The organism is Winogradskyella sp. (assembly GCF_013213835.1).
Taxonomy (GTDB): domain Bacteria; phylum Bacteroidota; class Bacteroidia; order Flavobacteriales; family Flavobacteriaceae; genus Winogradskyella.
In genome coordinates this window covers 1-57671 of record NZ_JABSSU010000008.1, presented here as the reverse complement: position 1 = coordinate 57671, position 57671 = coordinate 1, and the positions used below count along the sequence as shown (strand labels likewise).

The window sequence follows — 57671 nt, the reverse complement described above, 5'->3', positions numbered from 1 at the left end:
ATACCGTGCATACCATTTTCTAAGGTATCACGCCAAAGCTTTTTTAAATCGTCCTTTGAATAGCTTTTAAAATCAACACCAACATGGTGCGAAAACTTTTCTTTGACTCCTGTACCTAACAGGCGTTCTTCTCTGTAAGACATTCTTTTAAATTATAGTTTGATTTATTTTTTATTACAATTCTCCTCTACGTTCAATTAACTCTTCCTTAATCTCTCTCGCACGATCTTCATTTAGGCTATATCGCCACATTACTAACATTGCCAAACCAGCTGTCGTCGCAGGCACAATAATATCTGCTATTCTTAAGTTGGTCATAGTTTCGACTGATTGTTCTGTTACGTTAGGATCAAAACCAACGATACTCAAAATTACACCACCTAGTACTAACGCTATAGACTGACCAATTTTCACCATTAACCAGTAAATGGCTCCAAATGTACCTTCTTTACGTGGCATACCATTTTCTAACTCATCTAAATCGCAAACATCTGCTGTCATTGACATCATTAATGTAAAGAGTCCACCCATTCCGAATGCAAATAAAGGAATTGGTAAGAAAATAAGCCAAGGAATACCATTGCTAGCATCTATGCTAAACCATGACATACCTATACTGTCTAAATGCGGATTTAAATAATCGAAAATCGCTGCAACACCATCAGTCATACTTTGACCCATCGCAGTCTTATTAAAAGCATTGTTCAATTCAATATCAAACCCCCACCATTTTAAAACATAACCAACAATTGATAAGAACGTTGAAATTAAAAACGCATTTCTTTTACCCCATTTGTTAGCCATTCTAGAAATTATTGGTATTACAATAAATGCCGTGATGATAGCATTAATAGTGTTGAACCAAGCTGGCCATGTACCCGCTACTTCATAACTACCGTTATACATGTAGAATACAATAATGAATACCCCAAAAGCAGCAACCAATTGAAAACCATTAAATACTAAAAATGTGGCACCACATAATTTCATAAATGGTTTATTTTTAGACACCTGAACAATTCCTGCCCAAAGCTCCTTCATATTAGAAGCTAAGGTTTTAAAGTTAATTTCCTTGCGATTCTCCATGTGTGATGAATCAATTCCTTTACAAAATAATGCAGGTAAAATACCAAAAACAGCACACATAATACCGACTATTAAAGCCATAGTTCTAACTCCTTCCGTTTGGGTATTAAATGTTTCAGTATCTGGAATAATTACATATAACCATGGTACTATCATCCAAGCAATTTGCCCCATAGTATTAGAAAATGCCATTAACCTTGTACGTTCATTGTAATCTGATGTCATTTCGTAACCTAAGCCAACTAACGGTGTAGCGAACATTGTATTACCTATAAGGAATAACAATTGAAGTACCATTACGTGCCAAATAATGTAAGTTTGTGAAGCATCATCATCTAGTTGCCACATTAAGAAAAATAGAATACCACTAATAATGGCACCTACAAAAATATATGGACGTCTTCTTCCCCATCTTGATTTGGTGTTATCCGATATGAATCCCATTATTGGATCTGTAATAGAATCAAATATTCTAGGTAATCCACCAAGCAGTCCAGCCCATAGAGGATCAACACCCCATGCTGTTAATAAAAAGAACTGAATAAAAACTCCTAATGTACCAGGAAGAATATTTAAGATAAAATGACCAGCACCAAAAGCTGATTTTTGTCCGATAGGGACTTTATTTCTAGATGTTGTTGACATAATAGTTAGTTAGTTTAGTTATTATTTAGTTTGGTTTGGAATTATTATGGTTTGTAAGGTTTGTCCGTTGATCGCTATCGCTGTTTTCTTATCACCTAATCCTAAATAAAACCTTTTATCCTCTTTACCCTCGTTAAACACCACTACGGCAATTGATCCGTCAGGATTCTCGGCTGCAGTTACCTGTAATTCTTCATAGGAATTATTTGTATCGATCACTTGTGCATCAGGTCTTATGAATTTACTAAAGTGCGCCATGGTGAAATACAATGGAGTAAAATAAACCTCATCTGTTTCTGGATCCACTATGACTGGAGCACCACACCAATTTTTAAACCAATTTGGGCCACCTTGTTTATTTAAAACCATATTCCAATCGACCCAACCATCTACCCAATTGTTTAAGCATCCAATGATGTCTCGGGCGTAACGGTTAACAGGTGCGTATTTGGGATGTAAGTATTTTTGTTCATCTGGTCTCCAATCATAACCCCAATCTGTTGCTTCTTTTTCCCAATACCATGAATCATCTTTCCATGCAGGTACTTCAGAATCTATACAACCTTCTGTTTCTATAAGATATTTATTTGGTGCTTTGTTATGCGCATATTGTAGTGCTTCAGGAAATACTTCATATGTACTTTCATACCAATGTATTGCCGTACCATCAAAATACTTTGAAGATGCTTCAGTAGCAAACATGACATCTACCCATTCCTTTAATCCTTCACGGTTTTGATCGTATCCAAGAATAATCTTATCACCATAACCATCTGCTTCTAACTTTGGTCCTAAGTGATTCATAACAAAATCTGTCATTTCCTCTGGAGTGAAGTGCATACTCTCCCAGTTATTACCATTTCCGTGAGGCTCATTTTCTACAGTAAAACCCCAAACAGGAATTCCTTCTGCCTCATATGCCGTAACATATTTTGAAAAGAATAAAGCCCAAGTATCGTAATACTTAGGTAAAAGTTTTCCGCCAACCCAATGGTTGTTATCTTTCATCCAAGGTGACGCAGTCCAAGGTGACGCAAACAACTTAAATCCATCTTTAGATGCTGCCATAGCATCTTTTATCATAGGTATTAAATCTGCTTTATCCTCTTCAATAGTAAAATGCTCCAATTCCATATCATCAGGAACTGGCGAATAAGAGTATTGAGATAATGAGAAGTCACATGAATTCATATGAGTCCTACATAAGGAATAATTAGCACCTTCTTCACCGAAATAAGCGTTTATAATCTTATCTCTATTAGGTTTGCTTAAGTTATTTAACAAGTAGGCTGATGACTCAGTAAAGGCACCACCAAAACCAGTAATCTTTTGAAATCTTTTTTCAGGATTAATTTCAATGACCGGCAGTAAATCAACCTCTTCGTCTTGAGGTAACGACGATACCAGAGTTAATTTATTTCCGCTTGCCGAAGTTTCATAAATTGAAACCTTAAGCTCTTCTCCTCGTTGATTACAACTCATAAAAACAATTAAAAAAGATATACTTAGTTTAAATAGTTTCATAACGTATTTATTATTTCGCAGCCATTACTTCTTCCTCAGTTGGTGGGACTAGCACTTCTTTTAATAGCACTTTTCTATCACCATCATATGTTTTTGTAATGACATTACCTCCTCTGGTAAGTCCTTCAAAAATGCCCTTATCTACAAGGTCCCAAATAGGATATTTTGCTTTACCATCAATTGTAAATAAACCGAAGTGATTTTCTGAACCTTTTGAATTGTGAGCATCTTTCCATTGTTCATTAAATGCTTCAAAATAAAAGCATGAAATCCCAGCTCTATTTGTCCATCTTCTCATTTGTTTATAATAGAGGCCTTGTTTGTATTCATCGGTTGCTCTAGAACCTTTATTCCCATAGAATCCGCTAGACACTGTAGCCCAACCTGTTTCCCCAATATGAATAGGTTTATTAACACCTAAACTCTTCATATAATTGGTAACACTATCAAATTGCTTTTGAGCAAACTTGATAGAGCGTTCCATTGCCATCTCTATTTTAGTAGTATCAGGCATTGTTCTATGCGCAGTTGGAACTCCCCAAAATGATGGATTATAATGGGTATTATGGTATGGATACGTATGCATGGAAATAAAGTCCACCGCTTTGACAAGCTCTTCTAAATCCTTTACATGATATTCATCTGATCCGCCTCCCCATGATGAAAAATCATCAGAACTCGTAATCCATAAATCACCAGGAAGTTTACCATTCTTCTTTAAATCTTGAAGATGATTGACCCATTTAAGAATAACATTAGGCTGTACATAATAAGAGGTTGCCCACTTTACCATAGCTTCATTACCAACAGCAATTACTTTTACAATGTCTGGATATTGATTAGCAAGGGCAACTGCTCTTTTAATCTCTCCTTCATTATTTGGACTTTCTACATCATGATTTGGCACCTTGTCTGTCCAAGCATTTAAACAATCTATCCATGCACCCAGCATTACATACATTTCAAAATCATCATCTTCTTTCTTAAGCTCCTTTATCGCTTTTAAGACGTTTGATGCATGTGGTAATTTTGGTTGAACGTTATATGTTCTCAACATCTTAACACCCATTGCTGATAAGATCTTTAAATCCTCCTTCAGCTCTGCTAAGGTAGGCTGGCTATCCCTTGACTTTTCTCTATATCCGCCATATGATATAGCTAAATAATCTGGGTTCCCTAATATATCTTTAGCTGTCACTTCTTTTCTAATTTGGGTTGTATCTTCTTCCTTCTTCTTTTCTTCACAAGAAACCATGAGTATTAGAGATAATGCAAAAATTATGTGTTGAACTCTTTTTTTCATGATTTTCTTGTTTTTACTTTAAATAATCTTCTTTTATATATACTTTGATCACTTCAACGTCACCACTTCTGCTAAATACAGCTTGACTTGTTGTTTCGTCAGCAGCCAATCCGTTTAAAGATTTCATAGTACCGTCTTTAAACTGGGATTCTGTTCTATGTTCGTCAGAAATACAATACACAACAGGCACTTGACAGAATGTAAATACAAGTTGTCCTTCATTTACATGAAGATGCGCTGATTTACCATCCGCGGTAATATAATCTAAGGTTTGTGATTGCTTAAGGAATTCTTCTTTTCTAAGCATGCATGGATTAAATACTAATAAACCGTCTTTAATAAAGACACCTAGCTCCCCAAAACGACTAATAATATCTTCTTTCACTTGGCCAGTCATTCCAGGTTGCTGAGCACCTTTACCTGCCGGCGTATGAGAATATGGATCTGTTGGGAAGGCACCATAAAGTTCCGGGGATTTATGAACACCAATTCCTTCATTAATTTCGTAATAATGTTCTAACAATTTACCAACTGTCTCAGGACTTTCGTTACCAGCTATTGCTTTCTGACAGCACTCCATTACAGCTAATAATAGTTTAGACACCATATGCCAATATATAGAACCTAAACCTTCGTAACCGTAGAACGTACCTGATCTTCCTGTAAATGCTTTATGATTAAAGATTTCTTCAAATATTTGAAGTATGTCTTCTTTCTCTGATTGGGCTAAATCACCATAAACTGTTCCTTCTAAATTATGTAATGCTTCTGATAAATCATCAGCATTTTTAAAATTACCGTTGAAGTGATATTCACCATTCAAATCTTTTTCGATGATACTTTTATTATTATCATCAACCATTTTTTGAAGTAAAGATGAACTATAAACAGCATCCAAAGAAACCGTATTTCTATCCATGAAACCTTTTAACTCTTTAAACGGATAAAGGATATAACTGTATTGATCGTCTCTAAAAAGTTTACTACTTTTTAATGCATCTAACACAGAGAGGTTTTCTTTAGAGGATAGATATCCAGAACTTAAAGCGGCTACCTGTCCTTCTAACATTTCATCTAAGTAAGAGATCATAATCTCATCTCCCTTAACTGTCATTAGATTATATGCATGATATAAATTATCTTCACGCTTGTTGGCCTCGATAGAATGCTCAAGGAAGCTTAATGTCACTTTTACAAAGTCTTTTAAATCTTCAACTTTTAATTCTGATTTTCTTCCAGAAAAGGCATTATCATATATCTGAGTTCTAAAAACATCTCCTGCTTTACCAACACCATCTAATACTTTCTTTCTTTTAGCATCATTAATTGGTCCTGATAATAAATCCTTGTGCGAATTGAAAGTGGCATGTACTTCGTTAAAAAATGTCAATAATTCATTAGACACAACAACCTTATCAGTAGTAGATTTATCAAAAACACCTTCAAAAAACTTCATGAAACGTCTTAAGTAATATAAGGTTACCATAGAAATCCCATTACCAACTAATGCATTATTAGCATCATTCCATTCTGGACGCTGTGTATTCATCCAAATACCGCCTTCTGGAATAAAATTAGAAAGCTTAGCTAATGCTGTTGCTAAGATTTTTTCAATGAAATTAGCCTTAACAATAAATCTATTTTCATCTCTTAATAAGGCACCATCTGCACCAAGTGCATCTCTCTCTTCTCTGATTTTATGATCTAAATCGTCATCAAAAAGGATAGTGTCTTTAGGATCTTTTAATAAATCCTCATAAGATTTAATTTTATAAGGCACGTTTGCATAAACAAACAATTCTTCATTAAAGTAACTTTCTAATCTACCTGGCTGATAATCTTCAATAAACTCTAAAAACTTTAGTAAATAGATAATCTGATGATCACCCCAATAACCAATGTATGCCCAAGGATCTTCAGGATCATTTACTTCCCAATCAAATCCATCCTTGGTAACTCTGTAAGGATTATAGCCATCAAAAGTAGTAGCATTTAAAAACTTATGAATCATACTTTCGATAAACTCAGGGTATGAGAATGCTAAAGCCTCCCAGTTCTGAAAAATATCTCGCCAGTTTCCTTCATAATCTAAAATCTTCGAACCATCAATTTCACTCCTTGTATTAATAGAAAACTTATTCCATGGACGACTTGGATCACCATGTCTTCTACTAAACTTAAGTGGCATATACTCTAAACATAAACGTCTAAAGTTTTTATCATCACTACTCCACGCTATGTGTCTTAGCTTTTTTAATTCAAACTTTTCTGGTAGGTCATTGATGATATCTTCAGTATTGCGAGCTACTTTCTTATTTGCTTTCGCAATGTATGTTTTAAAATCCCATTTTTCAATCGTATAAGCATCATCAAATATTCCTCCTCTCATTATATTAAACAATGTGTTTGAGAAATGTCTTGAATCCTTATAATTATCAGATGTTAATTGTAGACCATCGGACGAAGCATTCAGGTTAATAAGGTTTTTTGTTCCTTCAGCGATATCCTCATTAAGATTTTTTAATAAAGCTTCACTAGAACCAAGCTGATTAGAAATCTCAGCAATTGATGAATGATTTTGATTAACGTTTGCAACAATCAACCAATCCTTTTGCTCACCAGCATTTACATCTAATTGCGCATTTATAAAATATGCCCCTTTTTCTGCCTTAATATCAGTTTCTTGATCAGCCTCACCAAAGTTTCTAAATTTATCTAATTGAAGTGAAGACAATAGGTATTTTGGGTTATCTAACCCAAGAGACCAAGCAATATTAGCTTTTAATGCTTCGCTTGGCTCAGCTTTATCAACAATTATGGCACTTAAAGCAAAAATACCTATTCCTGAATCTTCAACTAACTCTGTTCTTTTATACGCATCAACCAAATTACTACTAGCATTTTGAAGAGCACTACTCACACCATATGGCATAACATTCTGAATACCATCCAAGATATTTACTGTAACGGTTGTTTCAGAATTGTTCGTTAATCTCGATTTCTTTACAAATCCGTATTTATCGCTAGAAGACCACTCGTACCTAAAAGTTAATCCTAAATCGAGATTCTGTTCTTCAAAAATCACAGAATTTCCATAAACACTTTTATACAGATTGCACTTTGTATCGTAATTATCTTGAAATCTAATTGAAAAAGGCTCCCAAATAAAATCTTGGCCATTTTTAGAGACTTGAAAAATTGATTTTGCTCCTGTTATTTCGGCAGATTCAGTGATTTTATCATCTGAATAATATGGAAATAATGCGTACTCTGCATTTTTACGGCCTGCAGTTAAACCACCATTGCTTGATATGAACATCCAATGATCAGAATCACTGACAATGCTCATAAAGAATGGGCGCATGTAATCACTATTGTAAATCTTGAAAAACTCTCTATTCTCAATCGTTACTGGCTCTAATTTCACTGATTTATCCTGTGTAATTGTCTCTTTCAAAATATAAGTTAATTGATTGTTAGTTATTATACTATTTGAGGGTCAGAAAGGTCAAGACATGACAATCTTGACCTTGAAAATTATATGTATTTTTTTGTTTTTTTAGTCAGCCGAATATACTCTAACGTAGTCTACCTCCATAGTTTGAGGAAATACTGTTTCTGCACTTGGGAAACCTACATAGTTACCACCTACTGCAACATTTAAGATAATGTAGAATTCTCTATCATTAAACACCCAATTGGCCGCATCTACATCTTCTTCCTCTAAACTCTCCGGTGTTATTTGATTATATAATACGTCATCTACATAATAGTTGATATAGTTTGGTCCCCATTCTACACCAAAGATATGGAAGTCTGTATCAAAACGGTCATTTACTAAGTCATAGTCTTTGTTAATAGAATCTCCACCAGAATATCCTGGGCCATGCACGCTACCAGTGATTAATGTTGGCTCTTGACCTCTGTTTTCCATTATATCAATTTCTCCAATATTTGGCCAGATTTCAGCACCATCATTATCATCACCTAATAGCCAGAATGCAGGCCATAAACCTTGTCCCCAAGGCAGTCTTATGCGCGCTTCAAAACGACCATACTTTTGTTGAAATTTACCTTTAGTTAAAATTCTTCCTGATGTATAACCAAAACCTTCAAAACTTTCCTGCCGTGCTGTAATTTTTAGCATACCATCTTCAACCTTCACATTTTCGGTTCGGTTTGTGTAGAATTGTAACTCATTATTTCCCCATCCAGGAATACCTTGAGCTTCCCCATTTCCGAGTTCATAACTCCAAAACGCAGGGTTTGGAGTTTCACCAGCTTCAAAGTTGTCTTCCATTGTTATATTCGTAAAATTTGTTACAACTTGTGTGTCATCTGGATTACAACTTGCTACTATTCCACCAATAGCAATAACTAACGTTAAAAGTGCTAATGATTGTATTACTTTTTTATTATTATTCATAAGTTCCTTAATTATTAATTTTCTGAATAGAAATAGATATTATCCAACGACACTGCCCCAATAGTAGCGTCTGAGATAGTAAATAATGCACCTAATGCGTCAGTCGCTGTTAGGCCATTAAAACTAGTTAAAGGAATGTCGAACTCGACCCATTGGTCAGTAGCTAATTCCCCTGAAGAAATCGTAAAACCGCCTGAAACCGCATTACCTAGTGTAAAGTTATTCCACAGTTCAAATGTCAAAAAATCAGCAGGATCTAAAGACTCGTTCACTCTTACATCGATATGAAGGTGTGTCATCTCTGATGCATCAATTGGTTGAACTCCACTACCTTCCCTTCCATAAAACTCTATGGCCACAAAGTTTAATTCTGTGTAATCAATAATTTCATTACCACCTTCATCAACGTTAAAACCTTGAGTTGTTTGAAATTCTGCATAAAACCCATTGTAATTATCTACTGGAACCTCTGCATAGATATCACTAAATAAAGCTATGATATTTAAATCAGATGCTTCAATTGTTAAAGAACCAGCAGCCTCAACTCCAGCAATACTTGCTGTTATTGTCGCTGTGTTCTCCAATAGGCCAGTTTCAGAATTAATTTCACCTGGACCATCCACAGATACTAAACCTAAATCATTTACAGAAGCTACAAAAGGATTTGAAGTTACAAAATCAAAATATGCTGGTGTAGCGTTAACTGTAATATCCTGACCGTTACCTAAATTAAACGTCTGAGTTAAACCGCCTAAAGGCACCTCGACACCTACATTCGCCTGAGCTGTTTGGTCTTGCCCAGCTAAAATGGCAGGTCTTGGTTGCGCCACAGTTCCTAAATTCTCCCAACGCATTTCATCTATCCAAATAGTATACCCGACACCATTTGTACTTTGAGAACCTGCTGAAAAAATAAACATTCCTCTTTCTTGGGTTAATTTTGATGGGTCAGGAATAGGAATTATAATTTTTCGCCAATCAGTAGATAATTCAACATCATTTATTGATACCGCATACTTGTTTTCCTCAAAATCAGAACCAAATCCTAATGTTCCCACTGATGCAGTAGTGGATCCTTTCATCCAAAATGTGAGAGCATCATAACCAGATAGATCCCTACCATCTCCTCTATCTCTAAAAATACCACCTATGTAACCACCATTTGGATCTGATGGTGTAGGCACATCAATTCTTATAGATGTTGTTCCTTTAAAGGCTACGTTATCATCTGTACCAAATCCCTCAGTGTTTGCACCTGTAGCAGGATCAAACGACTCAAAAAATTCATCTGTTAAACCAACCGGATTGTCTGTGAAAATATCTGGAGAAACTGGAAAAGTTGCCACATCTATATCATCCGAATAACCTCTTTCGCAACTTGTTGCGAAGACACACATTAATCCTAATAACGGAAGGGCAATGTGATTTTTAAAACTTAATTTTTTCATAATCATACAATATTTTTATTTGCCAATGTTAATGTGAATATATGTTCTAATCTCCCACTCTGATCCATCAGGGAACCCCACAGGACTAATTATTGGTCCTACATTTGGATTCGCCGAATCAGTAGGCGCTGCCAATGGTGCAAATCTTGGTGAATTTTCATCTAAAGATCTCCAAGTACCTCTAATGCCTATTTGTGTACCAGGCAAAATAAACCAGTCTGGTTTGCCTAAAGTTGTTGAAACATCAAGCATTAGTTGCATTGGGAATGTTAAGTTGAAATCTCTGTGATAATCAAAAGGTCCCCAATCGTTCACCTTAACATGAGACATGATTTTAAACTTCTTATAAATTACTCTTAAATCACCACCAAAACGTGTAATGGTTCTTTGAGAATCACCATTACCTTGACCATTTCCGTAGTAGAAGTTACCTATTAATCCTAAATCAGGACTTACTTTTGACACCAGTCTTGAATGCACTTCCCATAAATCCTCAGCAGGTGCTGACTCACCAAAAGCAAAAAACGTACGATCAGCAAGGAAACCAATATGTCCATCCATTTGGGTCGGTAAATGACGATATACAAAACCTAAATTCATTGCAAACTTAGCATCTTCAGCTCTGTCATTATCCCATTGATACATCCATGTTCCTGGTGTTGGATCAAAAGTGAATAAGATTTCACCTGCCGTTGTTTCACGGTTTCCGTTTCTTACAGCGAAAGGATCATCAATTACGTTTCTTAATCTTCCTGGTCCAGGCACACCATTTGGCATTGGATCTACCAAAGGTTTTTGGTACATAAAGTTTGGTGCTATTTGCAAATCACCAGTAGCAATAGTGAAACCAGTTAAGAAATTAGTCATGTTACCACTTCCTGTATCAAGAAGTCTCCAACCTGTAAATGTTCTAGTTTGGTCCATACCACCATTGGCAACTAAGCCCATATAAGACCCTTGAGCATACCAATTAAATTTACCACCTTGATAAGTAATTTTAGCCTTAGCACCCCAATTGTCGTTATCATTTATCTTATCTGTTAAAACCAAAGCACGGTCAGCATCATACATCTGGAAAGAACTTCCGTTTAGAGGACGTCCACCCCAAATACCACCTAATGTGATTCCGAATTTTCCAAATTCTTTCTCAGCAACTAAAGACGCTCTTTCTGTCGGCCAAGGTGGGATTACACCACTGGCAACCTGATTAGCATCTAGCACACGTCTACCACTTTCATCAAATTCTAAATCTGTATTTAAATCTCTATGATAAATACCTGTAACATCCCATCCACTAAAATTCTTAGAATATTTAAATAACATGGTTGGGTTTGCTCCCCACCATAATTGAGGACCAAATGCGGCTTTAAGACCGTCTAATTTTCCTTTTCCATCGACTTCTATACCAAGTATTTCACCACCATAGATATCTAAGTTTGGTCCATAATTAGCTTCTGGATAAAGATTAAAGAAATCTCCTTCATAGGCCCAATGGTAATGACCCGTTCTGTAGAATCCTCTTAAATCAAAATCATCATGATTCCACTCAAACTCTGCACTATATACTTGAACTCTATTATTATCATTTAAAACAACTTCACCATTTTGAGAATCTACTTGAACTTGTCTTCCTCTATTTTCGTAGAAAATTTCATCGATTGGGTTGTCAGCAACATTACCCAATATGTTCATATTTACTTCAGCTCTCATATCTGGTGAAGGCTTTCCTTCAATCCCAACAAAATACGATTGCATATGATCAAAACCTGTTTGACTAGGAAAAGAATTTTCTTCAGGATCTGCTGTTGTAGGCGTTGTTAATAAACTTCCACCTGTACTGAATGTTGTAAACTTAGCCTGTAGGTTAGTCAGTCTAATCTTGTCTTGTGTTCCAGCACCTGAAGCAGCTTGATCACCCCGTGCTCTCAACACTGCATCCATTAAATTTATTCCATTGAAGTGACTCTCTAATGCAATAGCATTAGAATCTTCTAGATACGGGTTAAAACTATGCGCCTCTTTTAATGCGTAATACGATGCACGCGGATATAATTGATATAACCCTCTGACATCAGTTGGCCCTTTTGCACATATACCAAACCACTCTTCGTTCATATTAGGATCGTCTGGTTTAGCTTGATCTCTAGAATATCCGTTTGAAGGCCAGTTTGCCTTTGTCTGGTGTGTGTCTGCATTCTCTCTGTCATCAAAACCAGATTTCCACCAACCATCACTTGACTGAAATGTAAAACCACCGATTGAATTCATTGCTCCGCCAATACCTGCAGCATTTTGATATATTTCTTTCCAATTTCCAATCATATAATATGCTTGAGAATATTGATCTTCTTTATTATCTCTTGCATTATAAGCATCTGCTCCAAACTCAGTAAATAAGATTGGTTTACCAAATTCGTTCTTCACTCTATCAAAAGCATCAACAAAGGATACACCACGATACATATTTGTTCCGTAGATATCAATGTCTTTACATTCATCAGCAACGATATCTAAGTATAATAAGTCACCATTACAGAGTCCGATTGGATGTGATTTGTCTACCTCCTTCATTGCTAATGCAGCTTCGTTAAAAAGACTATACATTGCTCTTGCCTGCTGTCTTTTTGCCTCATCTTTATCATTAATAACAATACCTTCATCAGTTTCAGATCCTTCCCACGTAAGATGATAGTTATTTTCATTACCAAGCATGTAAAGTAATAGGCCTGGTGTATCTTTGTAAGTTTCGGCAATTAAAACAGATTCTGAAATTAACTGTTCACGTACTCTAGGGTCATTATAATCTGTTTGAGGATACCAAACGCCATCTACTGTTAAACCATACGCACCAAATTGGCTATTAATCATAGTGTAAATTCCAAAATTCTCATAGATATATGCAATCCATTTGGGTGGCATCCAAATATAGGTTCTAATGGCATTAACACCCATATTTTGCCATACGGCCATTTCCTCATCTAAACCAGCCATGATGACATCGTCTGATTTTTCCCAAAACTTTGCATCGAGTACATTATAGCCGATTGGCACATAATCCCAGTTGATACCGTTTACTATAAATGGTTCCCCATTAACAAGTAGTTTTGAGCCTTCTGCGGTAGTCTCGATATTTACCGTGCTAGTTTGAGCAAAACTAGACACAGTCAAAAGGAAGACCATTAATTTAATTAAACTGTTTCTCATAAATAGTATTTATTTAGTGATTAGAAGAATACATTATGCAAATTTTGCTAATTAGATGCCGCTCTTCTAATTTATGTTGTAATTGATTTAGTTCTAAAAATTGATAATTTTTAGAAAGATCAACCCGATTAATTGTTAATTAATCGGATCTCTCTATTCTAATTTACTGCTTTACTAGCTTAAATGACCAGTAACCGCCATCAGCAATCTCTATATCTAACTCAAGTGTATTGCTATCTACTAAATTTGCAATATATGTTATTGAACTTGGTGCGCTTCCTGGTGATGTTAATTCAGCACCATTTACCACTTTAGCCAATCCTAAAAATGCACCTGTACCATCAATAGTTATTGTACCCGCACCTTCATTGTAATCATAAGTAGCGGATGCTGTACCATCATGTGGGAAAACTGGAGAACCACATTCTTCTGCAGCTGCACCTTGCCATGGCTCTAACCACGTATCAGCACCTAAAACATTCTGGAATGATCCGTCTGAATTAAATACGTAATCATCATCAAACAAACAAGCTCTTGTTGCAACATCATCTGAAGAATTAGACCACCAAGACACATCATTTAATCCAGGTCCAACACCTAATGCTCCTGCTTCTGGTGCCAATTTCCATGTACCTACTAATGGGTTTGATGGAGGTACTTGTTTAGCCATTTTAAATCTCCACCAGCCATCACCAGCAACTTGAATATCTAATATTAATGTATTTCCATCATCTGATAAGTCAGCGATATATGTAATAGAACTTGCTGCTTCTGCAGGTGAAGCTATTTCAGCACCGTTTACAACTTTTGCTAAACCTAAAAATGCACCGGCACCATCAATTGTTAAAGTACCTGCTGAAGCATTATAGTCGTATGTTGCTGAAGCAGTACCATCATGTGGGAAAACTGGCGAACCACATTCTTCTGCGGCTGCACCTTGCCATGGCTCTACCCATGTTTGAGCACCTAAAACATTTTGGAAAGATCCGTCTGAATTAAATACATACTCATCGTCAAACAAACATGCTCTAGTGGCAACATCATCTGATGAATTTGACCACCAAGATGCATCCCCTTGTCCAGGACCTACTGCTAATGCACCAGCTTCTGGTGCTAACTTCCATGTACCTTCTATCGGTGCTGGTGCCGCTGGCGCGTCCTTAACAAATTTAAATGACCACCATCCATCTCCTGCTACTTGAATTTGAAGCGTTAAAACTGTATCGTTATCCGATAATATTGCTTGATATGTTCTTGAATCTGGAACTGTGTCAGCAGCACCTAACTCTAAACCATTAACCACTTTAGCTAATCCCATAAAAGAACCTTGACCGTCGATTGTTAATTCTCCACCACCGAATGTGTATGTTCCAGATGAAGAACCATCATGTGGGAATACTGGAGTACCACAAGCTTCAGGATCTGTACCTTGCCATGGCTCCAACCACGTTTGATCTCCCATTACATTTTGAAATGATCCGTCCGCACCAATTACATATTCATCATCAAATAAACAATCTCTTGTTGCAACATCATCTGAAGAATTTGACCACCATGATACGTCTCCTTGACCAGGACCAACACCTAATGCTCCCGCTTCTGGCGCTAATCTCCAAGTACCTACAATTCCTGTAGCTGGTACCGGATCTGGATCAGTTTCTTCGACAAATATAACTGTATGCTCTTTAGATATAGAAACGTCATCTCTTCCTGGTAATACAGCAGTAACTGTAATCATATATGTAGCTGTCTCTAACGGATATTCATATGTTACCATTGGACCACTAGTTTGAAATACATCGGCGTCGCTATTTGGATCACCAAAATCTACTGTATAGACTATTCGCCCATCAGGAATAGCTGTGCTAGGAAGCACACCTGTTTCTGTTCCTTCTACATTTAAGGTTGCAACTACAAAGTCTAAACCTTCTATAATTCTAAAGTCATCATCTTCTTCACAAGAAAAAGACACTGTTAATAATAAAAGTGCGAGTATATAATAAACTCCTTTTTTTAATATTTTCATTTTTATTTATTTAGTTGTTTAACATTTTTTTATTAATAACCTGGATTACCCCAACGCTCCTCTGCTTGGGCTAATTGTAATTCTATAAGTGGTATAGGGAATACTTCATTCTTATTAGCTGTAAATCCGTCAATAATTGCTTCAGCTCTATTAGTTCTAACAAGATCATAGAAATAATGACCTTCACCAGCCAACTCTTTACGTCGCTCTGTATAGATTGCTTCTAATAAATCACCTTCCGACGCTTGATAATCATGGCTATTATCACCATAAGCTCTAGCTCTCACTGCATTTAAGTAATTAACTGCATTAGATCCTCCAGATTGAACTTCGGCTTCAGCTGCCATTAATAAAACATCTGCATATCTGATAGAACGATAGTTCTGAGAATAATTTAATGGATCAGCACCAACACCATCATCCGCTTTTCTAGGCATGTACTTTTTATTAAATAATCCTGTATCATCTCTTCCCTGAGAATACGTGTCTTGAGCATCTCTCAAGTCATAAAACGTAACTTCTTTTCTTGAATCTCCATCTTCAAATAAATCATGTAATTCGACAGATGGTAAACAGAATCCCCATCCAGCTCTGTAAGTGGTATCGTCATAAGGTGATCTTGGTCCACAGAATTGTGGAAAATATGTCCCTTGACTACACTCTATACAACCCCAACCTGCCGGTTCTACACCTGTATACTGAATTTCAAAAACAGCTTCAGCACCGTTTTCACCAATACCTTCAAAAAGATTTGTATAATCTTCACCGTTAACTAAACTGAACTGACCACTTGAAATCACCTGATTTAAACTTGTAGCAGCATCCGCATACTTTGTCTGATCAAATTTTGCATGATACAAATACACCTTCCCAAGTAAAGCTTGAGCCGCTCCTTGAGTTGCTTCGTATGGTAAATCTTGTGACACTGGTAAGTTAGGAATTGCTTCTTTTAAATCTTCTTCAATAAGACTGTAAGCTGTCGCAATATCCGCTATTCTTTCCATACTAAATTCATCTCCAGGAAAAATACGCACATCACTAATTCTCAATACTCCATCTCTTTCACCAACTTTTAATGGCACATTACCAAAATTTTTGACTAGCTCAAATGTGTAATAAGCTCTTAAGAAATATGCTTCGGCAATAAGTTCCTCTTTACCTGCAAAATCTGTTTTATTCTTAAACTCTAAGATGAAATTCGCTCTGTTTAAACCCGCATACATCAATCCCCACATACTTCTCAGCTGATTTTGTTCAGCTGGTGTATGTATCATTAAGTTGATATTCTGTAAGGTAGGCTGATCATAATTAAATGAATCCCCACCAGCAGCATAATCTGGAGATGCCACAATACCTGTTAACACATTCCAAAAAGTTGACTGCAATAAATCATAAGCACCAATAAGTGCACTTTCATACTCTGCCTGATTATTAAAGAAATCAGAATCATTAGAACCGTCTGGTTCCACCTCCACAAAATCATCGGTACATCCCACTAAATACACTAGTGTTAGACCTAATACTATTCTTAATACTTTTTTCATAACAATTTAAAAATTTAAATTAATTCCTAATAAATATGATGCAGCCACAGGATAAAATCCATTATCTATACCTCCACCGAGCGGGTTACCTGAATTAGCTGATGGGTCAAACCCAAAATAATCAGTAATGGTCAATAAGTTATTTCCTGAAAGGTAGATTCTGAATTTATCTATCCCAACAGATTGATTGAATTTGTCTCCAAACGTATATCCTATTTGGATGTTTTGTAATCTTAAGAAAGAAGCATCCTCAACAAAGAAATCTGAAAAATTATCTGTATTGATGTTTGCACCAGCCACAGCTCTTGGAACTGAATTACTTGTGCCTGAACCTTGCCATCTTTCAATCATGTAAGTACCTCTATTTGCATATAAATCTTTACGTTCATAATTTCTAACCATATCGTGACCCACAGAAGCAAATGCATTTGCACTGAAATCAATATTCTTATATGTGAACCCAATGTTTAAACCAAACGTAGCATCAGCAATAGGATCACCAATATTGGTTCTGTCCTCTGCATTTACCTGACCATCACCATTGACATCTACAAAAATTAAATCTCCTGGAGCAGCAGTTCCAAGACTACTATCTAAATATGTATCGCCAGGTGCCGCAGCATCTAATGCATCAATTTGCGCCTGGGTTTGAAAAATTCCATTCGTCTTATAACCATAGTAGTGACCTAAAGGTAAACCTGGAGCCATACGTGTAATATCAGTTATTCCTAATCCTACACCATATTCACCTTGAGCTGGAGTTTCTCTTCCATTAAGTGAAATCACTTCATTCTCAATTGTGGTGAAATTGAAATTCACATTAAATTTAAAATCTTCACCTATGTTATCATTATAACCAATTGCAAACTCTAAACCTTGGTTTCTTACCGTACCTGCGTTTACAGCAATAAATCCAGTTCCTGGTGCACCAACTCCTGTTAAAGCTGATGATGGTGGTGATAATAATAAATCTCGTGTTTGTTTTCTATATACGTCTGTTGATATACTCAATTTGTTATTGAACAAACGGAAATCAACACCTACATTAGCAGTTTCTTGCTCTTCCCATTTGATATCAGGATTTCCAGGCGTTCCTACGGCAAGACCAAACAATAAATCGTCAATTGTAGTTACCCCAAAACCAGGATCAACCGTTGCTTGACCTGCTAATCTTGAAATAAAACTAAATGCCGGTATACTTCTATCGTTACCAATGACACCATAACTCGCTCTTAACTTTAAATTGCTAATCCAATTTACATCTTGCATAAAGTCCTCTTCAGAAATATTCCATCCAACAGAACCTGACGGGAAATAACCAACATTATTATTGTCTTCTGCTGAGAATTGAGAAGACACATCACGTCTTAACATTGCAGATACCAGATATTTTCCTTTATAGTTATACTGTACTCTTGTAAATAAAGAGGATAACCTAGAATCGAACCAATCCGCACCGTTTTCTAATGCTGCCTGATTAAATCGTGGTTCAATTACCATTCCTTCATCATATATTGTTTGACCTAATTGATTTGTTCCTTCTTCTGTACGACCGATATCACCATAAAAACGCCCTTTAGTTCTATACAATGACATCCCTAGAAGCACTTTTAAATCGTGGTCTTCGTTAAATATTTTCTCATAAGTAATAAAGTTGTCCCAGGTAAAATCAGTATAATCTGCACCAAAATCAACCACTTCATTAAATACTATATCATCTTCTAAAGCTGCAAGTGAACTTACTGTGTTAGCAGATTTACCACCGCCATAAAACACTTCAGGCCTAAAAATATCATCTCTCACATTTGAATGGTTACCTTGAAATCTTGAACTTACTTTGAAATTTTCTAGAAAAGTATAATCTAATCCTAATACACCACTAAATCTTGACACTCTAGTTGTATTAAAAGTATCATTAATTTGGGCAACCGGATTTATAATTTCAATTTGTGTAATGTCATTCGCTAAGGCAAATGCACCGTTTTCGTCTCTAACTGGCATTGTAGGATTAATGTTTACTGCATTATACAACACAGCACCTATACCACCTTCAGCTAAATTTTGTTTTTCTGAAATGGTATGTAATCCGTTCGCCGTTAATTTTAAATTAGGTAAAATATCATATTGATAATTTAATCTTGCTGTAAGACGCTCAAAGTTATTTTTATCTCCACCCACAATACCGTCTTGATTTAAGTAAGATATACCAGCAGAATAAGCGGACTTCTCTGTACCACCGGTAGCATTTAAACTAATATTTGAAATCACTGCACGATTTTCAAATACTTCATCTTGCCAGTCTGTACCTGTTTGTGGATATACAAAAAATTCAGTACCATCGGCTGAGTCATTAACATATCTTGCAAATTGACTCGCATTCATCAGATCCATTTTCTTACTTGTAAACTGAAATCCAGTGTAAGTATCAACTTGAAACTTTAGAGCAGTATCTTTTCTACCGGACTTTGTCGTAATTAAGATTACACCATTTGCCGCCTGTACACCATATATACCAGCTGTTGCATCCTTTAATACATTTACTGATTTGATGTCGTTTGGATTTAACACAGAAAGATCTTCAATTCTGTTTCCGTCCACTAGAATCAGTGGCCTGTTATCACCATTTGTTGTTATACCTCTAATTCTAATGTTTAAGCCACTACCTGGCGAACCAGAATTAGATGTAATGTTCACCCCAGCCACTTGACCTTGAATGGCTTGCTCAACCCTAACTGGATTTAATTTTTCAATCGCTTTAGAATCAAGAACTGCTACAGCACCTGTGACTTCTTTCTTTTTTTGTGTCCCGTAACCAATGACAACAACTTCGTTTAATGACTGTGCATCTTCTTCTAATTTTATGCTGAGCTCTTGAGAACCAGTTATGGTAATCTCTTGAGTCACATATCCAATGTAAGATACAACCAACACCGAGTTGAGCGGTACTTCTTCCATTGTGAATTTGCCATCGAAATCTGTTGATGCCCCTCGAGTTGTGTTTTTAAGTAAAATATTTACTCCTGGTAATGGCTGACCAGTTGAAGCCTCGGTGACAATACCGGAGACATCGACGTTCTGTGAACTGGAAACATAGCTCATAAAAAGAGCTATGACTAATAAAAATTTGATTTTCATTGTTAGTTATGATTAGTTACTGCAACTTAAAAGAAAATAATGAGGAATTCTCAAAAAAAACCTATACAAGAGATATACAATGCAATAAATTGGCATGTTTTTTATCAAAATGGTGGTTTTTTCCTATAAAATGCATTTTTTTCCGATGAAGTGAACTTTAACTAACTATTAACATTTAACGAAATCTACCTATGTATAGGTAATGTATTGGTAAAAAGACTTCTTGTATGGGCGTTATAAGCCTAAAATATAGTTTGCCAGACTTTGATCATGATCTAATCCTATTTTTTTACGCAATCGATAACGCTTCACCTCAACGCTTTTATGAGAGATATTTAATAAGGGTGCGATTTCCTTGGATGATAAATTTAATCTTAGATAAGCACATAATCGTAAATCATTGGGTGTTATAGATGGGTGCAAGGACTTCATTCTTTTCATAAAGTCTTTATCCACATTATTAAAAGCTTCCTCAAACAAAACCCAATCACTACTATCATTTAAATTATCATCAATTAATCTAATCACAGATTTTAACCCATCAATTGCTTTAATCTTAGTGAGTCTAACTTTGATATTATTTAACAATTCATTTCTTTTAACCAAATTCATTGTAGCAGTTCCTAACTCTCTATTTTTATTTTCAATATCAAGTTGAAGATTTTCATTCTTAAACTGAATAAGCTTTCTTTTATTTTCTAGCTGCTCTAACTGTATTTCTTGTTCTTTCTTTTTTAATAGTTTATACTTCTGTTTTTTATAATGTCTACGGTTTAAATAATGCACAGTTAAAGCAAATAGGAAACCAATGAGTGTATATAATACAATTGCTAAGGGTTTTTTACTCCAGGGTTTCTCTATTGAGAAATTGTAGGTTATCGTATTACTTGAAACGACATTCCCAGTAATTGATCTGGCTTCAAATGTGTAATCCCCATGCGGTAAATTTTCGAAACTTACGTGTGCATCACTTACCCAACTACTCCATTCTTCACTCATTCCTTTTAATCGGTACTGATATCTTGTACCAGCTAATTTGTCAAACTCAGGCACACTAAAATTAAACCTTACACTATTATCCTTATTTGCAAGAAGCAAATCTTCTTCCATATCTACACTTGAATAATAATCTTGCTTGAATGACCTGTATAAAATTTCATTTAAATATATCTGCGCAGGACTTTGTCTATTTTTCTTTAAATCTAAAACTAAATAACCATCCGTTCCACCGATTAAATAAACATCCTCTTCTAATCTTAAAATATTCTCATAACCAGCTTTATTCTTTCTAATTTTCTGTGGAATTGAAATATCATTTACTTTTGGTTGATTAGACAGGTTACCAGGTTCTATATACACAATTTCATCTTTATTAAAACCCCATAACCTATTACTTTCATCATCCTTAATCAACTTTCCTGAATAATAATTCTCACCAGAAAAAACATTACTTAAGAGACTATCTTTCAGAAATTCTTCGTCTTGCTTTGAGTATCTAAATACTCCTTTCTTATTTGAATAAATTATATCATCTTCAAACGAAACTATACTTGATTTTACACCTTTCTCAATTAAGGTCTGATCAAACCTTTCAACCTCTCGAAAATCCTCATCAATTTTAATTTTATAGACACCTTTCAATTCATGATTAACGAGCAATTCATTATATCGGATAAATTCTATATATCGTGAAGAGATATCGAATCCTTCTATTTTGTTTCTTAATCTCCAAGACTTACCTACTCTTTCAAGAATAAAAAGTCCTTTATAATTACCTTGAATTAATAAATTAGGAACACCTTCAATTTCTTTGATAATCCAAGTACCAAATTCATCTGAAATCTTTTTTGCAACGTTGTTATCAATTATAAATGTTCCCTGATCATGCCCACAAAATAAACTTCCCTGAAGTATCTCTAAGAACCAAACTTGACCTTTCGTTCCAGGAATAAAAGTATATTCTACATTCGCATCTAATGACTTATAAAAAAGCCCCTGATTTGTTCCTAAGTAAATATTTCCATTATGTTTCGCTGACGTATAAATGGTTCCTAAAACACCTAATTTATCTTTATATACCTTAAAAGGTGACTCTAGGTTTAAAACATTAATGCCATTATCTAAACCTAACCATATATTACCAAATTTATCTTGAGTTAGTGACAATACAGTATTATTGCTTAAACCGTTAGATTTATCAATTTTTAGCAATATCTCTCCTGAACTACCTACCAGAATAACTCCATGAGATATAGTACCAATCAACAAATTACCATTACTCAATTCTACACTACTATAAACTTTCACATTAGAGAGAAACACATTGGCTTCAACACTCCATTTACTTACTAAATTATTGTTGAACAGAAAAAGACCGTCTGATTTAGTCAAGAGGATTAAACCATCATCTTTAGTATATAGATTTATTATTTCTTTATCCTTTATTATAGAAGCATCAGTTAAAAGTACTTCTTTACCATTCTGTATTTTAAACAAACCTACTTTATCCTTCTGAAAATAAATAGTTTCATCAACCTTAAACATTTTATTGATTCTAACTTCAGAATTAATAATGGAAAAGCTTTCTTCTTTAATATTATATATATAAATAGATTCTAAAGATTGAAATAAAACATAACCTTCAATATCGATGATCTTCCAGAATTCCTCATCTTCTTTTATATCTATTTCTTCTGTAGCTAACAGTGACGTATATATAAACCCACCACGTTCATCTTTTACCCAATAACCAAAATCCATATAGCCGCCTGAATAAATTCGGTCAGAAACAGCATTTACAGATCTTAAGATATCTTCGTTTGGAGATTTAAAAAGTCGCCAAGATGCACCATTGTATTCTAACAAACCAGAATTATTAGCTGCGTAAATAAATCCATTCTCAGATTGGGTAATAGCCCAATTCTGATCTTCAGCATTATATTCTTGAGGAGAAAAAACTTGAATTGGTGGAATTTCTTGGGTAAAAACTTGACTTGAAAAAAATACAATTACAATTACGAAGAATTTCTTAAACACCACCATTAAAGCTTAACACATTTATTAATAACAAAATAGAGTTTCAGACCTTGAAATCTATTAAATTTCAATAAGACCAAACACTAAGATAAGTATTTTAGATATTAACAAACAAGGTTCTAAAGGAAATAATAAAACATAAAAAAAGCCGAAACGTATGTTTCGGCTTTTGTACTGAAGGCGGGACTTGAACCCGCACGGCCATAATGGCCATTGGATTTTAAGTCCAACGTGTCTACCAATTCCACCACTTCAGCTTCCAGTTGCAGACAGCAACTTAAACTTTTATATTGTATAGAGCGAAAGACGGGATTTGAACCCGCGACCCTCACCTTGGCAAGGTGATGCTCTACCCCTGAGCTACTTTCGCGTAGTCTTATTAAAGAACGTTTCGCTGTAAAAGCGGATGCAAATTTAAACTATTTATTATAAAAGCAAAGACTTTTTTAAAAAAAATAAAACTTTTTAAGCCTGTTGCTTCTTCACTAACATTCGTTTGATTTCATTCAACTTCATCAATGCCTCAACTGGTGTTAAGGTATCGATATCTGTGTGTAAAATCTCATCTTTAATTTCTTCCAATAACGGATCATCTAAGTTAAAGAAACTCAGCTGCATATCATCTTTTAAGGACTTCACCTTATCTGTTAATTCTTCACTAGAATGTGATTTCTCAAGCTTTAATAAAATTTTATTGGCACGTCTTATAACTTGCTGAGGCATACCTGCCATTTTTGCCACATGTATTCCAAAACTATGCTCGCTGCCTCCTTTTATTAATTTTCTAACAAACAGCACATTATTCCCAAGCTCTTTTACTGCAACATTAAAATTCTTAATTCTAGAAAATGTTTCTGTCATCTCATTTAGCTCATGATAGTGGGTAGCAAACAGCGTCTTTGCTCTAGCAGGATGTTCATGCAAATACTCACTAATTGCCCATGCAATAGAAATACCATCATAGGTACTGGTTCCACGACCAATTTCATCTAAAAGCACCAAACTTCTTTCTGAGATATTATTAAGAATAGAAGCTGTCTCATTCATTTCCACCATAAATGTAGATTCACCCATAGAAATATTGTCACTTGCACCGACACGTGTAAATATTTTATCTACCACACCTATTCTTGCTGATTCAGCCGGAACAAAACTTCCAATCTGTGCCAATAATACTATAAGTGCTGTCTGACGCAAAATCGCCGATTTACCAGACATGTTAGGACCAGTAATCATTATGATTTGTTGTGATTCTCTATCTAAATACACATCATTTGCGATATAGGTCTCTCCTAACGGTAATTGCTTCTCTATAACTGGATGACGACCTTCTTTTATATCTAAATCATAGCTATTGTCTAATATTGGATAAGTGTATTTATTTGTCTTAGCCAACATTGCGAAACCAGACAAACAATCTAATTGACCAATATGTTGGGCATTTTGTTGCACCTGTAAAATAAACTGATGCATCCACAATATTAGCTCAGAAAACAATTGCTGCTCTATAGCTAAAATGCGCTCTTCGGCACCTAATATTTTTGCTTCATATTCTTTTAACTCTTCGGTAATGTATCGCTCTGCATTGACAAGCGTTTGCTTTCTAATCCATTCTTCAGGAACTTTATCTTTATGTGTATTTCTAACTTCAATATAATATCCAAACACATTGTTAGAAGCAATCTTTAATGAAGGAATACCTGTTCGCTCACTTTCGCGCTCAAGCATGCTATCTAAATAGTCTTTGCCAGATTTAGACAAACCTCTTAACTCATCCAATTCTTTTGAGAAACCTTCAGCAATCGTGTTTCCTTTTAATACATTAACTGGCGCTTCCTCATTTAATGTTTGCTTAATTTTTTCTCTAAGTAAATCGCAATTATTAAGATTTTCACCTAATATTCTTAAAGCTTCATTGTCACAAGATTCTGCTACCGATTTTACAGGTACAATAGCTTCAAGAGAGTTTTTAAGCTGAATTACTTCTCTAGGACTTACTTTGGTAGTAGCGATTTTAGAAATCAATCGTTCAATATCACCAATATGTTTTATCTGATTCTGAATCTTCAATAACACAGAGTCATTATCTAACAAATATTGAACAACCTCATGACGTTGCTTAATTTTATCTATTTGCTTTAACGGTAATGCCAACCAACGTTTTAAGGTTCGGCCACCCATTGCAGAAATAGTTTTATCTATTACATTAATAAGGGTTACTGCGTTTGGATTTGTAGAATGATACAACTCAAGATTTCTTATCGTGAATTTATCCATCCAGACATAATCATCCGTCGCAATCCGTGATATAGTTGCAATATGTTCTAACTTATTGTGTCTCGTTTCACTGAGATAATGAAGTACAACACCAGAAGCAATAATACCTTCAAATAAATCATCAATTCCAAAACCTTTTAAAGTCTTGGTGTTAAAATGTTTTGTTAGTGTTTCATTGGCATAATCTGCTTGAAACACCCAACCTTCTAAATAAAACGTATGAAAATCATTCCCAAAAGTTTCTACAAAATCCTTCCGCCTTTTTTTTGAAACAAGCACTTCGCTTGGGTTAAAATTCTGCAGTAACTTGTCAATATATTCAGCATTACCTTGAGAAGTTAAAAATTCACCTGTAGATATATCTAAAAAGGAAATTCCGATATTTTTCTTATCAAAATAAACTGCAGCCAGAAAGTTATTAGATTTAGAATGAAGTATATCATCATTTAAGGCAACACCAGGCGTTACTAATTCTGTAACGCCTCTTTTTACAATCTTCTTTGTTTGTTTTGGATCTTCTAACTGATCACAAATAGCAACACGTTCACCAGCTCTTACTAATTTTGGCAAATAGGTATTTAGTGAATGGTGTGGAAACCCTGCAAGCTCAGTTTCACTCTCGCTACCAGCACCGCGTTTAGTAAGAATAATATCCAAAATTTTTGAAGCCTTAACAGCATCTTGACCAAAGGTCTCATAAAAATCACCAACTCTAAAAAGCAATAAAGCATCAGGATACTTTGCTTTAATGGCATTGTACTGCTTCATCAACGGCGTTTCTTTTTTTGCTTTCTTTGCCAAGAGTTTTATTTATTTTTGTTTGATTAACTGACTTTATTGCAAGTATGCTAAAGTAGCTAAACAGGCTTGTACTATAAAGTAAAACTAATCCAAGTTATCTACAATTAGCTTGAGATTTCAACAAAATTAAATGAACAGAAAACTAAAAAATAGCGAATTAGATCGTCTTGAAGTTTCGGAATTTAAAGATGCTCTAAAATCACCAATCATTATTGTACTAGATAATATTAGAAGCCTTAACAATATCGGCTCGGTTTTTAGAACAAGTGATGCATTTTTAATTAAAAAAATTTACCTCTGTGGTATCACGGCACAACCACCACACAACGACATTAGAAAAACAGCATTGGGAAGTACTGAAACCGTTGCATGGGAACACCACGAAAGCACAACTAAAGTCATCGAAAAACTAAAATCTATCGGTGTGAAGATATGTTCTATAGAACAAGCAGAAAATGCCATTATGCTCAATGAATTTGAGCCTCAGCCAAACACAACATATGCCTTTGTGTTTGGTAACGAAGTTAAAGGTGTACAACAGGAAGTTATTGATATCAGTGACAGTGTTATTGAGATCCCACAATTTGGCACAAAACACTCATTAAATATATCTGTAAGTACTGGTGTTGTGATCTGGGATGTATTTAATAAAATAAAAAACAAAGCTTAATGAACTATAATAGAACACTTGCAATTTCCGTTTTAACTGTGATTATTGTGGCCTTCCTTTTCATTACGGGCAATTCAATTTTAACAAAATCATTTTTAAGTATCCCAGCCGGAAACCTAATCTTATGGCTAGGATTAATTGCTTTACAAATAACCAACTACAGCATCAACAAAGGATTTGAGTCCGCTAATAGTTTTTTGTCGAATACTATTAAATTATTATCTATTGGACTTTTGTTATTATCTATTCTTTGGTTTGGGATTGCCTATTTCATTTCAGGAGACCTTGGTTTTAACTTTAATTCTAATGCTACGTCGTTTGCAGGTAGTCCAGAAGCTGGAGTCTTACATTGGAGAATAATTTATTCACTTGTTATCTCACCAATAGTTTTAATCATCATCTATAAAATTGGTAGTTGTATTGAAAACCGAAAACATAAAACCAGTTAACTTAAGTTTAAAATGAGCTTGAAAAAACCTCATAAAGCACCATGGCCCACAAAAGCTGTCATGGAACAGATCTATGAAAAGCATTTTTGGGGTGGAAAAGATCATGACTTTTATTCAGGTGAAGGTTCTCACCAAAAAGAAATTATTCAACCTTACTTAGAATCAGTAATTTCATTTTTCAAAAGTCACAATAACAACCTTAAAGTGTGTGATTTGGGCTGTGGTGATTTCAATATTGGTAAAAAGCTTGCTCCCTACACTTCACAATACATAGGCATTGATATTGTTGAAAGCCTTATTGTAAGAAATCAGAAACGTTTTCAGAAACAACACATATCATTTCATTGTTTAGATATTGCCAAAGATGAATTACCGCAAGGTGATTGCGCCATTCTAAGACAAGTACTTCAACATTTATCAAATAATGAGATAATTAATATCGTATCCCAACTGACAAAGTATAAGTATATTATTCTTACGGAACATCTTCCAAATGGCGCGTTTACAAGCAATCTTGATATTATTTCAGGACAAGGAATTAGACTTAAACAAAATAGCGGTGTAGATTTACTTAAATACCCTTTTCACCTTCAGTACTACAAGAAAGAACTATTAAGTACCTATAAAACAACACATAAAGGCATTATAGAAACCAATTTATTTACGTCTTTAAGTAATTAAAATACTTAAACACTAATTTCGTTTAATAGCCAAAGGTAATCTTCTCTATTTTTTACAAAATCTTTTTCTGAAATATCTATAATTTTGACGTTCAAATCTGTTTGAGATTTCAAAAACTCTAGATACCCAGAATTAATTTTATTTAGATATTCATCTTCAATCTCTGCTTCGTATTTACGACCACGTTTTTTTATATTTTTTTGAAGTCTTTCGGTATTTTGATAGAGATAGATATATAAATCTGGTCTTGCAATATCTTTATAAACCTGATAGAATAATTTTCTATATAATCTAAACTCGTCTTCTGGCAATGTCACTTTAGAAAATATAAGAGATTTATGTACGTCATAATCGCTAACAATAAAATCCTTAAATAAGTCTAACTGCGACAAATCATCACTTATCTGCTGATAACGGTCTGCTAAAAAAGACATCTCTAAAGTAAACGCATAGCGCTCTGGCTCTTTGTAAAACTTCGGCAAAAAAGGGTTATCTGCAAAGCGTTCTAAAATTAATTTTGCATTAAAATCTTGAGCAATTTTTTTAGAGAGACTTGTTTTGCCTGCACCAATATTACCTTCAATAGCAATAAAATTATAATCGCTAAGACTAAACTGCTTTTTAGGATTCTTTAACCACTTATTAATCGAATGAATTTCAGAATCATCCTCGCAATTTTCAAGCAATTCAATAATGGTTTTATGTAGTAGTGGATGTTGAAAATCTTTAGTCACATCTAGCAACGGTTGCAATACAAATTTTCTAAATTGAAGTTGCGGATGTGGTATTGTAAGATTTTTTTGTTCTATAATGTCGTTATCATAAAACAAAATATCTAAATCTATCACTCGAGATTCGTATTTATCTGATTTTTTCGACTCTCTACCAAGCGCTTTTTCAATAGCTTGCAGAGTCTTAATTAACTTTAGTGGTTTTAATTCTGTTTCAACCTTTAGACAAGCATTGTAGAAATCATCACCTTCAAAACCCATTGCAGGTGTTTTATACACTTTAGATATTTTCTCAACAAAACCAATGTCAGTAAAAATAGCATCAATTGCCGACTGCAGATATTGCATCTTATCGCCTTTATTACTTCCTAATGCTATATAAACTGTTTTAGATTCCTTCATGGGAAAGGCAAAATAACTAAAACAAATATTATTAAGTTATCTTTACAACAACAATTTATCAACCAATTTTAATGCCACTAAAAGACAAGTTATTAGCCCAACGTATTTACTTATTATTGGGTGGTTTATTTATTACATCTTTAGTTGTTTCTAATTTAATTTTTCAGAAGTTTTTTTACTGGTATCCTGTAGATGTTGAGATTTTTGGCAGTAAACTTTTTGAAATTTCGGTTGGCATTCTTCCTTATCCAATCACCTTTTTAATTACCGATTTAATTAGTGAGATTTACGGTAAAAAGCGAGCAAACGATATTGTTGTTGTTGGCATTTTTGTATCATTCTTCTCAATGCTCATTGTTTATGTTGCCAATGCAGTACCAGCTACTTCGTGGTCACCTGTACAAGACGACTTGTTTACTGAAGTTTTTGGCAATACAGCAATTGCAGTATTTGCGAGTATGATGGCATATTTACTAGCCCAGTTTGTAGACATACAGATTTACCACTTCTGGAAGCGACTTACTAAAGGCAAACATCTTTGGTTGAGAAATAACTTTTCAACTTTTTTATCTCAATTAGTAGATACGGCGACAGTACTCATATTACTATGTAGTTTTGGCGAAATAGAATGGAATAGATTTGCAGGCTTACTAGCTGCTGGATTTATCTTTAAGGTCATTATTGCAGCATTAGACACACCATTTTTATACTTAGGCGTACACTTATTTAGAAAACGTTTTAAACTCAAAGTAAATGAGGAAATAGATTTGCTCTAATTCTTTTAAACACCAAATGACTTTGGTTTACTTTTTGTGTCTTATTTGATGAAAACCAATGTTATAAAACTATTAAAATCCTTAATTCTGACCTAAAGACAACTTTTATTTTCTAATTTTCGTAAATACTACAACGTCTTTATCATATTACCTTTCATCATGAAGAAATTTCTCAAAATAGTTGGAATACTATTACTCATATTTATTGCTATTCTGGTGGCCATTCCGTTTGTTTTAGAATCTAAAATTGATGAAATTGTTCAAAATTATGCCGATGAAAACTTAGATGCTGATTTGAGTTTTGCTGACATTAGCTTAAGTCTTATTAGTAGCTTTCCTAAAGCAGAGATTAGTGTCGAAAACCTAAAAATCACAAACAGAGCACCATTTAAAGATGAAACACTAGCAACCGCCAAATCTTTATCTTTTGAAATGCCAGTAGTCGAAATTTTTAAAGGCACAGAAGAACCATTAATTGTTAATGAGATTATAGCAGACGAAATGCTCTTAACACTTATTACCAATAAAAACGGAACCACTAATTACGACATTGTAAAGGAAAGCGAAAGCTCTAATTCTGCATCAGAATCAAAATCTTCTGGTTTTAGTTTCGACCTTCAAAATTATGAGATTAACAATAGCGCGTTTACATATATTGATGAAGGTTCTCACACGTTATTTAACCTTACCGAAATAAACCATAGCGGAAAAGGCATCTTTTCTGGCGAACAATCAGAGCTAGATACAAATACCGAAGCAAAAGTGAGCATGTCTATTGACAGCACAAACTACCTGAACAACAATATCATTAAGCTAGATGCGCTCATCGGTATGGATTTAGAGGAAAGCAAATACACTTTTAAAGATAATAAAGGATACATTAATGCATTGCCTTTAGAGTTTGATGGTTTTGTACAAATGGTTGAAGAAGGACAAAACATAGATTTAACTTTTAAAAACCCTGAATCTTCTTTTAAAGATTTCTTAGCGGTAATTCCAGAAGCCTACACAAAAGACATAGAGAATGTAAAAACCACAGGAAACTTTACCGTTATTGGTATTATAAAAGGACTTGTATCTGATGAAACTATACCAACTTTAGATATTAATATGCGTTCTGATAACGCTTCTTTTAAATATCCAGATTTACCTAAAAGCGTTAATAATATTGTGATTGATGCTTCAGTAAAAAACACCACAGGAAATGTTGACGATACCTTTGTTGACATTAACAAACTCAACTTTAAGATAGACGAAGACATCTTTAAGTCTGAAGCTCATATTAAAGACCTTACAGGAAATATGCTAGTAAATGCCAACTTAGATGGCATTCTCAATTTAGCAAACATTACCAAAGCATATCCTATAGAATTAGAGAATCAGCTTAGCGGCATTTTAAAAGGAAAACTGAACACAGCATTTGACATGAATGCCATTGAAACCAACGCATACCAACGTATTAAAAACAAAGGAAATGTATCTATTACAGACTTTATATTTTCTTCTGAAGACATTGTAAATCCTATTCAAATTAATACTGCAGATTTATCATTTAACTCAGGTAATGTTAGCCTTAATAACTTTGACGCTGTAACCGGCAAAAGTGATTTTTCAGCAACCGGAACCATAACTAATTTATTAGGGTTTTTACTTAGCGATAAAAAGCTTCAAGGTGATTTTAACGTCAATTCTAATTCTTTTGCTATTGCAGATTTTATGGTTGAAGATGAAACAGCTACAGAAAAATCTAATAAAACCACTTCTGATGAAGAATCACTTAAAATTCCTGATTTCTTAGACTGCACTATTACCGCAAATGCAAAAACGGTAATTTACGATAATCTCAATCTAAAAAATGTGAAAGGTCAATTACATATTAAAGACCAAAATGCCAATTTAAAAAACATGACCACAGATATATTTAATGGTCAGTTAGGTATTTCTGGTAATGTATCTACAAAAGAAGCCAAACCAAAGTTTGATATGCAACTTGCCATGCAAGAGTTTGATATTTCTGAATCTTTTAAATATTTAAAAATGCTTCAAGCTATTGCACCAATAGCAAAAGTTGTAGAAGGAAAATTAAACTCTACAATAGATATTAATGGTTTATTAGACGCATCTTTTTCACCAGATTTAGCCACTATTTCTGGTAATGCTTTGGCCGAAATATTAACCTCTAATATTAACGTTTCTAAAAGTCCTTTACTATCTGGATTAGACAATAAATTAGACTTTATTGATTTTAATAGGCTTGATAAAGAAATTAAAACCAAACTAAGTTTTGACGATGGTGAAGTTTCCGTAAAACCATTTACGATAACTTATGAAGATATTCCGATAGAAGTTTCTGGCACTCACAACTTTTCTAACACCATGAGCTATAATGCTGTTTTACAAGTACCAGCCAAATATCTTGGCAGTGAAGTAAATCGATTGATAGGAAAGATAGATGATTCTGACATTGACAAGATTACAATACCTGTCACCACAACTATTGGTGGAACGTTTGCAAGTCCTCAAATTTCAACAGATTTAACAAATGGTGTTTCCAACTTAACAAAACAACTTTTAGATATCCAAAAACAAAAACTCCTAGGTCAAGGCAAGGATAAGGTCAATGATTTACTAGGTGGACTTTTGGGCAACAAAAAAGAAACGACATCAGATTCAACTTCTAATGATTCCCAAGTTGACCCTAAAAGACCTGAAGACTCTGTTAAAGAAGGTGTGAAAAATGTTTTGGGTGGCTTACTTGGTAACAAAAAGAAGAAAAAAAAGGATGATAAATAATATTTGAAAGAGGCATCCCAATAATATTACTGAATATTGAACAATTAATTTTTTATTTTCAATTAGTTAGAGTATATTTGCCGACCATTTAAAAGAATTATACTTAATCTAATATATCTATACGATGATTAAAATCGAAATAAAAGAAGGAGAAAACATTGAAAGAGCTCTTAAGCGTTATAAGCGTAAGCACAGAAACGTACAGATTATGCAAAACTTAAGAGAATCTCGTTATTTCACTAAGCCTTCTGTTAAACGTAGAAGAGAAATTCAGAAAGCAGAGTACATTCAAGGATTAAGAGACGCAGAAAACATCTAACCCTTTTACTCTTTCACTATAACATTAAAAAAAGAGCAACAACTGTTGCTCTTTTTTCGCTCCTAAAATTCAATGTAAGGCTTTTTCTTTTTCAATATCAATCTTTAGGGGACTTTATAGGGTTATCTTCATAATAATCCTCAAAGGTTTTATCTGTAGAATAATCATCTACTAAAACCTTGTAAACCATTACAACTACCATAATTTGACCCATGACAGTCAAATAAAACACCCAATTAAAGGGCATATTCATAGCACTCATAATAGTAATTGTCACCAACAATAAAGTGGTGATAGTAACATACAAATAGGGTGAGTTCTTTTTCATTTTTGTTTAAAGTTAATAATTATTAGTTAAACAAAAATGGTTTTAACAATTAATTACATTCTCTAAACATTTAACTCAACGACCAAACCCTCATTCGATCTTACATTAAACACTGTATTATCTTCAAAAATTAGGTATTGACCTTTAATACCTACTAATACACCAGAATACTCTGAATCTTTCTTAATATTCAAACTTCTAGGTTTTTCAGGGTATCGGTATACCGGAAAGTTTAAGAGTGTCTCAGAATTATTGTTTATAAAATAATCTTTTGCTTCTTCTGGTATAAAGGCCTTTAAGTTGTCTCGCCAATCTATTAAATTAACATCTTCGATATCATTTTTTAGCATTTTTCGCCAATTGGTTTTATCAGCAACATGCTCTTTTAAGGCCACTTCAGTAATTCCTGCCAAATAACGATTAGGAACCTCAACAATCTCGATTGCTTCGTGAGCACCTTGATCTATCCAACGTGTTGGCACTTGAGTTTTTCTAGTTACACCAACTTTTACATTACTCGAGTTTGCTAAATAAACCACATGCGGTTGCAATTGTACTTTTTTTTCATAATCTAAATCTCTATCTGCTATACCTAAATGTGCTTTACTCAATTCTGGCCGCATAATCCAATCCCCAGCCACTGGCTCATCAAAAAAACAAGACTTACAAAAGCCTTGTCTAAATATTGGTTTATCCAACCCACAACTTAAACATTTATGCCCTACTAGTTTAATACCTATCGTTTTACCTAACAATTGATTCATATGAATAAAATCATTTTCAAAAACTAAATAGTATTGAATTGGTTCTACAAATTCCGTTTGCATTTTAGTAAGAACACCCGTGTAAATCATAAAAGAATTTTATTATTTTTAGCTTTTTAACTCTACTAAAATAGTTCTTCAAGAGCTTTTTATAAAACGAATTGAAATAAAAAAAGTTTAGCATCAACTGTTAATATAAACTATCAATGCCAATTCCAATTGTTAATTCTATTGCTTCGTGGTTTTTAAAAAAACGTTTTCATCAAATTGAATTGTTTTTAAAGTATCCCAACGAAGTGCAAAACGAATTACTATTTAGCTTATTAAAGTTTGCAAAAGACACAGAAATTGGCAGAAAGTATGACTTTGCTTCCATTAAAACCTACAATGAATTTAACGAACGTGTTCCTATCGTAAATTATGAAAATGTTCAACCATTAATTGAACGCTCAAGACAAGGCGAACAAAACATTTTCTGGCCAAGACCAATAAAGTGGTTTGCAAAATCTAGTGGTACTACAAATGCAAAAAGTAAATTTATCCCTGTTAGCACAGAATCCTTAGAGGATTGTCATTATGCTGCAAGTAAAGACTTGCTTTGCATGTACCTAAATAACAATGAAGGTTCACAGTTATTTACTGGTAAAAGTTTAAGACTTGGCGGAAGTAAAGAACTTTATAAAGAGAACGGAACAGTATTTGGCGATCTTAGTGCAATATTAATAGACAATATGCCATTTTGGGCTGAATTCAGTAGTACTCCAAGCAGTAAAGTGTCGTTAATGAGCGAATGGGAATCAAAGATGCAAGCCATCGTTGAAGAAACCATTAATGAAAATGTTACAAGCTTGGCGGGCGTACCATCTTGGATGCTTGTTTTACTAAACAATATACTTGAACACACGAAAAAAAATAACCTCTTTGACATATGGCCAAATCTTGAAGTTTACTTTCATGGCGGCGTTAGTTTTAACCCATATATAGAACAGTATCGCTCAATCCTTCCTACCAAAGCATTTAAATATTATGAAATATATAATGCTTCTGAAGGATTTTTTGCCATACAAGACCAAAATTATTCAGGTGACTTATTACTCATGTTAGACTATGGTATTTTTTATGAGTTTATTCCAATGGACAGTTACGGAACATCAGAACAAAAAGTGATTCCTTTGAGTGATGTTAAGTTAAACACCAACTATGCTGTAGTAATTACTACCAATGCTGGTTTATGGCGTTATAAAATCGGTGATACGATTCGATTTGTAAGCCTTAATCCGCATCGAATAAAAGTATCTGGTAGAACCAAACATCATATTAATGCCTTTGGCGAAGAACTCATTATTGAAAACGCTGAAGATGCCCTAAAAAAGGTTTGCAAACGAACAAATTCTGAAATTGTAGATTATACTGCTGCACCTATATTTATGAATGGGAAAGAGAAAGGTGCTCACGAATGGATTATCGAATTTAAAAAAACCCCACAAGACATGTCTTATTTTGAGGAATTATTTGATAATGCACTAAAGTCTCTTAACTCTGATTACGAAGCCAAACGTTATAATAATATGACACTTAACAAACCTAAAATTCATTGTGCACGCACAAACTTGTTTTATGATTGGCTAAAAGAAAACAATAAGCTTGGTGGACAGCACAAAGTACCGCGATTATCAAATTCTAGAGATTATGTTGAAGAATTACTATCACTAAATCAAAAGTAATTATTCAAATATGTAATTCGTCCGCATTTTTTTGTTCCAAAATCCTTTCAGCGAGATTATCTCAATTTCAACTAAAATATAAGAAGATTCCTTCTAAAACTGAATGATAAGTCTATATTTGATTACTCAATCATTACGATTTTACAACTAAAAATATATTGTCCGCAATATTAATTAACTAATCTAAAAAATATGAAACCCCATTATCTTTACAGATACTGGGGTTTTGTTATTTGTAAAAGTATCAACAATAATTTATGATACTGCCTTTAGCTTCTTTAGCGTTGATTTAGTTAATCTTCCCTCAGCATAAGCCTTAGTAACATTTAGTTTAGTCTCGCCAGAACCTGGAAGATTAAACATAGCTTCCGTAAGTATTTCTTCACATAAGGAACGTAAACCTCTAGCACCAAGCTTATACTCTATAGCCTTATCTACGATATACTCTAGGGCACCATCGGTTATGGATAGTTCTACTTCATCCATAGCGAATAACTTCTTATACTGCTTTATGATGGCATTCTTAGGTTCAGTTAAAATGGCTCTTAGTGTCTTAGCATCTAAAGGATCCATATGAGTTAACACAGGTAAACGACCAATAATCTCTGGTATTAATCCAAAATCTTTGAGGTCTTTTGGTATGATATACTGGAGGATATTATCATTATCTACTGAGTTCCCTGAATTGATTGAACTATAACCAATTGCCTGCATATTTAGACGCTTAGTAATCATTCGTTCTATGCCATCAAACGCTCCACCAGCAATAAATAGAATATGCTCTGTATTTACCTCTATAAACTTTTGATCTGGATGCTTTCTCCCTCCTTTTGGCGGAACATTAACCACTGTACCTTCTAAAAGCTTTAGCAAAGCTTGCTGTACACCTTCACCAGACACATCTCTTGTTATAGATGGGTTATCACTTTTACGAGCAATTTTATCTATTTCATCAATAAATACAATACCTCTTTGTGCTTTTTCTAAATTATAATCCGCCGCTTGCAATAATCGTGTTAAAATACTTTCTACATCTTCACCAACATAACCTGCTTCTGTAAGAACTGTAGCATCAACTATTGCTAAAGGAACATTAAGCATTCTTGCTACAGTTTTCGCCATTAAGGTTTTTCCAGTACCTGTTTGACCAACCATAATGACGTTACTTTTTTGTATTTCAATATCGTCATCAGTAGGCGATTGCAATAACCTCTTGTAATGGTTATACACAGCCACAGACATGACGCGCTTTGTGTATTCCTGACCAATGATATACTCATCTAAAAAAGCCTTAATCTCTTTTGGTTTTCTGAGCATGAGCTCATTACTTAAATCTGAATTGTTGTTTTGTTTAGATTCTTCAACAACAATACTATAAGCCTGTTCTATACATCTATCACAAATGTGCGCATCTAGTCCTGCGATAAGTAAATTCGTTTCCGACTTTTTCCTACCACAAAACGAACATTCTAATTCTTCTTTAGCCATAATCTCTTACACTTAATTTGAAGACAAAAGCCTTCAGGAAACGTTTCTTATTTACGTTCTAAAACCTCATCAATCATACCGTAAGCTAATGCTTCTTCAGAACGCATCCAGTAATCTCTATCTGAGTCTTTCTCTACTTGCTCATAAGATTTCCCTGAATGTGATGAGATAATATTATATAATTCTTCTTTAACTTTTAATGTTTCACGCACTGCTATTTCCATATCAGATACTTGACCTTGCGTACCACTCATTGGTTGATGAATCATTACTCTAGAATGTTTTAGTGCAGAACGCTTACCCTTTTCACCAGCACATAATAACACGGCCGCCATAGATGCAGCAATACCTGTACAAATAGTAGCTACATCTGGCTTAACAAATTGCATTGTATCATAGATACCTAAACCAGCATAAACTGATCCACCTGGCGAATTGATATAAATTTGAATATCCTTTGAAGCATCAACACTTTGTAAAAATAATAATTGTGCTTGAATGATATTAGCTACCTGATCGTTAACACCTGTTCCTAAAAAGATGATACGATCCATCATAAGGCGCGAAAACACATCCATAGCTACAGCATTCATCTGACGCTCTTCAATAATATTTGGTGTCAAGTTAGTAGGATACATACTTGTGATAATTTTATCATAATGCATACTACTGATTCCTTGATCTTTTGTTGCAAACTTTTCGAATTCTTTTCCGTAGTTCATTTACTATCTATTTATACTTTTAATTAATGAAATTCTATCTTTCTTTATTTGACCATAAAAAAAGCGTAGAACCTACAAGTTCTACGCCTTAAAGATAAGAATTTATTTTAGCTTCCTTATTGAGGAATGACAATTAAAATCTTCAAGGCATTGCCTTGTTTTTTTTAATATTAGCTATATACTTCTTTTACAAAATCATCGTAAGAAACCTCTTTTACTTTAAGGTTTACTTCAGATTTGTATAAGTTTAAAAGGTTTTGACTCATCAATTGTTCGTTAAGTCTTTTTACCTCATCTTGATTAGATAAGATTCTAGCTGCGATATCTTCCAACTCTTTTTCTGATGGATCTAATTGACCAAACTGAGCCATTTGCCCTTTTATCATCTCCATAGCATAAGCTTTAAGATCTTCAAATTTTACTTGTAAGTCATTATCATTAATAAGCTTTCCTTCTATTAATTGATAACGCATGCTTTTTTCGGACTTCTCATATTCTTCTTTAGCTTGCTCTTCAGTCATTGGCTCTTCACCTGCTGTTTGCATCCACTTTTGAAGAAACTCTGCTGGCAATTCAAATTTTGTACTGTCAACTAAATATTCAGTTACATCATTTAAAAGCTTTTGATCGCTTTGCTGAGCAAATTGCTTTTCTGAGTCTTCTTTAATCTTAGTCTTTAACTCGGTAACAGATGTTACTGCTTTAGGACCAAATAACTTATCAAATAACTCTTGGTCTAAATCAGCCAATTCGCGCTCATTGATTTCAGAAACTTCAAAAGTGACATCAATAGCTAAATCTTTAGCTTCTTCTTGAGACACTTTTAAATATGTGACTAAATCTATATTTTCAGTGAAAAGATTTTTAGTCTTAAGAGAAATAACATCACCTACTTTAGCACCAATAAATTTCTTAGGATTTGTTTTTCCTTTTAATCGCTCTACTGGTACAGTAGCAACCACATCTATTCCATTTTCTTCACTAACAAACTTACCTGTTACTTCAGAATCTTTAGTTACTTCTGTTTGAGAAACGATTTTACCATATTGTTTTTGAATATGATTTACTTGGTTCTCAATCATCTTCTCATCAGCTATGATGTTATAATGTGTGATCGCTTTTTTACCTTTTAACTTTACATCGAATTCTGGTGCTAAACCTAATTCAAACTCAAAAGAAAAAGAATCTGCATTCCAATCTAAATCATCTTGTGGTTTTGGTAATGGATTACCTAAAACATCTAATTTTTCTTCTACTAAGTACTTACCTAATGCATCTTGAAGTAATTTGTTTACCTCATCAACCAATACAGCTTTTCCGTATTGTTTTTTCACCATTCCCATTGGCACATGTCCTTTTCTAAATCCTGGAATGTTAGCAGACTTACGATAATCTGATAAGATTTTCTCTACTTTATCGCTGTAGTCTTCTTTAGCGATATCCACTTTTACAACCGCATTTAATGCGTCAATGTTTTCTCTTGTAATGTTCATTATTCTAGTAACTAAAATTGGGCTGCAAAAATACAACATTTTTTACAACCCAACAACTGTTTTAAAACTTTGATTTTTAGCTACTTTTTCTCGGTTTTTATAAACGAATGTAGGATAGATTGTAAGAAACTAAGAAGCACACTAAAAATAATTGCTGTCCATATGCCATCTACACTAAAACTACTTAATAATTTGTCTACTAGTAAAATGATTAATGCATTTACAACAAACAGAAATAGACCAAGTGTTACAATTGTAACAGGCAAGGTTAAAACCACTAAAACTGGCTTTACCAGGACATTAAGAATAGATAATACTGCCGCAACAATTATTGCTCCAACATATCCATCGACCCTTACACCACTTAAAAATTCTGCAAGAATAAAAACGGCTATAGCGTTTACTAATAATTTAATGATTAGATTCATGAATTTGATTTAATTAATTTAAAAATACATATACACGCATAATATAAAACAAATGAATATACCATGATATTGAACATAACACCTAATAAGTAGAAATCATGTTTTGTGCCAAATAAAAATTGTGAAGGATATTGAAAGATATTCGCAATTGATAAGACAGCTGAATTGACAAAACTACCATAATCTTTTCCACTTTTCTTTATTGACTCATAAAGAAACGTTAGCAATAAATAAAGCAAAAACACTGAAACAAATACAACTAAATAAGCCCTGTGATTAAAACCTCTTCTCAATATCAAATAAATTCAACAACAGCATTGTAAAACTCTACTGGATTTTCTGCATGCAACCAATGCCCAGCTTTTGAGATGGTTTCTATCTTAGAATTAGAGAAATGACGACTAATAATTGCACTATCAGCTTCACCAATATATTCTGACCTATCACCTCTTAGAAACAATGTATCCTTATTAAAAGTAGCATAAATTGGTAAAGCTTCACCAACTTCTGAAACATTTTCTTTGAGAACTGGCAGATTTATTCTTAACCCAAGTTGTCCTTTTTCAACCCAATATAGATTCTTAAGCAAAAACATGCGTGTCCCAACTTCTTTAACATAATCACTTAAAGCAACATCTGCTTCTCTACGAGTGTTTATTACTGAAAAATCAAGACTAGAAAGACCATTCAAAATAGTATCGTGATGCACAGGATAATATCTTGGTGAAATATCCGCAACAATAAGTTTATTAACGTATTCAGGGTATTCTGAAGCAAATAACATAGCTGTTTTTCCACCCATAGAATGACCTAGAAGCACAATATCAGTTAACAAGTTTTCATCACAATAGTCTTTCAAGTCTTTAGCCATTACATCATAATCAAAATCATCAGAATGAAAACTGCGACCATGATTGCGTTGGTCTACCAAATGCACTTGATAATCTAATTCTGAAAACTGTCTCGCCAATGTTTTCCAATTGTCTCCCATTCCTAAAAACCCATGTAAGATTACAAAATGTTTTCCTTCTCCTATTATGTTTGAATGTAGTATCATTTCTTTGAGTCATTGACATCGTCAAAACACTTCGCCTGCGCTCAGTGTGACATTAAAACTTCTTTTTATTTCAACTTTTGTAAATACTTAGCAATCACATTTTCAATTCCCATGTATAAACTTTCAGAAATTAATGCATGTCCTATTGAAACTTCTAATAAACCTGAAATATTCTGTTTAAAAAAGGCAATATTATCAAGTGATAAATCATGCCCTGCATTTACACCTAAACCGAGTGTATTTGCCAAATCAGCACAATCGGCATATGGTTTTATTGCACTTTCATTTCCTAAGCCATATTGATGCGCAAATGCTTCTGTATATAATTCTATTCTATCAGTTCCAATTTCTTTAGCGCCTTCAATTTGATGTAATTCTGGATCAACAAAAATTGATGTTCTGATGCCATTATTTTTAAATTCTTTAATAACATCCACTAAAAAATCTTTGTGCTTTACAGTATCCCAACCTGCATTGCTTGTAATAGCATCTTCTGCGTCTGGTACTAACGTGACCTGAGTTGGCTTAATTTGAAGTACCATATCAACAAATTTAGGAATGGGATTTCCTTCAATATTGTATTCTGTATACACTTCAGGCTTTAAGTCGTAAGCATCTTGGTAACGTATATGTCTTTCGTCTGGTCTTGGATGAATTGTGACACCTTCAGCACCAAAAGTTTGAACATCTTTTGCAAACTGAACCACATTAGGCACGTCGCCGCCTCTACTATTTCTTAGCGTAGCAATCTTGTTTATATTAACACTTAATTTCGTCATACCTTATCATTTTGAAAAGCAAAAATACGAAGTAGAACATGCTTTTTGTGGTTATTTTTGATTAATTTGCAATCTCTTTTAGAACCCAAATTATGCAGTTACAAGAATTAATTATTAACGACATTAAACCTGTTAGTATTACTGAAGTTTTCAGTGAATTACAACTGCTATTTAACCAACTTACGTATTCTCATATTCCTATTAAAAATGAAGACATTTATATTGGTTGCATCTCTGAAACTGATGTACATTGTTTTGATGGTGAAAAACCAATAAGTGACTGTAAGTATATGATTGAAGGTTTCTTTGTAAGACCTACTACCAATTGGCTTGATGTTTTGGAAACGTTTGCCCAAAACAACACTAACATAATGCCTGTTTTAGATACAAATAATAAATATTTGGGGTATTACGAGCTTAATGATGTTATGAGTCTTTTTAACGAAACACCTTTCTTCTCAGAACCAGGCGGAATATTAATTGTTGAGAAAGGTATACATGATTATTCGTTTAGTGAAATCAGTCAGATTGTAGAATCTAATGATGCAAAACTACTAGGTGCATTTGTTTCTAAAATGGATAACGATCTTGCAAGCATCACTATTAAAATAGGAAATGGAAGCCTAAATGATGTTATACAAACATTTAGACGTTATAGCTACAACATAGTATCTGGTAGTGAAGACGATACGTATATTGAAAGCTTAAAAGAGCGTTCTGATTATTTAGACAAATACCTAAATATTTAAGATGAAAATAGCGGTATACGGTCAGAATTATTCTAAAGAATCTTCACAAGAAGCCTTCGAAATTTTACATAATGTATTGGTTAATCATCAAGCCAATGTTTTTGTTGAAGAAAACTTTCTTAATCAACAGAATGAAAACATTCAACAAAGTCCTAGTTTAAATACTTTTTCTGAACTTGATAAAAGTTTTGATTTACTAATAAGTATTGGTGGTGATGGTACAATTTTAAGAGCAATTACTTATGTTAAAAACCTAAACATCCCAATTGTTGGTATAAACACGGGTAGATTAGGATTTTTAGCAACAATAAGAACAGATGAGATTGAAACTGCACTAAGTGAAATTTTTAAAGGTGATTACAAAATCTCTGAACGTTCATTATTAAGTGTAAGTACTTCACCTGAAAATGACCAAATAACAGACATTAATTTTGCGTTAAACGAGATTACTATAAGTCGAAAAAACACCACTTCGATGATTACTGTAGAGACCCATTTAAATGACGAGTATCTTACATCTTATTGGGCTGATGGGCTTATCCTATCAACACCAACTGGTTCTACAGGTTACTCATTAAGCTGTGGTGGCCCTGTAATAATACCTGAAACAAACAATTTCACCCTAACACCAATTGCACCTCATAACTTAAACGCAAGACCTTTAGTAATTCCAGATAGTACTGAAGTTAGATTTAGGGTTAATGGCCGTGAAGACCAATTCTTAATGTCATTAGATTCTAGAATAATCACATTACCAAATACAACTACAGTTAAAGTTCAGAAAGCAAATTTCACCATTAAAATGGTAGAACGCCTAGACGAAACTTTTATAGATACACTAAGAAAAAAATTACTTTGGGGAGAAGATCGAAGAAATTAGGTACAAAAAACACAATAATTGCCCTCAAAAACTGTTAATCTGTAAGACATTTTGTTTCAAATTGTTATTGGCTTATCATAATTATTATATTTGCAAACTTTGAAAATTTTATGAGATATTTATTATTGGTTTTAATAAGTATGTGCTTTGCGGTAAAAACTAATGCTCAGATTTATGAAGTTGGCGTATTTGCTGGCGGAAGTAATTTTATTGGAGACGTTGGCGCAACAAATTATATTTCACCAAATCAACCTGCTTTTGGGGCGATCTTTAAGTGGAATAGAAGCCCAAGACATTCTTATAGAGCATCCGTAATTTTTTCAAATTTAGAAGGTATCGACGGTAAATCTGACGATCCGAGAAGAGTACAGCGTGGCTTTAGTTTTGATACTAGTGTAATGGAAGTATCTGCCGGTATGGAGTTTACTTTTTGGGAGTTCGACTTGCATAAAAGTGGCATTCAAGGTACACCTTATTTATATACAGGTATCACAATTGCTAACCACGACAATTATTATTTTAACCAGTTTGGTGAGTATTTATCTGAAAATACTTCTAGCTGGGCATATGGTATTCCTATTACTTTGGGGTATAAAACTAATATTGCAAGTCATTTAGTTTTAGCGGCAGAGATTGGGGCTAGATATACGTTTTCTGACGAATTGGATGGTAGTGTTCCAGATGGTGAATTTAGAGAACAATTTAGTTTTGGAAACACAAATAGTAATGATTGGTACGTATTCTCTGGTTTCACATTAACTTATACCTTCGGTCGAAGACCATGCTATTGTAATTTTTAATATGAGCCTAAAAGAACATATAAACACAGAAAAACTGCCAAATCATATTGCTATAATAATGGATGGCAATGGTCGTTGGGCGAAACAACAAGGATTCATTAGAGCTGTTGGTCATGAAAATGGAACAAAATCTGTGAGGGAAGTTGTAGAGGCAAGTGCAGAATTAGGAATTAAAAACTTGACCTTATATGCTTTTTCCACAGAAAATTGGAACCGACCAAAACTAGAAGTTCAAACTTTAATGAAATTACTCGTAAAATCATTAAAGAAAGAAATAAAAACTCTCCAGGACAATAACATTAAACTTTCTGCAATCGGATGCCTAGAGGATTTACCAAAAAAGGCGCAAGGTGAATTGAAAGATGTTATAAAAAAAACAAAAAACAATAAAAGAATGACATTAACTTTAGCATTAAGCTATGGTTCTCGTGAAGAAATTGTTAATGTTATTAAGGAATTATCAGTTAAAGTTAAAAATAATATAATTTCTCCTGAAAGTATTGACGAATCAATTATTAATAAGCATCTTTACACGCAAAATTTACCAGATGTTGACCTACTAATTCGCACTAGTGGTGAACAACGAATCAGTAATTTTTTGTTATGGCAAATTGCCTATGCAGAATTATATTTCACTGATATTTTATGGCCAGATTTTAGAAAAGAAAATCTGTATGAAGCACTCATAAATTATCAAAACAGAGAACGACGATTTGGAAAAACAAGCGAACAACTTACCCAATAACATAGGTTTGAAACTCTTTACAAAACTCATATTTACCTTATTACTACTCGTTTTATCTACTCAAGCCAATGCCCAAGTAGAAGGCAAAAGATATTTAATAAAAAATATTACCGTAACAGGTAACACCAATTTCAGTCCGCAAACCATTATTGCGTATTCAAAACTTCGTAAAGATGAGGAGATTCAAATAGGTGGTGAAAAAATTGCAAATGCAGTTAAGACATTATGGAAATCTAATCTTTTCAGCAGTATTGATATTTATTTAGTGAATATCGAGGGTCGCACCGCCGATATAGAAATGCATCTTGTGGATTTACCTGAACTTAAAGAAATCACAATAGAAGGTGTTAGAAAAGGAAAGAAAAAAGAAATTTTAACTGAAAATAAACTTCAGGCTGGTCAGAAAGTCACAGAGAATTTAATAGCAACAACAAGAAATTATTTAAAAAACAAATATCAAAAGAAAGGTTTTTTAAATACTAAAATCAATATTGTAACTTCAGAAGTTATTGATTCTGTTGAGAAGGAGCGTGTTAATATGCTCATACGTGTAGACAAAGGTGAAAAGGTTAAAGTTAAAAAAATCACTTTTAGTGGTAACGAAAAACTAAAGGATAAAAAACTTCGTAAAGCAATGAAAAACACGAAGCGAATTAATCCCATTCGTATACTTAAACGTTCAAAGTATATAGAAGAAAATTTTGAAGAAGATTTAGTTAGTATTGTTGATAAATACAAAGAAAAAGGATATAGAGATGCTCGTATAATTTCAGATTCTATAATTTATAATAATGACAAAACTATTAGTCTTCACATAGAAGTTGAAGAAGGTGAAAAATACACCTTTGGAAACATCGATTTTGTTGGTAACACAGTTTATACAGATGATCAGTTAGCTCGAGTACTTAGAATAAAGGAAGGGGACACATATAATGGTGTAGAACTACGCAAACGTATTGCAAATGACGAAAACCCTGATGCTGATGATTTAACCAATCTTTATCAAAATACCGGATATATGTTCTCTACAATTAATCCTGTAGAGGTTAGTACGGAAGGTAATGTCATTGATATGGAAATCCGTATTTCGGAAGGTAAACCAGCATATTTTAATAATGTGACTGTAAAGGGTAACGATGTAACTAACGATCACGTAATTTACAGGGAAATCAGAACACGTCCTGGACAGCTTTACAAAAAGACCGAAATTATAAGAACTCTTCGTGAACTTGGACAATTAGGGTTCTTCGACGCACAACAATTAACACCTAACATCAAAAATCCTAATCCAGTTGATGGTACCTTGGATATTGAGTATGAAGTTGTAGAACAAGGTTCTAGCCAGATACAACTACAAGGTGGTTATGGTGGTGGTGGATTCATCGGTACACTAGGTTTATCGTTTAATAACTTTGCTATAAAGGATATCTTTAAGAAGGAAGCATATAAACCTGTTCCTCGTGGTGACGGACAAAGTCTAGCCTTGCGCCTTCAAGCGAGTCAGTTCTTTCAGACATATAGTTTCTCGTTTAGTGAACCATGGTTAGGTGGTAAAAAGCCATTTCAGTTGTCATCTTCAATTTCATATTCTAGACAGTTTTTGTTTAACCCACAAACACGTCGAGCAGATAAAAACAGAAGATTTAATATTCTAGGTATAACTTTAGGTTTATCAACTAGACTCTCTAGTCCAGATGACTTATTTTTATTATCCCAAGCTTTAAGTTTCCAAAATTATGATTTAAAAAACTATAATACTGGGCTATTTACTTTTGGTGATGGTTCTGCAAAAAACCTCTCATATACTATTGGACTTAGTAGAAATAGTTTGACCATTGACCCTATTTATCCAACTGGAGGATCAAACTTCTCTGTGTCTGCAAAGTTTTCCTTCCCGTATTCACTTTTTAATGGTGTAGATTACGATGCGCTTAAAGAGGAGAGGGACGCACTTGACCCAACTGATCCAGAGGATAGAATTAGAATTGGTGAAATTGACCAACAAAGGTTCAATTGGTTGGAGTTTTATAAAATAAAATTTAAGGCAGACTGGTTTACAGAAATAACTAAAAAATTAGTACTTAGACCCAGTTTAGAATTTGGATTCCTAGGCGCATACGATAACGCAAGAGGTGTTATTCCTTTCGAAAGATTCTTCTTAGGAGGTGATGGCCTCGGAAACTTTGCTTTAGATGGGAGAGAGATTGTACAATTACGTGGTTATCCAAATCAATCACTGTCATCTCAAGATGGTGGTTCTATCTATAATAAGTTTTCCTTAGAGTTACGTTATCCAATTACTTTAGGTGCTCAAGCTAAAATTTATGCACTATCTTTCTTAGAGGCTGGCTCTTCTGTAAATAGCTTTAAAGAATTTGACCCATTTAACGTTCAAAGGTCTGCTGGTTTAGGTCTTAGGATATTTATGCCGGCATTTGGCTTATTAGGAATTGACTTTGGCCATGGATTTGATCCTATTCCAAATTCTGGTACTAATCAAAAAAGTGGATGGCAAACGCACTTCATTATTGGACAACAGTTTTAAGTTTGGCACGATATTTTCTAATTGCTAAATGAGTATTTTCATCATGGTTAAAATTTTTAAGAATATATTTCGTTAAATTTGAAGCCTATGTGTACTAAAGGGCACAAATTAAATCAATTAAAGATGTCTCAAAACAAATACAAATCGATGAAAATTAAAGTTCTTTTTTTATTATCTATTATTGGACTCACGAGCTTTTCTGCAAATGCACAACGTGGAGTGCGTATAGGGTATATAGATACAGAATACATCTTACAAAATGTACCTGAATATGCTGAGGCTTCGAATCAACTCGATAAAAAAGTACTACAGTGGAAGTCTGAAATTGAACAAAAGCTAAGTGTTATTGAGCAAAAAAAGAAAGAGTTAGAAAATGAAAGTGTCTTACTCACCAAAGAACTGTATGAAGAGCGCATGGAAGACATCTCATTTGAGGAAGCTGAAATTTTAGATTATCAACAAAAAAGATTTGGTCCTCAAGGTGATATGATTATTCAAAAACGTCAATTAATTGAACCTGTGCAAGATCAAATTTTTGCTGCTGTTCAACAAATCGCTGAAACTAAAAAGTTTGATTTTGTTTTTGATAAGTCTGCAGATGTTGTTATGCTGTATTCTGCGGAACGGTATGACATTAGTGATCAGGTTTTAAGAACTATAACCAGAAGCTCTAAACGTAACCAAGCCAAGAATAAGAAAGAACGTAAAGCTCTAGAAAATGAAGAAGTTGTTCCGGTAGTAAGTGATGAAAAGGATGAGAGACAAAGGGCTTTAGATGAGCGAAAAGCTAAGAGAGAAGCTGAATTAGCCGCAAAACGTGCAGAAAGGGAAAAAATTCTCGAAGCTAGAAGAGCAAAACAAGACTCGTTAAGAGCGGCTAGAAAAAGAGAAGCAGACGCAAAAAGGAATAAAACCAAAGCAGAGCGAGATCAGAAAGTAGAAGAAAGTACTAAGAAAGAGGAAGCTTCAGCTAAGGCTGATGAAACTAAGAAAGAGGTTGAAGTTGGAGGAAAAAATACTTCAGATAATACGTTGAGTAAAACTGAACAAACAGTAAAACCAGTTGCAAAAGACTCAACGACAACAAAGAAAGCTCTAACTGCGGCTGAGATTAAAGCTAATGACAGAGAAAAAAGACGAAAAGCTCTTGAAGAGAAAAAGAAAAAGATAATGGAGCAACGTAAAAAAGCAAGAGAAGAAAGAGAAAAACAATTAAAAAAGAGAGATTCTATCGCCAAGGCCAAACGAAAAGAACAACAAAACGATTAATAATTATAACACACAAATACAATTTAGAGAAAATGAAACATTTAAAATCATTATTATTTGCAACAGCACTTTTTATTGGGGCAACAAGTTTTATGACTGCACAAAGTAAGATTGCACATATTGATACGCAAGAATTAATCAAAGCGATGCCAGAATATAAAGCTGCTGAGGCTGAGATTGAAAAACTTGGTAAAACTTACCAAGCACAAATGGAAGATTCTTATAAAGAGATTGAAGCTAAAAAGAAACAATATGGGGCTGAAGCGGCTACTCAAACTGAAGAGACTAATATTGAGCGTATGAAAGAGGTTCAAGGTATGGAACAGAGTTTAGCTCAATTCCAACAAAACGCTCAAATGGATCTTCAGAAAAAAGAAATTGAAAAATTAAAACCAATAACTGAAAAAGCAAAAGCTGCAATTGAAAAAGTAGCAGCTGCACAAGGTTTCGATTATGTTCTTGAGAAAGGTGGGTTAATTGTCGCTCAAGGAAAGGATCTTATGTCAGATGTAAAGGCTGAATTAGGTATTTAAACTACAATTTCAAATACTATATAAAAAAGTCGCTTTCTTAAAAGCGACTTTTTATTTTTGTAAGAATGAGTACAAAACCCATCGGCATATTTGATTCTGGTATAGGAGGCACTTCTATTTTTAAAGAAATTCATGCTTTATTACCAAACGAAAATTGCATTTATCTCGCAGATAGCAAAAATGCTCCTTATGGAAATAAATCTAAAGAACACATCATTAAGCTTAGCATCAAGAACACAGAGTTTTTACTTAAAAAAGAGTGTAAACTTATTGTAGTAGCATGTAATACTGCGACTACAAACTCGATTACCTATCTCAGACAACACTTTCATTTACCATTTATAGGTATTGAACCAGCCATTAAACCTGCAGCATTAAAAACTAAAACTAAAGCGGTTGGTATATTAGCCACTAAAGGCACTTTAAGTAGTCAATTGTTCCATAAAACTACAGACCTCTTTGCTAATGGAATAAAAGTTATTGAACAGGTTGGTGAAGGTATTGTTCCACTAATTGAAAATGGACAACTAGAAACAAAAGAAATGTACCACCTACTAGAGAGTTATATCAATCCTATGTTAGAAGAAAATATTGATTATTTAGTGTTAGGCTGTACACATTATCCTTACCTTATACCAATCCTTAAAAAGATGCTACCAGAACACATTAGTATAATAGATTCTGGACTAGCTGTAGCCAAACAAACTCAATATATTTTAGCAAAAAATAACTTATTAAACACATCTAAGGACGAACCTAAAATCAGCCTGCATTCGAATGGTAAAGTAGACGTTTTGAATTCCATTTTAGAAGGAAAGTTTTCTACTGAATATTTAGATTTTTAGTCTATTTCTTGAACCAACCTGAATATTTAACATAGTTGTTTGCTATGCGGTCTATTTCACCAGAAATTAATGCTTTACTAATGTCCTTTACCTTTTTTGCTGGTACGCCTGCATAGATACTTCCAGATTCTACAACAGTATTTTTTGTAACAACTGCTCCAGCTGCGATTATACTATTACTCTCTATAATGCAGTCATCCATTACGATACTTCCCATTCCAATAAGCACATTATCATGAATTGTACAACCGTGAACAATAGCATTGTGACCAATAGACACATTATTACCAATAGTTGTTGGGGATTTCTGATAAGTGGCATGTATCACTGCACCATCTTGTACATTGACTTTGTCACCCAATTTAATAAAATGCACATCTCCTCTTACCACAGCGTTAAACCAAACACTACAATTGCTTCCCATAGTAACTTCGCCTACTATAGTAGCATTTTCAGCAACAAAACAATCTTCGGGAACTTGAGGATGAATTCCTCTTACTGGTTTTATTATTGGCATAAATAAGAAATTAGTTATTATTAAAAAGTAATTTATTATTTAAAATACGATAAAAGTTCAGATTTCTTTGAGGCTGACACCATTATTTCTTTTCCATTGCTAAGAACAACACTTCCACCTTTTCCTTTTACATATTTTACCACTTCATCAACATTAACAAGATAGCTTTTATGTACTCTCGCAAAGTTGGCGTCTTTTAAGCTTTCTTCAATATACTTCAATGTCTTACTGACTAACTTCTTTCTATTAGTATTTAGGTAAATTTCAGTATAGTTATCGTCTGCTTTACAAAATAAAATATCCGACGTATCAATAACTTCGAAACCGTCTTGCTGAGGTATTGTAATTTTACCGTCCACTTTATTTGTTTTTGGAACTAAAACCTGATCTTGTAAAGCTTCTTCTTTTGTTCTAATCTCAGTAACATAATCAACGGCTTTAATAAGCTCATCTATAGAAATTGGTTTCATTAAATAGTAAGAGGCATGTGCATTTAATGCCTCAATAGCATAGTGATTATAAGCTGTAACAAATATTGTCTCAAAATTAATATCACCTACTTTTTCTAATAAATCAAAGGCATTCCCGTAGGGCATTTCAACATCAAGAAATACGACATCTAAATCGTTATTTCGAATTAAAACAAGTCCTTCCTCTATATTTGCAGCTTCACCTAAAACATTAATATTAGGACAATATTTTGACAAGTAATTCCGTAATATTTTTCTACTTGTTTCCTCATCCTCGACTAAGATTGCATTTAACTTCATGTTTTTTATGCTTTATTTAATGAACAGATAACTCGACTACACTTCGAATATCCTCAGAGACCTCGCTCTGCATGACATTTTATTAATCTTTTCTAAGTGTTACAATAACTTTTGTTCCAACATCACCAGTATTTTCTAAATCCTCAACAGTAACATCAACTTTATCTCTATACATTTCGTTTAAAATAGTCACACGCTTTTTGATATTACCCATGCCTTTAGATTTCTGTTTTTTCTGATTTGAGGTTTTTAAATCCTTAGATCTTTCTCGTCCTATACCATCATCTGATATAATTATTTCAATTTCGTCTTTACCTTTCGGCCTAATTGAAACACTTAACTTTCCTTTTTCAGTTTTATATCGTAGTCCATGCCAAACAGCATTTTCAATGTATGGTTGTAACAACATTGGAGGAATTTTAAAACTTTCAACATCTATATTATCATCTACTTCAATATCATAGTCAAACTTATCTTGAAACCTAAAATGTTCGAGTTTGGTATACAATTGTAATAATTCAATTTCCTTATTTAATGGAATAAAATCCTCTTCACTATTTTCTAATACTGCTCTCATTAAATATGAAAAATCAGATAAATATTTATTTGCAGTACGTTCATCATTTGTGGCAATAAAACTATTGACAGAGTTTAAGGCGTTAAAAATAAAATGTGGATTCATTTGACTACGCAACGATTTTAAAGCTAAAAGATTATTTGCTAATCGTTGTTGTCTTATATACTTAAACATAAAATAGCCAGTAATTAGAAACAGGACTAATCCACCTAACAATGAATATATAATGAGTTGTTGACGTTTATTTCGCTCTTGTGTTAACTCATATTTACTGCGTGATAAAGCTCTATCACTTTCAATTGATGTAATTCTATTTTGTTGCTCTGCTATAATACGACTAAAGCGCGCAGCTTGCGATATTTCTTGTATCTTTTGAGTGTAAAGTTTATCTACAACACTTATATGTTCAGCTAAAACGGCATAGCTCTGTTCTTTTTGACCAACACCCAATAAGGCTTCTGATAGTTTTCTAGTCGCATCTTTTTTCACTTCTAAATCGCCTCTTTTATCAGCTTCTTCAACACTTTTTTCTAAATAAGGAATTGCATTTTCTAGTTCATTACTCAATATATAAGCATTACCTATTTTATAATTTTGCTTTTGAACAGTTAAGGAGCTCTCGTTAGGTATAAATGAATCTCTTTCAATATCATTTATACTAGTTATTGCTTGCTTACGTAACTGTATTTCATTCTGGTAATCTTCAATCTCACTATTAAACTCTGCGACTTTTATTTGTTCTTCGACAGCTCGTTGCTTGTTTTCTTGTGCAGCAAGGTTTAATGAATTACTAAAATATCCACGAGCATTAGTAATATCACCTTGTAAATTATAAGCTTGAGCAATTTTAGAATTTAGGTCTGTAACCTTGGGAGTTATTAAGTGTTTTTTCGCAACCTTCAAACCTTCTTCATAGGCCTTAATAGAACCCGTAAAATTTCTAACTGCCAAGTTAGCGTCTCCTATACCTTCATGCAATTCAACCTTTTGATAGTTGGTGAGTTTTCTTTCTCTTATATCGTTATATGCTTCAATACTCTTCTCGTTATTATCATTTTTTAAATAGGCTCTAGCAAGTTTTAGTTTTGCTGAATTTGTTTCTATATTTTGAATACTAATTTTATATGCCGAAATGGCTAAATCATACTGTTTCCAAAACATATGTACATCACCTAATAACTCATAGGCTTCGGCACTCTGTTTTGATGATATGTCTTCATCTAAAGCATCACCGATAAACTGAATACTTTTAGCTGCATCTGATTTGATATAGGAATCTGCAGAATCAATTAATTTATTAAAAGCTTCTCTTTCTGACTTAAACTTTTTACTTCTGCTTTGTGTTTCATTTTCCGGAAGTACTTCAATGTAAATCCGTTCATTATTGACTATGGTATATCTCACGGTTTCAAATGAGCCATGCGATACCACAAGTTCATCACCAACTTTGGCTTTAATGGTAAATTTCCCATCAAAATCAGTTCGTGTATAATTTCCACCATTTATTTGAACATCCGCCCGAGCAATTGGCTTTCGCGTGTCTTTCTCATAAATAGAACCTCTTACAGTAAAGATTCCTACATCATCCGAAGTTTGACTCTTGTTACTTTGCCCAAACGCACTGATAACAAATAAGAAAAAAAATGAAAAAAGGATATGTAATCTATGTGCTTTCACCCATTAAATATAATTATTGGATTAAACATAATGACTTTATTTGGATTCAAAAAATCGAAAAAGTCTATCTAAGACCAAAAGAAAGGTAAAATAATAGGTTTTACTAAAAACAAGACTTGTTTTACCCATTTATAAGGCGCTCTTACTCATTACGATTTTTAATTGCTCTTTTTTCACTTGAGCTTTACGACTTCATTAATTAAAAAACAAGCCAAAATGAAGAACAAATCAATTTTAGGCATATTTCTATTGGTATGCTTAAGTGTGTTTTCTCAACACAAAGGAAACTACAATCAAATCACAACCGATATTTCAAGGCAGAATATTCTATCCGCTGGAAATGCACAGGTTTATAACCCCACAGTTCAACAACAAATTCATAAAGTATTACACCCAAGTAACATTCTTACTATTGACGTTAAGGCACTTCAAAATGTGAATGCTTCAACATACACTGCAATCTTTAATTTATCTCAAATCGGGCCTACGGCTAAGGAAGCTAACAGACTCATGAAAAACCGCATAGACAGTATAAAACATCGTCTACAATCTATAGGAATTACTGATAAACATATTGCCATTGATGTAATTTCTTTTGTTCCTGTTTATGAAGTAGAAGTTACCAAAAAACTATTCAGTAAAACGTACACCGAAGTGCCTAAAGGATTTGAATTACAACAAAATCTTCACATTCAATTTACACAAACACACCAGTTTGAATATATCCTAGAATCTTGTGCTAAGAGTGAAGTTTACAATCTTGTTAAGGTGGATTATTTTATAGATAATATTCAAGAGGTTTATAAGAATCTTCAGGAAAAACTGCTTCAATTAATAGATGACAAAAAATCCTATTACTCTAACTTAGGTTTTGATCTTACAACATATGATGTCCAAATTGCCGATGACAAGTATTGTTACTTCCCAAAAGACTTTTATCAAAGCTATCAGGCATATAACAGCATTTCTTTTGAAGCTATGAAAAAGGACAAAGGTGTAACCACTGCCAAAAAGCAAACTTCTTATTACTATCAACCTTTGACTTACGAAAACTATGATATAGTTGTAAATCCTTCAATTTTAGAACCTGTAGTACAAATTGGTATGAATATAAAATTATTGCTTACACCGAAGCCAATAGAAAGAAAACAAGATCCGATTATTAAAACTGAGATAGACCATAAGTATTATGTCATCTCACCTAACGGAACAATTGACGTTAAAGAATTAAACACAAAACAATAAGCATATGAAAACGAAAATAAAAGGTTTAGTATCATTATTAAGTATAATGCTCTTTACAGCATGTAATGCAAACTCAAAAACAACACATCAGGACATTGCAGCTTCATCTCAGGTTTTACAGACTACCCAAACGGAGAATAGCCAAGCAGAGATTAAGGTAGCGCTGCTTTTAGACACAAGTAATAGTATGGATGGACTTATTGATCAAGCAAAAGCGCAACTCTGGGAAATAGTTAATGAATTATCTTACGCCAAATGCGATGATGAAAATCCGAGTCTGAAAATTGCCCTTTATGAATATGGTAATGATAACCTAAATGCGGATGAAGGTTATTTAAGACAGGTTATAGAATTTAGTGATGACTTGGATGAAATTTCAAAATCATTGTTTTCATTAACTACTAATGGAGGAAATGAATACTGTGGCAAAGTCGTACAAACAGCAATTAATCAATTAGATTGGGGCGAAAACAAGAAAGATCTAAAAATGATATTCATAGCTGGTAATGAACCATATACTCAAGGTAAAGTAAGTTATAAAGACGCCTCTAAATTAGCTCATAATCATGATATTACAGTTAATACGATATTTTGTGGTGAATACAATCAAGGAATTTCAAGCTATTGGAAAGATGGTGCAGACTTAACACATGGCGATTATATGGCTATAAATCACAATAAAGCAACTGTTCATATTGCCTCACCTTATGATGATAAAATTCTTGAACTTAATGAAAAACTAAATAAGACTTATGTAGCTTATGGTCAATACGGACACAGTAAAATGACTATGCAGGCCGAACAAGATTCTAATGCAATTAGTTACAATAAGGCTAATGCTGTAAGTAGAACTGTTAGCAAGAGCTCTAGACTTTATACAAATAGCTCTTGGGATTTAGTTGATGCCGAAAGCACTGATGATTTCTCTTATGATGATTTAAAACAAAGTCAACTTCCCAAAGAATTAAAAGGAAAATCTAAAGAAGAAATTAAAGCTTATGTTGATAAAAAGAGAAAAGAGCGAGAAAAGATTCAAACCGAAATCAAAAAATTAAACACTAAACGGAAAGCCTTCATTTCAGAAAAAACGAAGTATAATCTAAATGGATTAGAAAACGCCATGATAACAGCTCTAAAAACGCAAGCCAAAAAGAAAAACTATACCTGGGAATAAAAAAAAGCGGTTCATAATTTAGAACCGCTTTTTGTTTTATTAATTAACTGCCGGACAGTTACATTCGTATTTCTCTCTTCTACAATTAAAGTTATAACCTAAGGTTAATTGATGAAAACCACCTGTGTTAAAATTAACTGTATTAGCTTGATATGAATACGTATATGCGAAAACAAAATTGTTATAATCTACTCCAATAAATGGTGTTATGTATTGCAATTTTTGACTGCTTACTCCAGAACCGTCAACAAACTCAGCACCATCTAAACTTCGTCTGTATGATAAACCACCCCAAACTTTACCAAAGTCCATTTCTCTGTAAACTTTCATATTTACATCAATAGAAGATTCTTCAGTTGCATCTCTATACATATACATTAAAGATGGTTCATAGCTCCAATCACTCCCATATTGACTTATAGTATAACCAGTCGAAAGTAAGAAGGTTCTAAGGTTTCTAAATTCGAAGTCATTATTTCTATTCCAGTTAATCCCATCATTCTCTAAAATATTTTTTGCTGTAAAATGAGCATAGAAATCTACATAATGGTAAGACAATCCAACATCCACGTTGAAGTTTGTAGCACTTTGTTCGATACCTGCAATAATTGCATCAAACTCACCTGGTGCTAAAAATTCCGATTCATCTAACTTATACTGTAAAAACCCTGCGCTTATACCAAACGACAGCATATTTAAATCAATTTCATTTCTAGAAAACATTAAATGATAAGCAAAGGAAGCATATCCACCTACAGTAGAATGATATCCGTTAGCATCATTAAACATAATTCCACCTAAAGCTACAGGTGAATCTCCCATTCTCCCATTAATACTTAAAGTCTGTAAACTTGGAGCATCATCAACACCAAACCATTGTTGTCTTGCTGTTAATCTCACTTTAGCACAATTTGCCACACCAGCCATAGATGGATGGATTAAATAATAATTATCTGTCAAATAATCAGAATAAATTGGCACACCTTCTTGTGCTAAACTAATATTTGCTATTAATACAGTTAAAACTGCAAAACAAAACTTTTTTAATTTCATAATTTATTTTATCGTTTCAAGGTAAAATGGGCTTTAAACTCTTTCTGTTGGTTTGATACTGGGTCTACATACTCTATGGTAAACCAATAATCACTGGTTGGCATCAGATTACCATTGTAAGTACCGTCCCAACCTGCACCTAATGGACTAATCTGTTTGAGTAGTTTCCCATATCTGTCAAATATATAAATTTTAGCCGTGGATAGAAGGCCTCCTCCATAAATATTCCAAGT

At 33.7% G+C, this 57671-nt stretch carries 44 protein-coding genes and 2 tRNA genes (1 of these 46 running past the window's edge); 17 read left to right on the top strand and 29 right to left on the bottom strand.

Annotated features, from left to right (window positions below):
• From HRU50_RS12765 to mutS, 15 genes are all read right to left on the bottom strand, one after another.
• Positions 1 to 143: the 5' end (the start) of a glycosyl hydrolase family 17 protein gene (locus HRU50_RS12765; RefSeq protein ID WP_296351480.1), read on the bottom strand. It extends 769 nt beyond the left edge of the window; only the first 143 of its 912 coding nucleotides appear in the window; its start codon is at positions 141 to 143; its stop codon lies beyond the left edge, outside the window.
• Between the two features lie 31 nt (positions 144 to 174).
• Entirely contained in the window at positions 175 to 1731 is a 1557-nt protein-coding gene (locus tag HRU50_RS12760) for an MFS transporter (protein WP_296351479.1), read from the bottom strand.
• Positions 1732 to 1752: 21 nt separating this feature from the next.
• A complete protein-coding gene (locus HRU50_RS12755; RefSeq protein ID WP_296351478.1) occupies positions 1753 to 3213 on the bottom strand; it encodes a glycoside hydrolase family 30 protein in 1461 nt (486 codons plus the stop codon).
• Positions 3214 to 3265: 52 nt separating this feature from the next.
• Positions 3266 to 4558: a glycosyl hydrolase family 17 protein gene (locus HRU50_RS12750; RefSeq protein WP_296351477.1), complete on the bottom strand. Its 1293-nt coding sequence runs from the start codon at positions 4556 to 4558 to the stop codon at positions 3266 to 3268.
• A gap of 13 nt (positions 4559 to 4571) precedes the next feature.
• Positions 4572 to 8018, bottom strand: a complete 3447-nt coding sequence (locus HRU50_RS12745; RefSeq protein WP_296351598.1) for a hypothetical protein — start codon at positions 8016 to 8018, stop codon at positions 4572 to 4574.
• A 99-nt stretch (positions 8019 to 8117) separates the two neighbouring features.
• Positions 8118 to 8984, bottom strand: a complete 867-nt coding sequence (locus tag HRU50_RS12740) for a glycoside hydrolase family 16 protein (protein ID WP_296351476.1) — start codon at positions 8982 to 8984, stop codon at positions 8118 to 8120.
• 14 nt (positions 8985 to 8998) lie between these two features.
• Complete coding sequence (locus HRU50_RS12735) at positions 8999 to 10432, bottom strand: carbohydrate-binding protein (protein WP_296351475.1); 1434 nt, start codon at positions 10430 to 10432, stop codon at positions 8999 to 9001.
• 15 nt (positions 10433 to 10447) lie between these two features.
• Entirely contained in the window at positions 10448 to 13636 is a 3189-nt protein-coding gene (locus tag HRU50_RS12730; RefSeq protein WP_296351474.1) for a glycosidase, read from the bottom strand.
• A 163-nt stretch (positions 13637 to 13799) separates the two neighbouring features.
• Positions 13800 to 15662 (bottom strand): hypothetical protein, encoded by a 1863-nt coding sequence (locus HRU50_RS12725; RefSeq protein WP_296351473.1) that lies wholly within the window; start codon positions 15660 to 15662, stop codon positions 13800 to 13802.
• A 32-nt stretch (positions 15663 to 15694) separates the two neighbouring features.
• A complete protein-coding gene (locus tag HRU50_RS12720; protein ID WP_296351472.1) occupies positions 15695 to 17206 on the bottom strand; it encodes a RagB/SusD family nutrient uptake outer membrane protein in 1512 nt (503 codons plus the stop codon).
• Between the two features lie 6 nt (positions 17207 to 17212).
• On the bottom strand, positions 17213 to 20341 hold the full coding sequence (locus tag HRU50_RS12715; protein WP_296351471.1) for a TonB-dependent receptor: 3129 nt from the start codon (positions 20339 to 20341) through the stop codon (positions 17213 to 17215).
• A gap of 234 nt (positions 20342 to 20575) precedes the next feature.
• Entirely contained in the window at positions 20576 to 23383 is a 2808-nt protein-coding gene (locus HRU50_RS12710) for a triple tyrosine motif-containing protein (RefSeq protein WP_296351470.1), read from the bottom strand.
• Between the two features lie 166 nt (positions 23384 to 23549).
• Positions 23550 to 23634 (bottom strand) — tRNA-Leu (locus HRU50_RS12705).
• Between the two features lie 41 nt (positions 23635 to 23675).
• Positions 23676 to 23747 (bottom strand) — tRNA-Gly (locus HRU50_RS12700).
• 95 nt (positions 23748 to 23842) lie between these two features.
• On the bottom strand, positions 23843 to 26455 hold the full coding sequence (mutS, locus tag HRU50_RS12695) for a DNA mismatch repair protein MutS (RefSeq protein ID WP_296351469.1): 2613 nt from the start codon (positions 26453 to 26455) through the stop codon (positions 23843 to 23845).
• Positions 26456 to 26585: 130 nt separating this feature from the next.
• Between mutS and HRU50_RS12690 the strand changes: the two genes are divergently transcribed.
• From HRU50_RS12690 to HRU50_RS12680, 3 genes are read left to right on the top strand one after another with little or no spacing between them, the layout of a single operon-like run.
• Positions 26586 to 27125 (top strand): RNA methyltransferase, encoded by a 540-nt coding sequence (locus HRU50_RS12690; RefSeq protein ID WP_296351468.1) that lies wholly within the window; start codon positions 26586 to 26588, stop codon positions 27123 to 27125.
• A complete protein-coding gene (locus tag HRU50_RS12685) occupies positions 27125 to 27574 on the top strand; it encodes a hypothetical protein (protein WP_296351467.1) in 450 nt (149 codons plus the stop codon). Before HRU50_RS12690 ends, HRU50_RS12685 begins: the two co-directional genes overlap by 1 nt.
• 12 nt (positions 27575 to 27586) lie before the next feature.
• The gene (locus tag HRU50_RS12680; RefSeq protein ID WP_296351466.1) at positions 27587 to 28255 is read left to right on the top strand and encodes a class I SAM-dependent methyltransferase; all 669 of its coding nucleotides are present in this window, start codon (positions 27587 to 27589) and stop codon (positions 28253 to 28255) included.
• A 5-nt stretch (positions 28256 to 28260) separates the two neighbouring features.
• On the opposite strand, the gene folK is transcribed toward HRU50_RS12680, so the two are convergent.
• Positions 28261 to 29388: a 2-amino-4-hydroxy-6-hydroxymethyldihydropteridine diphosphokinase gene (folK, locus tag HRU50_RS12675; RefSeq protein ID WP_296351465.1), complete on the bottom strand. Its 1128-nt coding sequence runs from the start codon at positions 29386 to 29388 to the stop codon at positions 28261 to 28263.
• Between the two features lie 71 nt (positions 29389 to 29459).
• On the opposite strand from folK, the gene HRU50_RS12670 reads away from it, so the two are divergent.
• The 3 genes from HRU50_RS12670 to rpsU all read left to right on the top strand — a co-directional run bounded on the left by HRU50_RS12670 (position 29460) and on the right by rpsU (position 33276).
• Complete coding sequence (locus HRU50_RS12670) at positions 29460 to 30164, top strand: queuosine precursor transporter (protein ID WP_296351464.1); 705 nt, start codon at positions 29460 to 29462, stop codon at positions 30162 to 30164.
• 159 nt (positions 30165 to 30323) lie between these two features.
• Positions 30324 to 32957, top strand: a complete 2634-nt coding sequence (locus HRU50_RS12665; protein ID WP_296351463.1) for an AsmA-like C-terminal region-containing protein — start codon at positions 30324 to 30326, stop codon at positions 32955 to 32957.
• A 124-nt stretch (positions 32958 to 33081) separates the two neighbouring features.
• Positions 33082 to 33276 carry a 30S ribosomal protein S21 gene (gene rpsU, locus HRU50_RS12660; protein ID WP_073083018.1) on the top strand — a complete coding sequence of 65 codons (195 nt, stop codon included), beginning with the start codon at positions 33082 to 33084 and terminating at the stop codon, positions 33274 to 33276.
• 97 nt (positions 33277 to 33373) lie between these two features.
• Here the strand turns inward: rpsU and HRU50_RS12655 are convergent, their stop codons facing one another.
• Together HRU50_RS12655 and HRU50_RS12650 are read right to left on the bottom strand one after the other, a co-directional pair.
• The gene (locus tag HRU50_RS12655) at positions 33374 to 33604 is read right to left on the bottom strand and encodes a hypothetical protein (protein ID WP_296351462.1); all 231 of its coding nucleotides are present in this window, start codon (positions 33602 to 33604) and stop codon (positions 33374 to 33376) included.
• A gap of 62 nt (positions 33605 to 33666) precedes the next feature.
• Positions 33667 to 34458: a DUF2797 domain-containing protein gene (locus tag HRU50_RS12650; protein ID WP_296351461.1), complete on the bottom strand. Its 792-nt coding sequence runs from the start codon at positions 34456 to 34458 to the stop codon at positions 33667 to 33669.
• Between the two features lie 116 nt (positions 34459 to 34574).
• Between HRU50_RS12650 and HRU50_RS12645 the strand changes: the two genes are divergently transcribed.
• Positions 34575 to 36092 carry a GH3 auxin-responsive promoter family protein gene (locus tag HRU50_RS12645; RefSeq protein WP_296351460.1) on the top strand — a complete coding sequence of 506 codons (1518 nt, stop codon included), beginning with the start codon at positions 34575 to 34577 and terminating at the stop codon, positions 36090 to 36092.
• Positions 36093 to 36347: 255 nt separating this feature from the next.
• Here the strand turns inward: HRU50_RS12645 and clpX are convergent, their stop codons facing one another.
• The 6 genes from clpX to HRU50_RS12615 all read right to left on the bottom strand — a co-directional run bounded on the left by clpX (position 36348) and on the right by HRU50_RS12615 (position 42059).
• Positions 36348 to 37580 carry an ATP-dependent Clp protease ATP-binding subunit ClpX gene (gene clpX, locus HRU50_RS12640; protein ID WP_296351459.1) on the bottom strand — a complete coding sequence of 411 codons (1233 nt, stop codon included), beginning with the start codon at positions 37578 to 37580 and terminating at the stop codon, positions 36348 to 36350.
• Positions 37581 to 37627: 47 nt separating this feature from the next.
• On the bottom strand, positions 37628 to 38302 hold the full coding sequence (gene clpP, locus HRU50_RS12635; RefSeq protein ID WP_296351458.1) for an ATP-dependent Clp endopeptidase proteolytic subunit ClpP: 675 nt from the start codon (positions 38300 to 38302) through the stop codon (positions 37628 to 37630).
• Between the two features lie 170 nt (positions 38303 to 38472).
• Positions 38473 to 39795 carry a trigger factor gene (gene tig, locus HRU50_RS12630; RefSeq protein ID WP_296351457.1) on the bottom strand — a complete coding sequence of 441 codons (1323 nt, stop codon included), beginning with the start codon at positions 39793 to 39795 and terminating at the stop codon, positions 38473 to 38475.
• Positions 39796 to 39875: 80 nt separating this feature from the next.
• A complete protein-coding gene (locus HRU50_RS12625; RefSeq protein ID WP_296351456.1) occupies positions 39876 to 40223 on the bottom strand; it encodes a phage holin family protein in 348 nt (115 codons plus the stop codon).
• 295 nt (positions 40224 to 40518) lie between these two features.
• On the bottom strand, positions 40519 to 41280 hold the full coding sequence (locus tag HRU50_RS12620; protein ID WP_296351455.1) for an alpha/beta fold hydrolase: 762 nt from the start codon (positions 41278 to 41280) through the stop codon (positions 40519 to 40521).
• 65 nt (positions 41281 to 41345) lie between these two features.
• Complete coding sequence (locus HRU50_RS12615; RefSeq protein WP_296351454.1) at positions 41346 to 42059, bottom strand: pyridoxine 5'-phosphate synthase; 714 nt, start codon at positions 42057 to 42059, stop codon at positions 41346 to 41348.
• Between the two features lie 92 nt (positions 42060 to 42151).
• Here HRU50_RS12615 and HRU50_RS12610 point away from each other — a divergent pair, with 92 nt between their 5' ends.
• From HRU50_RS12610 to murI, 8 genes are all read left to right on the top strand, one after another.
• Positions 42152 to 42808 (top strand): CBS domain-containing protein, encoded by a 657-nt coding sequence (locus HRU50_RS12610; protein ID WP_296351453.1) that lies wholly within the window; start codon positions 42152 to 42154, stop codon positions 42806 to 42808.
• A 1-nt stretch (position 42809) separates the two neighbouring features.
• Complete coding sequence (locus tag HRU50_RS12605; protein ID WP_296351452.1) at positions 42810 to 43688, top strand: NAD kinase; 879 nt, start codon at positions 42810 to 42812, stop codon at positions 43686 to 43688.
• A 110-nt stretch (positions 43689 to 43798) separates the two neighbouring features.
• Positions 43799 to 44488, top strand: a complete 690-nt coding sequence (locus HRU50_RS12600) for a DUF6089 family protein (RefSeq protein WP_296351451.1) — start codon at positions 43799 to 43801, stop codon at positions 44486 to 44488.
• Position 44489: 1 nt separating this feature from the next.
• A complete protein-coding gene (locus HRU50_RS12595; RefSeq protein WP_296351450.1) occupies positions 44490 to 45233 on the top strand; it encodes an isoprenyl transferase in 744 nt (247 codons plus the stop codon).
• 28 nt (positions 45234 to 45261) lie between these two features.
• The gene (bamA, locus tag HRU50_RS12590) at positions 45262 to 47778 is read left to right on the top strand and encodes an outer membrane protein assembly factor BamA (protein ID WP_296351597.1); all 2517 of its coding nucleotides are present in this window, start codon (positions 45262 to 45264) and stop codon (positions 47776 to 47778) included.
• 147 nt (positions 47779 to 47925) lie between these two features.
• Positions 47926 to 49047, top strand: coding sequence for an OmpH family outer membrane protein (locus HRU50_RS12585; RefSeq protein ID WP_296351449.1), 1122 nt, complete (start codon positions 47926 to 47928; stop codon positions 49045 to 49047).
• Between the two features lie 32 nt (positions 49048 to 49079).
• Positions 49080 to 49580 (top strand): OmpH family outer membrane protein, encoded by a 501-nt coding sequence (locus tag HRU50_RS12580; protein WP_296351448.1) that lies wholly within the window; start codon positions 49080 to 49082, stop codon positions 49578 to 49580.
• A gap of 65 nt (positions 49581 to 49645) precedes the next feature.
• A complete protein-coding gene (gene murI / locus HRU50_RS12575; protein ID WP_296351447.1) occupies positions 49646 to 50425 on the top strand; it encodes a glutamate racemase in 780 nt (259 codons plus the stop codon).
• Position 50426: 1 nt separating this feature from the next.
• On the opposite strand, the gene HRU50_RS12570 is transcribed toward murI, so the two are convergent.
• The 3 genes from HRU50_RS12570 to HRU50_RS12560 form a co-directional block, all read right to left on the bottom strand.
• Entirely contained in the window at positions 50427 to 50942 is a 516-nt protein-coding gene (locus tag HRU50_RS12570; RefSeq protein ID WP_296351446.1) for a gamma carbonic anhydrase family protein, read from the bottom strand.
• Between the two features lie 35 nt (positions 50943 to 50977).
• Positions 50978 to 51712, bottom strand: coding sequence for a LytTR family DNA-binding domain-containing protein (locus tag HRU50_RS12565; RefSeq protein WP_296351445.1), 735 nt, complete (start codon positions 51710 to 51712; stop codon positions 50978 to 50980).
• 82 nt (positions 51713 to 51794) lie between these two features.
• Positions 51795 to 53966 (bottom strand): histidine kinase, encoded by a 2172-nt coding sequence (locus HRU50_RS12560; RefSeq protein WP_296351444.1) that lies wholly within the window; start codon positions 53964 to 53966, stop codon positions 51795 to 51797.
• A gap of 216 nt (positions 53967 to 54182) precedes the next feature.
• Between HRU50_RS12560 and HRU50_RS12555 the strand changes: the two genes are divergently transcribed.
• Together HRU50_RS12555 and HRU50_RS12550 are read left to right on the top strand one after the other, a co-directional pair.
• Positions 54183 to 55211: an SIMPL domain-containing protein gene (locus HRU50_RS12555; protein WP_296351443.1), complete on the top strand. Its 1029-nt coding sequence runs from the start codon at positions 54183 to 54185 to the stop codon at positions 55209 to 55211.
• Between the two features lie 4 nt (positions 55212 to 55215).
• On the top strand, positions 55216 to 56385 hold the full coding sequence (locus HRU50_RS12550; RefSeq protein ID WP_296351442.1) for a VWA domain-containing protein: 1170 nt from the start codon (positions 55216 to 55218) through the stop codon (positions 56383 to 56385).
• Between the two features lie 39 nt (positions 56386 to 56424).
• Here the strand turns inward: HRU50_RS12550 and HRU50_RS12545 are convergent, their stop codons facing one another.
• Both HRU50_RS12545 and HRU50_RS12540 read right to left on the bottom strand, forming a co-directional pair.
• Entirely contained in the window at positions 56425 to 57438 is a 1014-nt protein-coding gene (locus HRU50_RS12545; protein WP_296351441.1) for a type IX secretion system membrane protein PorP/SprF, read from the bottom strand.
• Between the two features lie 8 nt (positions 57439 to 57446).
• The coding region (locus HRU50_RS12540; protein ID WP_296351440.1) for a T9SS type B sorting domain-containing protein at positions 57447 to 57671 on the bottom strand (225 nt) is incomplete at its 5' end.

Coding starts and splice junctions, on each gene's coding strand:
- HRU50_RS12650 (WP_296351461.1), bottom strand. CDS start 34,458: ATGATTTACACGGGTGTTCTTACTAAAATGCAAACGGAATTTGTAGAA.
- HRU50_RS12605 (WP_296351452.1), top strand. CDS start 42,810: ATGAAAATAGCGGTATACGGTCAGAATTATTCTAAAGAATCTTCACAA.
- HRU50_RS12570 (WP_296351446.1), bottom strand. CDS start 50,942: ATGCCAATAATAAAACCAGTAAGAGGAATTCATCCTCAAGTTCCCGAA.
- HRU50_RS12690 (WP_296351468.1), top strand. CDS start 26,586: ATGAACAGAAAACTAAAAAATAGCGAATTAGATCGTCTTGAAGTTTCG.
- HRU50_RS12760 (WP_296351479.1), bottom strand. CDS start 1,731: ATGTCAACAACATCTAGAAATAAAGTCCCTATCGGACAAAAATCAGCT.
- HRU50_RS12615 (WP_296351454.1), bottom strand. CDS start 42,059: ATGACGAAATTAAGTGTTAATATAAACAAGATTGCTACGCTAAGAAAT.
- HRU50_RS12710 (WP_296351470.1), bottom strand. CDS start 23,383: ATGGTGGTGTTTAAGAAATTCTTCGTAATTGTAATTGTATTTTTTTCA.
- HRU50_RS12595 (WP_296351450.1), top strand. CDS start 44,490: ATGAGCCTAAAAGAACATATAAACACAGAAAAACTGCCAAATCATATT.
- HRU50_RS12625 (WP_296351456.1), bottom strand. CDS start 40,223: ATGAATCTAATCATTAAATTATTAGTAAACGCTATAGCCGTTTTTATT.
- HRU50_RS12685 (WP_296351467.1), top strand. CDS start 27,125: ATGAACTATAATAGAACACTTGCAATTTCCGTTTTAACTGTGATTATT.
- HRU50_RS12720 (WP_296351472.1), bottom strand. CDS start 17,206: ATGAAAAAAGTATTAAGAATAGTATTAGGTCTAACACTAGTGTATTTA.
- murI (WP_296351447.1), top strand. CDS start 49,646: ATGAGTACAAAACCCATCGGCATATTTGATTCTGGTATAGGAGGCACT.
- rpsU (WP_073083018.1), top strand. CDS start 33,082: ATGATTAAAATCGAAATAAAAGAAGGAGAAAACATTGAAAGAGCTCTT.
- HRU50_RS12600 (WP_296351451.1), top strand. CDS start 43,799: ATGAGATATTTATTATTGGTTTTAATAAGTATGTGCTTTGCGGTAAAA.
- HRU50_RS12545 (WP_296351441.1), bottom strand. CDS start 57,438: ATGAAATTAAAAAAGTTTTGTTTTGCAGTTTTAACTGTATTAATAGCA.
- HRU50_RS12585 (WP_296351449.1), top strand. CDS start 47,926: ATGAAAATTAAAGTTCTTTTTTTATTATCTATTATTGGACTCACGAGC.
- HRU50_RS12755 (WP_296351478.1), bottom strand. CDS start 3,213: ATGAGTTGTAATCAACGAGGAGAAGAGCTTAAGGTTTCAATTTATGAA.
- HRU50_RS12670 (WP_296351464.1), top strand. CDS start 29,460: ATGCCACTAAAAGACAAGTTATTAGCCCAACGTATTTACTTATTATTG.
- tig (WP_296351457.1), bottom strand. CDS start 39,795: ATGAACATTACAAGAGAAAACATTGACGCATTAAATGCGGTTGTAAAA.
- HRU50_RS12665 (WP_296351463.1), top strand. CDS start 30,324: ATGAAGAAATTTCTCAAAATAGTTGGAATACTATTACTCATATTTATT.
- folK (WP_296351465.1), bottom strand. CDS start 29,388: ATGAAGGAATCTAAAACAGTTTATATAGCATTAGGAAGTAATAAAGGC.
- HRU50_RS12735 (WP_296351475.1), bottom strand. CDS start 10,432: ATGAAAAAATTAAGTTTTAAAAATCACATTGCCCTTCCGTTATTAGGA.
- HRU50_RS12725 (WP_296351473.1), bottom strand. CDS start 15,662: ATGAAAATATTAAAAAAAGGAGTTTATTATATACTCGCACTTTTATTA.
- clpP (WP_296351458.1), bottom strand. CDS start 38,302: ATGAACTACGGAAAAGAATTCGAAAAGTTTGCAACAAAAGATCAAGGA.
- HRU50_RS12730 (WP_296351474.1), bottom strand. CDS start 13,636: ATGAGAAACAGTTTAATTAAATTAATGGTCTTCCTTTTGACTGTGTCT.
- HRU50_RS12565 (WP_296351445.1), bottom strand. CDS start 51,712: ATGAAGTTAAATGCAATCTTAGTCGAGGATGAGGAAACAAGTAGAAAA.
- HRU50_RS12550 (WP_296351442.1), top strand. CDS start 55,216: ATGAAAACGAAAATAAAAGGTTTAGTATCATTATTAAGTATAATGCTC.
- HRU50_RS12555 (WP_296351443.1), top strand. CDS start 54,183: ATGAAGAACAAATCAATTTTAGGCATATTTCTATTGGTATGCTTAAGT.
- HRU50_RS12645 (WP_296351460.1), top strand. CDS start 34,575: ATGCCAATTCCAATTGTTAATTCTATTGCTTCGTGGTTTTTAAAAAAA.
- HRU50_RS12750 (WP_296351477.1), bottom strand. CDS start 4,558: ATGAAAAAAAGAGTTCAACACATAATTTTTGCATTATCTCTAATACTC.
- clpX (WP_296351459.1), bottom strand. CDS start 37,580: ATGGCTAAAGAAGAATTAGAATGTTCGTTTTGTGGTAGGAAAAAGTCG.
- HRU50_RS12620 (WP_296351455.1), bottom strand. CDS start 41,280: ATGATACTACATTCAAACATAATAGGAGAAGGAAAACATTTTGTAATC.
- HRU50_RS12655 (WP_296351462.1), bottom strand. CDS start 33,604: ATGAAAAAGAACTCACCCTATTTGTATGTTACTATCACCACTTTATTG.
- HRU50_RS12680 (WP_296351466.1), top strand. CDS start 27,587: ATGAGCTTGAAAAAACCTCATAAAGCACCATGGCCCACAAAAGCTGTC.
- HRU50_RS12715 (WP_296351471.1), bottom strand. CDS start 20,341: ATGAAAATCAAATTTTTATTAGTCATAGCTCTTTTTATGAGCTATGTT.
- HRU50_RS12610 (WP_296351453.1), top strand. CDS start 42,152: ATGCAGTTACAAGAATTAATTATTAACGACATTAAACCTGTTAGTATT.
- HRU50_RS12580 (WP_296351448.1), top strand. CDS start 49,080: ATGAAACATTTAAAATCATTATTATTTGCAACAGCACTTTTTATTGGG.
- HRU50_RS12740 (WP_296351476.1), bottom strand. CDS start 8,984: ATGAATAATAATAAAAAAGTAATACAATCATTAGCACTTTTAACGTTA.